Annotated in this window: 57 protein-coding genes (2 of these 57 running past the window's edge); all 57 read right to left on the bottom strand. The window is 41.4% G+C overall.

Features of this window, described 5'->3' with window-relative positions; all coding sequences use genetic code 11:
• Positions 1-37, bottom strand: the 5' portion of a protein-coding gene (locus tag NST09_RS08200) for an endo-1,4-beta-xylanase (RefSeq protein ID WP_025207340.1). 1,190 nt of this gene lie to the left of the window's left edge; only the first 37 of its 1,227 coding nucleotides appear in the window; the start codon lies at positions 35-37; its stop codon lies off the left edge, out of view.
• A gap of 79 nt (positions 38-116) precedes the next feature.
• Positions 117-2,225 (bottom strand): glycoside hydrolase family 48 protein, encoded by a 2,109-nt coding sequence (locus tag NST09_RS08195; protein WP_098680353.1) that lies wholly within the window; start codon positions 2,223-2,225, stop codon positions 117-119.
• Positions 2,226-2,242: 17 nt separating this feature from the next.
• Complete coding sequence (locus tag NST09_RS08190; protein WP_342493500.1) at positions 2,243-4,093, bottom strand: glycoside hydrolase family 9 protein; 1,851 nt, start codon at positions 4,091-4,093, stop codon at positions 2,243-2,245.
• A 420-nt stretch (positions 4,094-4,513) separates the two neighbouring features.
• Positions 4,514-8,767 (bottom strand): PolC-type DNA polymerase III, encoded by a 4,254-nt coding sequence (locus tag NST09_RS08185; protein ID WP_342493547.1) that lies wholly within the window; start codon positions 8,765-8,767, stop codon positions 4,514-4,516.
• A 135-nt stretch (positions 8,768-8,902) separates the two neighbouring features.
• Positions 8,903-10,600 carry a proline--tRNA ligase gene (locus NST09_RS08180; protein WP_116306861.1) on the bottom strand — a complete coding sequence of 566 codons (1,698 nt, stop codon included), beginning with the start codon at positions 10,598-10,600 and terminating at the stop codon, positions 8,903-8,905.
• 80 nt (positions 10,601-10,680) lie between these two features.
• Complete coding sequence (gene rseP, locus NST09_RS08175) at positions 10,681-11,946, bottom strand: RIP metalloprotease RseP (RefSeq protein ID WP_007499546.1); 1,266 nt, start codon at positions 11,944-11,946, stop codon at positions 10,681-10,683.
• Positions 11,947-11,952: 6 nt separating this feature from the next.
• Entirely contained in the window at positions 11,953-13,104 is a 1,152-nt protein-coding gene (dxr, locus tag NST09_RS08170) for a 1-deoxy-D-xylulose-5-phosphate reductoisomerase (RefSeq protein WP_017359078.1), read from the bottom strand.
• A gap of 39 nt (positions 13,105-13,143) precedes the next feature.
• The gene (locus NST09_RS08165; RefSeq protein WP_007499550.1) at positions 13,144-13,938 is read right to left on the bottom strand and encodes a phosphatidate cytidylyltransferase; all 795 of its coding nucleotides are present in this window, start codon (positions 13,936-13,938) and stop codon (positions 13,144-13,146) included.
• A gap of 12 nt (positions 13,939-13,950) precedes the next feature.
• Positions 13,951-14,733, bottom strand: coding sequence for an isoprenyl transferase (locus NST09_RS08160; protein WP_007499552.1), 783 nt, complete (start codon positions 14,731-14,733; stop codon positions 13,951-13,953).
• 129 nt (positions 14,734-14,862) lie between these two features.
• A complete protein-coding gene (gene frr / locus NST09_RS08155; RefSeq protein WP_008344764.1) occupies positions 14,863-15,420 on the bottom strand; it encodes a ribosome recycling factor in 558 nt (185 codons plus the stop codon).
• A 1-nt stretch (position 15,421) separates the two neighbouring features.
• Positions 15,422-16,144 (bottom strand): UMP kinase, encoded by a 723-nt coding sequence (gene pyrH / locus NST09_RS08150; RefSeq protein ID WP_008344767.1) that lies wholly within the window; start codon positions 16,142-16,144, stop codon positions 15,422-15,424.
• Between the two features lie 134 nt (positions 16,145-16,278).
• Complete coding sequence (gene tsf / locus NST09_RS08145) at positions 16,279-17,160, bottom strand: translation elongation factor Ts (RefSeq protein WP_007499558.1); 882 nt, start codon at positions 17,158-17,160, stop codon at positions 16,279-16,281.
• A 91-nt stretch (positions 17,161-17,251) separates the two neighbouring features.
• Positions 17,252-17,986 (bottom strand): 30S ribosomal protein S2, encoded by a 735-nt coding sequence (gene rpsB / locus NST09_RS08140; protein ID WP_025207335.1) that lies wholly within the window; start codon positions 17,984-17,986, stop codon positions 17,252-17,254.
• Positions 17,987-18,141: 155 nt separating this feature from the next.
• Positions 18,142-18,681, bottom strand: coding sequence for a hypothetical protein (locus NST09_RS08135; RefSeq protein ID WP_048001563.1), 540 nt, complete (start codon positions 18,679-18,681; stop codon positions 18,142-18,144).
• Between the two features lie 21 nt (positions 18,682-18,702).
• Positions 18,703-19,470: a FliA/WhiG family RNA polymerase sigma factor gene (locus NST09_RS08130; protein WP_007499565.1), complete on the bottom strand. Its 768-nt coding sequence runs from the start codon at positions 19,468-19,470 to the stop codon at positions 18,703-18,705.
• Between the two features lie 24 nt (positions 19,471-19,494).
• The gene (locus NST09_RS08125; RefSeq protein ID WP_007499566.1) at positions 19,495-19,995 is read right to left on the bottom strand and encodes a chemotaxis protein CheD; all 501 of its coding nucleotides are present in this window, start codon (positions 19,993-19,995) and stop codon (positions 19,495-19,497) included.
• On the bottom strand, positions 19,995-20,621 hold the full coding sequence (locus tag NST09_RS08120; RefSeq protein WP_007499567.1) for a chemotaxis protein CheC: 627 nt from the start codon (positions 20,619-20,621) through the stop codon (positions 19,995-19,997). Before NST09_RS08120 ends, NST09_RS08125 begins: the two co-directional genes overlap by 1 nt.
• 12 nt (positions 20,622-20,633) lie before the next feature.
• Complete coding sequence (locus tag NST09_RS08115; RefSeq protein WP_007499568.1) at positions 20,634-21,095, bottom strand: chemotaxis protein CheW; 462 nt, start codon at positions 21,093-21,095, stop codon at positions 20,634-20,636.
• A gap of 24 nt (positions 21,096-21,119) precedes the next feature.
• Positions 21,120-23,147 carry a chemotaxis protein CheA gene (locus NST09_RS08110; RefSeq protein ID WP_007499569.1) on the bottom strand — a complete coding sequence of 676 codons (2,028 nt, stop codon included), beginning with the start codon at positions 23,145-23,147 and terminating at the stop codon, positions 21,120-21,122.
• A gap of 5 nt (positions 23,148-23,152) precedes the next feature.
• The gene (locus NST09_RS08105; RefSeq protein ID WP_008344775.1) at positions 23,153-24,235 is read right to left on the bottom strand and encodes a chemotaxis response regulator protein-glutamate methylesterase; all 1,083 of its coding nucleotides are present in this window, start codon (positions 24,233-24,235) and stop codon (positions 23,153-23,155) included.
• The gene (locus tag NST09_RS08100; protein ID WP_017359082.1) at positions 24,232-25,137 is read right to left on the bottom strand and encodes a MinD/ParA family protein; all 906 of its coding nucleotides are present in this window, start codon (positions 25,135-25,137) and stop codon (positions 24,232-24,234) included. Before NST09_RS08100 ends, NST09_RS08105 begins: the two co-directional genes overlap by 4 nt.
• Entirely contained in the window at positions 25,134-26,252 is a 1,119-nt protein-coding gene (gene flhF, locus NST09_RS08095; RefSeq protein ID WP_210552434.1) for a flagellar biosynthesis protein FlhF, read from the bottom strand. Before flhF ends, NST09_RS08100 begins: the two co-directional genes overlap by 4 nt.
• Entirely contained in the window at positions 26,252-28,285 is a 2,034-nt protein-coding gene (gene flhA / locus NST09_RS08090; RefSeq protein ID WP_007499573.1) for a flagellar biosynthesis protein FlhA, read from the bottom strand. The genes flhF and flhA overlap by 1 nt, the downstream gene beginning before the upstream one ends.
• 29 nt (positions 28,286-28,314) lie before the next feature.
• Positions 28,315-29,403 (bottom strand): flagellar biosynthesis protein FlhB, encoded by a 1,089-nt coding sequence (gene flhB / locus NST09_RS08085; RefSeq protein WP_007499576.1) that lies wholly within the window; start codon positions 29,401-29,403, stop codon positions 28,315-28,317.
• On the bottom strand, positions 29,400-30,179 hold the full coding sequence (gene fliR / locus NST09_RS08080; RefSeq protein WP_007499578.1) for a flagellar biosynthetic protein FliR: 780 nt from the start codon (positions 30,177-30,179) through the stop codon (positions 29,400-29,402). Before fliR ends, flhB begins: the two co-directional genes overlap by 4 nt.
• A gap of 6 nt (positions 30,180-30,185) precedes the next feature.
• Positions 30,186-30,455: a flagellar biosynthesis protein FliQ gene (gene fliQ / locus NST09_RS08075; RefSeq protein ID WP_003211206.1), complete on the bottom strand. Its 270-nt coding sequence runs from the start codon at positions 30,453-30,455 to the stop codon at positions 30,186-30,188.
• Between the two features lie 16 nt (positions 30,456-30,471).
• Positions 30,472-31,137: a flagellar type III secretion system pore protein FliP gene (gene fliP / locus NST09_RS08070; protein ID WP_007499580.1), complete on the bottom strand. Its 666-nt coding sequence runs from the start codon at positions 31,135-31,137 to the stop codon at positions 30,472-30,474.
• Positions 31,130-31,789, bottom strand: coding sequence for a flagella biosynthesis regulatory protein FliZ (fliZ, locus tag NST09_RS08065; RefSeq protein ID WP_191218854.1), 660 nt, complete (start codon positions 31,787-31,789; stop codon positions 31,130-31,132). The genes fliP and fliZ overlap by 8 nt, the downstream gene beginning before the upstream one ends.
• A gap of 18 nt (positions 31,790-31,807) precedes the next feature.
• Positions 31,808-32,170 (bottom strand): response regulator, encoded by a 363-nt coding sequence (locus NST09_RS08060; RefSeq protein ID WP_007499584.1) that lies wholly within the window; start codon positions 32,168-32,170, stop codon positions 31,808-31,810.
• A 27-nt stretch (positions 32,171-32,197) separates the two neighbouring features.
• On the bottom strand, positions 32,198-33,319 hold the full coding sequence (gene fliY / locus NST09_RS08055) for a flagellar motor switch phosphatase FliY (RefSeq protein WP_116306859.1): 1,122 nt from the start codon (positions 33,317-33,319) through the stop codon (positions 32,198-32,200).
• On the bottom strand, positions 33,309-34,307 hold the full coding sequence (gene fliM, locus NST09_RS08050; RefSeq protein WP_007499590.1) for a flagellar motor switch protein FliM: 999 nt from the start codon (positions 34,305-34,307) through the stop codon (positions 33,309-33,311). The genes fliY and fliM overlap by 11 nt, the downstream gene beginning before the upstream one ends.
• A 32-nt stretch (positions 34,308-34,339) precedes the next feature.
• The gene (gene fliL / locus NST09_RS08045) at positions 34,340-34,768 is read right to left on the bottom strand and encodes a flagellar basal body-associated protein FliL (protein WP_007499592.1); all 429 of its coding nucleotides are present in this window, start codon (positions 34,766-34,768) and stop codon (positions 34,340-34,342) included.
• A complete protein-coding gene (locus tag NST09_RS08040) occupies positions 34,765-34,980 on the bottom strand; it encodes a flagellar FlbD family protein (protein WP_008344794.1) in 216 nt (71 codons plus the stop codon). Before NST09_RS08040 ends, fliL begins: the two co-directional genes overlap by 4 nt.
• A gap of 37 nt (positions 34,981-35,017) precedes the next feature.
• Positions 35,018-35,809 (bottom strand): flagellar basal body rod protein FlgG, encoded by a 792-nt coding sequence (gene flgG / locus NST09_RS08035; RefSeq protein ID WP_017359086.1) that lies wholly within the window; start codon positions 35,807-35,809, stop codon positions 35,018-35,020.
• Between the two features lie 21 nt (positions 35,810-35,830).
• Positions 35,831-36,274 carry a flagellar hook assembly protein FlgD gene (gene flgD / locus NST09_RS08030; protein ID WP_017359087.1) on the bottom strand — a complete coding sequence of 148 codons (444 nt, stop codon included), beginning with the start codon at positions 36,272-36,274 and terminating at the stop codon, positions 35,831-35,833.
• Positions 36,274-37,596: a flagellar hook-length control protein FliK gene (locus tag NST09_RS08025; RefSeq protein WP_342493499.1), complete on the bottom strand. Its 1,323-nt coding sequence runs from the start codon at positions 37,594-37,596 to the stop codon at positions 36,274-36,276. Before NST09_RS08025 ends, flgD begins: the two co-directional genes overlap by 1 nt.
• Complete coding sequence (locus NST09_RS08020) at positions 37,597-38,283, bottom strand: MotE family protein (protein WP_065460337.1); 687 nt, start codon at positions 38,281-38,283, stop codon at positions 37,597-37,599.
• Between the two features lie 12 nt (positions 38,284-38,295).
• Positions 38,296-38,739 carry a flagellar export protein FliJ gene (fliJ, locus tag NST09_RS08015; protein WP_024720352.1) on the bottom strand — a complete coding sequence of 148 codons (444 nt, stop codon included), beginning with the start codon at positions 38,737-38,739 and terminating at the stop codon, positions 38,296-38,298.
• A gap of 8 nt (positions 38,740-38,747) precedes the next feature.
• Positions 38,748-40,064, bottom strand: a complete 1,317-nt coding sequence (gene fliI / locus NST09_RS08010) for a flagellar protein export ATPase FliI (RefSeq protein ID WP_046526654.1) — start codon at positions 40,062-40,064, stop codon at positions 38,748-38,750.
• Positions 40,061-40,825 carry a flagellar assembly protein FliH gene (gene fliH / locus NST09_RS08005; RefSeq protein WP_072367267.1) on the bottom strand — a complete coding sequence of 255 codons (765 nt, stop codon included), beginning with the start codon at positions 40,823-40,825 and terminating at the stop codon, positions 40,061-40,063. The genes fliI and fliH overlap by 4 nt, the downstream gene beginning before the upstream one ends.
• Complete coding sequence (gene fliG, locus NST09_RS08000) at positions 40,818-41,834, bottom strand: flagellar motor switch protein FliG (RefSeq protein WP_008344808.1); 1,017 nt, start codon at positions 41,832-41,834, stop codon at positions 40,818-40,820. Before fliG ends, fliH begins: the two co-directional genes overlap by 8 nt.
• 11 nt (positions 41,835-41,845) lie before the next feature.
• Positions 41,846-43,438, bottom strand: coding sequence for a flagellar basal-body MS-ring/collar protein FliF (gene fliF / locus NST09_RS07995; protein ID WP_007499608.1), 1,593 nt, complete (start codon positions 43,436-43,438; stop codon positions 41,846-41,848).
• A 50-nt stretch (positions 43,439-43,488) separates the two neighbouring features.
• Positions 43,489-43,806 carry a flagellar hook-basal body complex protein FliE gene (gene fliE / locus NST09_RS07990; RefSeq protein ID WP_007499609.1) on the bottom strand — a complete coding sequence of 106 codons (318 nt, stop codon included), beginning with the start codon at positions 43,804-43,806 and terminating at the stop codon, positions 43,489-43,491.
• Between the two features lie 11 nt (positions 43,807-43,817).
• The gene (gene flgC / locus NST09_RS07985; protein WP_007499610.1) at positions 43,818-44,270 is read right to left on the bottom strand and encodes a flagellar basal body rod protein FlgC; all 453 of its coding nucleotides are present in this window, start codon (positions 44,268-44,270) and stop codon (positions 43,818-43,820) included.
• Positions 44,270-44,659 carry a flagellar basal body rod protein FlgB gene (gene flgB, locus NST09_RS07980; RefSeq protein ID WP_186365886.1) on the bottom strand — a complete coding sequence of 130 codons (390 nt, stop codon included), beginning with the start codon at positions 44,657-44,659 and terminating at the stop codon, positions 44,270-44,272. Before flgB ends, flgC begins: the two co-directional genes overlap by 1 nt.
• 288 nt (positions 44,660-44,947) lie before the next feature.
• Positions 44,948-45,727 (bottom strand): GTP-sensing pleiotropic transcriptional regulator CodY, encoded by a 780-nt coding sequence (gene codY, locus NST09_RS07975; protein WP_007499612.1) that lies wholly within the window; start codon positions 45,725-45,727, stop codon positions 44,948-44,950.
• Positions 45,728-45,761: 34 nt separating this feature from the next.
• The gene (hslU, locus tag NST09_RS07970) at positions 45,762-47,162 is read right to left on the bottom strand and encodes an HslU--HslV peptidase ATPase subunit (protein ID WP_008344818.1); all 1,401 of its coding nucleotides are present in this window, start codon (positions 47,160-47,162) and stop codon (positions 45,762-45,764) included.
• A gap of 16 nt (positions 47,163-47,178) precedes the next feature.
• The gene (gene hslV, locus NST09_RS07965) at positions 47,179-47,724 is read right to left on the bottom strand and encodes an ATP-dependent protease subunit HslV (protein WP_007499614.1); all 546 of its coding nucleotides are present in this window, start codon (positions 47,722-47,724) and stop codon (positions 47,179-47,181) included.
• A gap of 14 nt (positions 47,725-47,738) precedes the next feature.
• Complete coding sequence (gene xerC, locus NST09_RS07960) at positions 47,739-48,656, bottom strand: tyrosine recombinase XerC (protein WP_007499616.1); 918 nt, start codon at positions 48,654-48,656, stop codon at positions 47,739-47,741.
• Positions 48,657-48,718: 62 nt separating this feature from the next.
• Positions 48,719-50,023: an FADH(2)-oxidizing methylenetetrahydrofolate--tRNA-(uracil(54)-C(5))-methyltransferase TrmFO gene (gene trmFO, locus NST09_RS07955; protein ID WP_007499618.1), complete on the bottom strand. Its 1,305-nt coding sequence runs from the start codon at positions 50,021-50,023 to the stop codon at positions 48,719-48,721.
• A gap of 70 nt (positions 50,024-50,093) precedes the next feature.
• Positions 50,094-52,169, bottom strand: a complete 2,076-nt coding sequence (gene topA, locus NST09_RS07950) for a type I DNA topoisomerase (protein ID WP_058213783.1) — start codon at positions 52,167-52,169, stop codon at positions 50,094-50,096.
• A 194-nt stretch (positions 52,170-52,363) separates the two neighbouring features.
• Complete coding sequence (gene dprA, locus NST09_RS07945; protein WP_008344822.1) at positions 52,364-53,266, bottom strand: DNA-processing protein DprA; 903 nt, start codon at positions 53,264-53,266, stop codon at positions 52,364-52,366.
• A gap of 63 nt (positions 53,267-53,329) precedes the next feature.
• Positions 53,330-54,232 carry a succinate--CoA ligase subunit alpha gene (gene sucD / locus NST09_RS07940; protein WP_007499624.1) on the bottom strand — a complete coding sequence of 301 codons (903 nt, stop codon included), beginning with the start codon at positions 54,230-54,232 and terminating at the stop codon, positions 53,330-53,332.
• A gap of 22 nt (positions 54,233-54,254) precedes the next feature.
• A complete protein-coding gene (gene sucC / locus NST09_RS07935; RefSeq protein ID WP_008344824.1) occupies positions 54,255-55,415 on the bottom strand; it encodes an ADP-forming succinate--CoA ligase subunit beta in 1,161 nt (386 codons plus the stop codon).
• 176 nt (positions 55,416-55,591) lie between these two features.
• Positions 55,592-55,867 (bottom strand): FlhB-like flagellar biosynthesis protein, encoded by a 276-nt coding sequence (locus NST09_RS07930; RefSeq protein WP_008344827.1) that lies wholly within the window; start codon positions 55,865-55,867, stop codon positions 55,592-55,594.
• Entirely contained in the window at positions 55,864-57,597 is a 1,734-nt protein-coding gene (locus tag NST09_RS07925; RefSeq protein ID WP_342493498.1) for a glycosyltransferase, read from the bottom strand. Before NST09_RS07925 ends, NST09_RS07930 begins: the two co-directional genes overlap by 4 nt.
• A 28-nt stretch (positions 57,598-57,625) precedes the next feature.
• Positions 57,626-57,671, bottom strand: partial view of a ribonuclease HII gene (locus tag NST09_RS07920; RefSeq protein WP_065460331.1) — the 3' portion only. 719 nt of this gene lie beyond the right edge of the window; only the last 46 of its 765 coding nucleotides appear in the window; its start codon lies beyond the right edge, outside the window; it ends in the stop codon at positions 57,626-57,628.

Below are 57,671 nucleotides of genomic sequence, written 5' to 3'. Positions count from 1 at the left end.
TCGATGAATGATTCATAAAATCTTTCTTTTTAACCATAATGACATCACCTTTGCTTTCACTTCATTTATCTTATGAGGAGACCGCCGACTAAAGAAGCCGGCAGCTGCACTACGTTCTATTCGTTTATGAGACGATGGTATTCTGCATATGCCGTAGCCATATCAACTTGCGACCAGAAACGGTGATAGGTGAAACTAGGCGCTCCGTTTTCCCATTTGCCTGTTGCTTCATTAAAAGATGCTTGATATTTACTCTCCAGTGCTGACCAAGCTGGGTCTTGCTTGATTTTCGGACGAAGATCTGCAAAGCTCGTATACACTCCGTTACCTCCTCGCTGCGGGTCAGAAGGAATGGTGCTGGAACCAGGGATCTGATTTCCTTGACCAAATGTTCCGTTCCAGCCATTTGGGAAGTACACTTCTTTTTTAAAGAAACGGTGGTAGTCTTCTCTGTCTTCCTCTGTCACAATCCCTACACCATCATTGTAATTCCAAGCAACCTCGAGGAGCTGTGCCGCTGTCTCTTTTGCTCTTATGCCAAGTGCTGTGTAGTTTCCTGTCTCTTTCTGTGTTGCAGCAGCAAAGAATGTGAGCGCTTTGATGAGACTGCCCAGTACACCAGTATCTTGAGTAGGATCTTTTGTAACTGCCGTTAAATTTGGATTACCTGTTGCAGATTGGAATCCGCTCCAAGTGTCAGGTTGACCGCTCCATTCTATATTCCCAGGAATCCAAAACTCTCCGGGTGCACTCGTCGTAGCAACAGCAACATTTGTCCCCCCTAGAATCCTTTGACCCTGACCATCTAAAAAATACCCATCTTGATCCGACACAGGACGAGTGCCAATAAAAATATAATCTAGTGAATAGTTGACCCATTTTGTGATGACAGATTTGGCCATTTGGAAATTTTCAGATGTTTTGTCGCCATCTTTTGCAAAGATATAATAAAGCTCTGCTACACGCTCAATCGGCCATGCTTGCATTCCAAACCAGTTATTGGACGGAGGATCATGGTAAACAGGCGCATCTTCATAAGCCATATCATAAAATGTGCTTCTTCCTGCTGGATAAGCGCTATAGTCTCCATTCCAGCTGTTGGTAGCACCTCCTGCAATCGCTCCCTCTTTTGATTGAAGCCAGACGTAAAATTCAAGCTGTCTCTTTAACGTCTTTTCCCAATCACTTGCACCAGTCGGTGACGATGGCTTTAAGCCTCCCTTATCTGAGGATAAAGCGTAGGCAGCGACTGGGTTTTGATACCCTTGATGACAATGGCTCGCTCCGATACGCCATGACCAATTCGCATATTCTCCAAGTCCCCCGCCCCAAGAGGTATACCATGCCATTAAGTGATGACATGCACTTTTTCCATTTCCAGGATACGGATTACCTTGCTTTCCGCTTCCAATTGTTTGAAAATATTTATCGTACATTCCGTAACGAAGGAAATCCCCCATCTTTTTCGCTTTATCAAGATAGGCTGAACCATTATAGCCAAGTTCCTTTGCCCAATACATTGCCTGTATCGCACGTGCATCAGCGTCCGTCGCATTTGTGTAGCGCCACTGGGCGGCTGGCGCTTGATTTTCTTTTGTGAACAAGCTCATGAAACCTTCATTGGGCTTTCCGGCCGTTTTATCATCTTGTGATGGATGAGGGATGGCCTCCCATACGGATTCTTGCGGACCCCGCTGGAATGTGTTTACATATGCGGCTGTATGTGATGGGTTGAGCAAATTCCCATATTCATACCAGTTGTCTACATCAAGAAGCCAGTGCATTAAATACGTTTCATTCGTTCCGTAAGTTGACCTCAGTTCATGATCAATTGGATCTTGACCAGCAGGGCGAGCACCCGTCAACTGGCTCGGATATTGATCTGGATATGGTTTCTCTGAAGCGTATGTGGCTGGGCTAGATGGATTGTAAGAACTCATATGCGGCTGTTCGTCATGTCCATCTTCGTTTACTGGAATGATAAACTTCTCCATATTATCCCAAGCCGCTTCTAGTTTGCTCCAATCGCCTGTGTAGTGACCATACAATGCTTCAAGCCATAACCAATAGCTGTAAGCTTCTGAAGTGGTCATATGCCCGTAATCAGGTGCCTCACAAATGAGTGTCTCAACGGAATGATACGGAATGCCTTCTTTTGAAAAATATCCATTCGCATCGTTTTTCATTTGATGATAAAGCGCTAAAAACCGTTCTTTATTTGTCATGTCCTCACCCTTTATATTTATTTATTCGGAAGCGTACCAAATTCTAAAATACCTTGATCAAAAACAGGAATTCTCGCTGTTTTCTGCATATTGGATGTTAATCCTTGAAAGGAATAATCATTTGAGGCATCCCATATATTCGCACCATTTGGCGCAGATAACCGGAACTGTATTTCTTTCTTATGAAGCGATTCGCCTCCTGGAAAAATAGCTACGCCAGTAAAATCGATTTCTGTAAAATAGATATGGGATGATGCGTCATACACCGTTAACGGAGATAAGGAAGCGCCTTCATTGTAGACAGCTGTCACTTGAATATCTTTATCAGTGAATCCCTTCGCAAATATCTCGCTTAGATTGACATAATATCTAAAAGAAAGTGATTGACTACTTCTTGCCGGCCAGCCTGATCGATTGTATAGAATGGCTTTGATCTGAGTAGATGTTGTATCGTTACTCATGACAGCTGCCTCTACAAAAAACTCATCTTCCACTTTTTCTTTAGGCGGAAAATTCGGCAGCTTTGACTGCCCCTGACCAAACAGCTGCACCATTTTGGCTACATTTCCAGTAAAGGCGGCATTATAGTCTGTTGCTACCTCGTTGGATACATAGTCAGAGATGTCATCGGTATACTGATCCTGTGCATTAGGCCCCCCAACAAGCGCTCCATAAAGCGTGTGCCGATGAGAAGAAGGAGTTGTCAGCTGATTAGACCATGAGCCATGTGCAGTTCGATGGTGTGGATGCATTGGCGGATTTTTGCCAAACCCAACGACATAGCTTCTATTTTGCGGATTATCCCCTAACATATAGTGTGTTTGCCTGATCGCAAACGTTTGGTATCGATTCTTTTTTTCTTGATCAGAGACCCAATCTGCGTACACAAACGCTAAAAATGCAGCATTTGCTGTATAACGAAGTGAACCCCATTGATCTAACCACGCTAGTCCGCCAGGCGTATAAGTGATTCTTTCTACTTTTCCATTTTGAACAAAACCCGTCGACCAGTAATCGAGATTACGCTCCGTCGATTCGATAAACCTTTTCTCCTTTGTGATTCTCGCAAGTAAAATTTGCGAAGCAAAAAAGGTATTGTCCCACGACATCGTAAACGTATAATCCCAATCCTTCGGCCATTCTTCTACTGCTTTTAGTGCTTTGTTTAAATAGGTCTGGTCATTTGTCGCCAAGTACAGCCATATTCCACCCCAAATGAGCTCATCAATATAGCCGCTCCAGGAGTTATAAAATGGCTGCGCATTGGTGACACAATCTGTATACTCACCGCGATATTGGTCAGCAAATGCATAAAGCTGCTTTGCATGGGTGAGAAGTTTTGCTGCATATGGCGCGTCTGTTTCTTTAAAAATAATTGAACCTGCTGCTAAAGCGGCTGCGGTTTGGGCGGCTACTTCTGTTCCTGGACACTGTTCATCAATTTTAAATGCTGGCCGGTTCATTGGCATCACTTCTGCTGGACCCCACCAGCCATGATCCGCATTCCCATCGCCTACTTGTGCCCAAAATTCATTTGGACCTGTATGGGCTTTCAAAAAATAATCGGTTGCCCACTTGATTTGATCTAACATATCATCAAGCAGCTCTGCCTCTTCGTAAGCTTCTCGGTACTCATAGACTGTCCATGCAAGCACGGCTGCAGAGTAAGCCATCGGAAGCCCGAACTTCACATGATCACCAGCATCGTACCAGCCGCCTGTTAAATCATGACCAACATCTTTCCCATCCTCTAGTCCAGAATCCCCTCGCCAATTAAGACGATTGCTTTCAGGAAGCTTTCCGGAACGCTGGGCTTCGTAAAACAAAATGGATTTTTGAAGCACCTCTACATAGTTGTAATCTGACATGTACCTACTTCTCACCCCTTCTTTTTTCTTAAACGTGAAACATTGAACAAAAAATGACCACCTCCTTGTCATTCCGTACGTGTTTTGTACAGTGTTGAAAAGAATCAAGCGTGTTTCAAAAATGTGCATAGTAAACAGCCATCAGCTTGACGCTCACCGAAGGTTTTCTCCTGATTCTTCATGTGACTGTACCCAAAATGATCATATGTCGTATGAGAACATTTCAGACGGCTAAATTCTCTTTTTTGCTCTATTTGGGTAGAAAGAATGACATACAATCTCTTCTCTCAAAACACGACGTTAAATCAAGATATATGAACCAATAAGAAAATAATTCCAGTTAAAGTATTTTAGTTTACATAATAATTTTATTGTATATATAAAAAGAACGCCCTTTAAGGGCGCTCTTCATTTTTCACATTAGAACAAAGAAAGCTGGTTTTGATCAGGAAGTGCTTCTAAGCAGCCTTGACGATCCAAATACTCAAGGATGGTCTTAGACACTTTTCCTCGTTTTTGTAAATCTTCTTTTGAAAGGAATTCACCATCTTGGCGTGCGCGTACAATATTTAACGCAACGTTTGTTCCGAGTCCAGGGATGGAGTTGAATGGCGGGATTAGCCCGTCTCCATCAATGATAAACTCAGTGGCACTTGATCGGTATAGGTCTACTTTTTTAAAGTGATAGCCTCTTTCACACATTTCAAGTGCAAGCTCTAGTACAGTTAATAGATTCTTCTCTTTCGGTGATGCATCAAGACCTTTTGAGTTAATATCGTCCATGACCGCTCGAATCGCATTCGATCCTTTTGTCATCGTTTCGATATCAAAATCATCAGCACGAACGGTAAAATAAGCCGCATAGTACAGAAGTGCATGGTGCACCTTGAAATAAGCAATCCGAACAGCCATTAATACATAAGCAGCCGCATGGGCTTTAGGGAACATGTATTTAATCTTTTTACAAGAATCAATGTACCAGTTCGGTACGTTATTATTCTTCATTTCTTCTTCCCATTCAGGAGGAAGTCCCTTCCCTTTACGAACAGATTCCATGATTTTAAAGGCAAGTGACGGCTCTAAACCTTGATAAATCAGATAGACCATAATATCATCACGACAGCCAATCACTTCACTTAGTTCACACGTTTTATTATGAATCAGCTCTTGGGCGTTGCCGAGCCATACATCTGTACCGTGAGATAGACCAGAGATCTGAACAAGCTCCGAGAAGGTGGTCGGTTTTGTATCCTCAAGCATCTGACGAACAAACCTTGTGCCAAACTCTGGGATCCCAAGTGTTCCCGTTTTACATCCAATTTGTTCTTCTGTGACCCCGAGAGGTTCCGTTCCTTGGAAGATTTTCATGACCTCAGGATCATCTGTCGGAATCGTTTTTGGATCAATTCCACTCAAGTCCTGAAGCATCCGAATGACCGTTGGATCATCGTGTCCAAGAATATCTAGTTTCAGCAAGTTATCATGGATTGAATGGAAATCAAAATGTGTCGTTTTCCAATCAGAACCTGTCGCATCTGCTGGATATTGAATTGGTGAGAAATCGTAAATGTCCATATAATCCGGCACTACGATAATTCCGCCTGGATGTTGGCCCGTTGTCCGTTTGACGCCCGTACAGCCCTGTACGAGCCGGTCAATTTCAGCACCTCTCATATGAAGGTTATGATCTCCTGCGTAGCCTTTCACATAACCATATGCCGTTTTTTCTGCAACGGTACCGATTGTACCTGCGCGGTATACATACTCTTCACCAAACAGCTCTTTCGTATAGTTATGGGCAATCGGCTGATATTCTCCTGAGAAGTTCAAGTCGATATCAGGCACTTTATCTCCTTTAAAACCTAAGAACGTTTCAAACGGAATATCGTGTCCGTCTTTTTTATACGGCGTCCCGCATTCAGGACAGTCTTTATCAGGAAGGTCAAATCCTGAGCCAACCGATCCGTCATTAAAGAACTCAGAGTGCTTGCAACTTGGACATACATAGTGCGGCGCAAGCGGGTTCACTTCTGTAATCTCTGTTAATGTCGCAACGAGGGATGAACCAACTGATCCCCTTGAACCAACTAGATATCCATCATCAAGTGATTTCTTAACAAGCTTATGAGAAATTAAATAAATAACAGCGAAACCGTGACCAATAATACTCTTTAATTCTTTCTCAATCCGGTCTTCTACAATTTTCGGTAAATCGTCACCGTAGATGCTGCGAGCCATGTTATAGCTCATTTCCCGAATTTCTTCATCTGCACCTTCGATTTTTGGTGTATAAAGATCGTCTTTGATTGGTTTAATACTTTCGACCATCTCAGATACTTTTTGCGTATTCGTCACGACAATCTCTTTCGCCTTTTCGTCCCCTAGGAAAGAGAAGGCTTCTAGCATTTCATCAGTTGTTCTAAAATGAACTTTTGGCAGTTCATGACGATTGAGTGGATTCGCCCCGCCTTGTGATGAAATTAAGATTTTGCGATAAATTTTGTCTTCTGGATGCAGGTAGTGCACATTTCCAGTCGCCACGACTGGTTTATTCAGTTTTTCACCAAGTTTTACAATGTTTGTGATGATCTCTTTTAATGCACGTTCATCCCGAACAAGCTCCAGCTGGAGTAAATGCTGATACACTTCTGGCGGATGAACTTCTAAATAGTCGTAAAATGCAGCAATGTCTTCTACCTCATCAGGTGACTTCTGCATCATCCCTTCAAACACTTCACCCTTATCACAAGCAGACCCAACAATTAAACCTTCTCGATATTTCTCAAGCTGTGAGCGCGGGATACGCGGCACGCGGTAGAAATAATGAATATGAGAAAGTGAAACAAGCTTAAATAAATTCTTTAGACCCGTCTCATTTTGTGCAATCACCGTTGCATGGTAAGGACGTGAGCGCTGATACGCATTGGACTGCCCCATGTTTTCGTTCAATTGATCGTGGTAGGTAATCTCTTTTTCAGCCGCATCTTTTAGCATCTTCAGCATGAGGTAACCAGTTGCTTCTGCATCATAAATCGCCCGGTGATGCTGCGTGAGTTCAATATCGAACTTTTTACACAGCGTGTTCAGCCGGTGATTTTTAAATTCTGGATAAAGGAATCGGCCGAGTTCTAGTGTATCAATGACAGGGTTTGACGCTTTATCGGTTTTTAACAGTCGCTTATATGCTGCATTTAAAAAGCCCATATCAAAGCTCGCATTGTGAGCAACAAGGATATCTTGTCCAATCCACTCTTTGAAATCTCGAACAACATCGACCACATCTGGTGCATCTCTCACCATGTCATCCGTGATACCGGTTAGTTCAATGGTTGTTGCTGATAACGGATGATGAGGGTTTGCAAATGCCTCAAAGCGGTCAATGATTTCCCCGCCTTTGATTTTCACGGCTGCAAGCTCAATGATCGTATCATACACAGCAGAGAGTCCTGTTGTCTCAACATCAAATACGACAAACGTCGCATCTTCTAACAAGCGGTGCTCTGGATTATACGCAATCGGTACCCCGTCGTCGACTAAATTGATTTCCACCCCGTACATCATTTTGATGCCATGCTTTTTACTTGCTGCATACGCATCTGGAAAGGATTGTACAACGGCGTGATCTGTCAGGGCAATGGCCTCATGCCCCCATTTTTTTGCTTGTTCAACAAGTTTACCGATGCCAGTGACAGCATCCATCTGGCTCATTGGCGAATGCAAATGAAGCTCAACACGCTTTTCTCCCTCAGGTGCAGTATCTTCTTTCAGCTGAGGTTTCATTTCATTGACGTCATTTGCGATCATGACAAGATCTCTCACAAACGTATCGTTTTGAATGCTTCCTCTTGCTTTGACCCACATCCCTTTTTTCAAGGATTTCATGAGCTGAGCATCTTCTTTTTCTCTCGCAAACATTTTGATCAAAATACTATTCGTATAATCGGTAATTTTAAAGATACAAAGGGTTCTGCCGCTTTTTAGTTCGCGCGTTTCTGCATCAAACACGTACCCTTGGACGGTGATTCGTCTTTCTTCGTCCATAATACTATCAAGCGTACGTATTTCTTCATTGTCTTTGATTTGATAGCCAATCATCAGAGGGCCAGAAGGAGCTTCCTCTTGATCCTCACTTTCCTTCTTCTCCATCTCAACAAGGGCTTGCATGGCTCTTTCTTGATCTTCAGCAAGTTTTTGTTCTCTGAACTTCTGAATCTCTTGATCTGATACAAAAATTTCTGTATCAAATTGAAGTTCTGGAAAACCAACTTGTTTAAATGCAGCCTGAAGCATTGGGCTATATTTCTTCTTGATGGCCAGAGCCTCAGTTTCGCTTTTTGTTTTGATGATGATCTTATGTCCAGACAGCGCTGGTTTTTGCTGTTGAAGCAAGCTGATGATTGGGGGAGAAATTCCTTGAAGCTCTTCCACACAATGTGACCAATACGATTGAACGAGCTCTTCAGATATGTGCGGATCATTGACTTCAATCGTACAAGTGACTTGTGCGATATGAGAAAATGCATTTGTCAGCCTGCTTAAAAACATTGCATATACTTGGTAAGGCAAAAGCGCCTTAAATTTAAAATGGAAATGCCACGTTTTTGCCGCCTTATGCACCGTCAATTTGACGATCTCGCCTTCTTCAAAGTAACGACTGAGGTCATCATCTGTCATTTGAATCTGATTGAGTAATATATGAAATTGCCGCCGGGTAATCGGTAATTGTTCATCCAAGACAGGACCCTCCTTTTGTAAATCAGAAAGGTACCTCTTTTTTGCAGGAGGTACCTTCATTTTTTTGTTCGTTTTTTATGCTTGGCGTATAAATGAAATCAGTTCATCAACAGATACTTCGTGTGATTCACCTGATTTTCTGAATTTCACTTCGACAATTCCTTCTTCTGAACGTTTCCCGCAGCTAATGCGAATTGGCAGTCCAATTAAGTCACTGTCGGCAAATTTGACGCCTGCACGCTCTTGGCGGTCATCGAAAAGGACTTCATAGCCCTCTTCCTGTAAACGCTCATACAACGTTTCAGCCAGTTCCTTTTGTGCATCGTTTTTCATATTTAATGCGAGTAGATGAAGATCATATGGCGCAACTGTTTCTGGCCAAATAATTCCCTTGTCATCATGATGCTGTTCAACAATCGCAGAAAGGGTTCTAGAAATTCCGATGCCATAGCAGCCCATGATCATTGGCTGCGCACGTCCATTTTCATCGAGGTATGTTGCATCCATTACCTCTGAATAACGTGTGCCTAGCTTAAAGACTTGTCCTACTTCAATTCCTTTTGCGAACTGGATTGTGCCTTCACCATCTGGAGAAACGTCTCCTTCTTGAATCAAGCGAAGATCTGTGTATTCCTTCACTGACAGATCACGAGCAGGATTAACATTGACATAGTGATAATCCGATTCATTTGCACCTGCAACTGCATTTGTCATTCCTTTTACAGCGTGGTCTGCATAAATCGTTACTTCCGCTTCAAGCTTCACTGGTCCAACAAATCCTGGTTCTGTTCCAATCACGTCTAGTACTTCCTCACGTGAAGCAAGCTCTACAAGCTGTGCTCCAACTAAGTTTTTCACTTTCACATCATTTACTTCATGATCGCCTCTTGTCAGGACAAGTACATACGCATCGTCCGCTTTAAACAAGACAGATTTGATACATGTAGAAGGAGCTACTTCTAAGAATGACGCAACATCTTGTATTGTCTTCACCTGCGGCGTGTGTACTTTCTCAAGTTCTTTGAAGTCCGCAGGGTTTGCTTCTTCTCCGTGATACACAGCCTCAGCCATTTCAATGTTCGCAGCGTAGGAAGATGTGTCAGAGTATGCGATTGTATCTTCTCCTACTTCTGACAGCGCCATAAACTCATGTGTATCTTTTCCTCCCATTGCCCCAGAATCGGCAATGACGGGTCTAAAGTTAAGACCTACTTTTGAAAAGACATTCGAGTAAGCTGTAAACATCTTGTTGTATGTGTCATCAAGGCTCTCTGGTGAAGAGTGGAATGAATAGGCGTCCTTCATAATAAATTCACGTCCGCGCAATAACCCAAAGCGAGGTCTTTGTTCATCACGGAATTTAGATTGGATTTGATACAGTGTCAAAGGAAGCTTTTTATACGATTTGACTTCACTGCGTACGAGTGATGTGATCACTTCTTCGTGTGTTGGGCCAAGTGCAAACTCGCGGCCATGGCGATCTTTCATACGCATGAGTTCTGGACCGTATGTATACCATCTTCCTGACTCTTGCCACATTTCTGCTTGCTGCAGCACTGGCATTAACAGCTCAGCTGCTCCCGCCTTTTCCATTTCCTTGCGAACAATGGCTTGAATGTGCTGAATCACTTTATGTGCTAAAGGCAGGTAATGATAGATACCGCTCGTGTTTTGTCTAATAAATCCAGCTCTTACTAACAGCTGATGACTTTTTGCCTCAGCATCTGCCGGCACCTCTCGAAGAGTTGGAATGAAAGTCAGGGATTGTCTCATGTCGTTACACCTCATTTAAGAAATAGGACTTCTCACAAAAACTCTTGTTTCCCAGAATGAGAAACAAGAGACAATGGTTTTTATAAAAATAATCGCTGGATGTCATTCCATGTCACTACTAGCATTAATAGCATGAGGAACGCAACACCAATGAAGACAACAAGTGCCTCTTTCTCACGATTAATTGGTTTGCCGCGAATGGCTTCAACGAATAGGAAAAGTAATCTTCCTCCGTCTAATGCAGGAATCGGTAATAAATTCACGATCCCTAAGTTGATACTAAGAAACGCAGCAAACTGCATTAATGTTAACACACCTTGCTTCGCTACTTCTCCAGTCATGTCATATATTCCAACAGGACCTGCAAGCATATCTAATGAAAATTGTCCTGTGACAATCTTTTGCAAGTTCGTTAAGATGAGACCTGCTGTAGATATCACTGTAGTGCCTGAGGATGAAATGACTTTGAGAAAGCCATTTTCCGTTGGCGGATAAGAACCAAAACGGCCAATGGTTTTTCCTTCGGCCTTCACAGCTTCCGGTACAACTTGAATGGTGCTTTCTTTGCCATCTCGATCAATGACGACATTCATTTTTTTATCTGGGTTCTTTTGAACCGTTTGAACAACGTCTGTCCAAGAATTCATTTTATCCCCGTTAATTGAAACGATATGATCTCCCTGCATAAGCCCAGCTTGTGCTGCCCGGCCGTCTTTTGTCAGCTTACCAAGTACAGGATCATCCACGGTTACACCTTGAATAAATCCTAAAGCCACTAGAATCACATATGCCAGGATAAAGTTCATAATCGGTCCAGCTGCAATGGCTTTAATACGCTGCCATACTGTTTTTGAACCAAACTGACGGTTGTATGGCGCAATTTGAATTTCTTCACCATCTGCAATATAGAAGCTTGTTTGGCTTACATTGTAGCCAGTGAGAATGTCTTCATTTCCAGCCTCATATCCTGAAATTCTCATCGCATGATCTAAATCAATTTGTTCAACTTCAATGACAAGTGCATCAGGATATTTCTCTTTATCATTTAAAATGATTTTTTCTACTTCATTTTGCTCATTGAATAAGAGCCCCACTGTATGACCCGGTTTAATTTCAATGACTTCAGGGTCTTCTCCAGCCATTTTAACAAATCCGCCGATTGGCAGAAGTCTGATGGTATAGACGGTTTCTTTTCGTTTAAAGGAAAAAATCTTCGGTCCAAAACCAATTGCGAACTCGCGGCATAAAATGCCTGCGCGCTGCGCCATAATTAAATGGCCAAGCTCGTGGAAAAAAACGAGCGTTCCAAAAATAATAATAAACGCAATCACTGTATTCACGAACATACCACCTTATGCGAGGATTGATTGAACAAAGTCTCGTGTATCTTTGTCCACTTCATGGATATCTTGCAAACTAGGCGTTGAAATCACATGATGTCTGTTCAGTGCCTTTTCAATCAATTCTTCAATTTGCAGGAACGTTACTTTGCCTTTTAGAAATGCATCAACAGCTATTTCATTGGCTGCATTAAGCACAGTAGGCATTGTCCCTCCTATTTTACCTGATTCATAAGCAAAATGTAAGCAGCGATACCTGTCAAAATCCGCTTTTTGGAAATTTAATTGTCCAATCTCCCAAAGGTTTAATGATTTCGCTTCTTTTAATGGCGCTCTATCAGGATAAGTGAGCGCGTATTGAATCGGAACCCTCATGTCAGGTGTACCTAACTGAGCCATGACACTTTTGTCATGGAATTCCACCATGGAATGGATGATGCTCTCTTTATGTAACAGCACATCAATTTGATCGTATGGGATATCAAACAGCCAATGCGCCTCAATCACCTCAAGTCCCTTATTCATCATGGTCGCTGAATCGATCGTGATTTTTGCGCCCATGGACCAGTTCGGATGATTCAGCGCTTCTTCAACCGTTACACCTTCAAGCTCCGTGCGTTTTTTATCTCGGAAACTGCCGCCTGAAGCTGTGACAATTAAGCGTTCAATGTTTTTAGCTTGTTCACCTTGCAGGGATTGAAAAATAGCGGAGTGTTCACTATCGACAGGAAGTAAAGGCACGTCATACTTTTTGGCGTACTCTTTTACTATATGACCAGCTGTCACAAGTGTTTCCTTATTTGCAAGTGCGATCGTCTTTTTTTGTTCAATGGCTTTTAATGTCGGCACAAGTCCGACACTTCCTACCAGTGCATTGACCACAACATCCACTGCATCATAGGTCGCTGCTTCGATGTTCGCTTCATCACCCGCAGCCATTTTGACATCGTATTGAAATGAATGACCTTTTAACGTGCGATAGGTCGCTTCGTCTACACATCCAACAAATTCAGGCTGAAATTGTTCAATGATAGGGATGGCCTTGTCTATATTTCTGCCAAACGTCATCGCTTTCAACTTGAATTTGTCTGGATGCTGCCTGATCACATCTAATGTTTGTTCTCCAATTGATCCTGTTGCGCCTAATAGCGAAATATATTTCAAATTGCCACTCCTTCTCTCGTTCAATTAGTTTCTATGAGGTTAGCTAGCAAATGTGGCCAGCAATAAATATAAAAACGGCAGAACGAATAAAAAGCTGTCAAACCTGTCCAAAATTCCGCCATGACCCGGGAGTATTGTCCCTGAATCCTTCACATGGTAATGACGCTTTAAAGCAGATTCCACAAGGTCGCCAAGCTGTCCAAAAATACTGAGCAAAAGAGTAATAAACATAACAAGCAGATATGATGGCAAAAATCCTGTAACCGCCTGGAACACAAGTGACAGCACGACCGCTGTGACGATTCCGCCGATAAATCCTTCTACTGTTTTGTTTGGGCTGATCTCTGGCCAAAGCTTTCGTTTCCCCATAGATTTCCCAATAAAATAGGCACCTGAGTCAGTGGACCAAATAATCACCGCTGCGAAGAAGATCGCACTCATGCCATACAAGCCTCTAATTTGAATAAAATAATAGAAACTAACGCCAATATATAATGTGGCTAATATAACAAAAGCAACCTCATCGAATGTGAAAGAGTTTTTGCTCAGAACTGTATAAGTTAAAAGGATTAAGACTGCAAATAAAGCAATCTGCATTTTTGATGCGTCTACGTTTGGGAAGAAGCTATTTTCTCCGCCCATTAAAAGCCAAAGCAATATTAAGCTGACAATGCCAGGAAAGCTGAAAATCGAAATCTTTTTCATTCTAAGAAGCTCAAAGAGAGCGACACTTCCCATTAAATAAATCAGCAGGGTAAATGGCATTTGTCCATAAATCACTGCAAGTAAAAACACTGCAGCTGCCAGAACACCCGTCAAAATTCTTTGTTTCATCTGCACCACCCTCTAAATTCCACCGAACCTCCGGCCGCGGCGCTGGTACTCTCCGATAGCGCCTATGAGATGCTCATCAGAAAAGTCAGGCCAAAGCACATCCGTAAAGACAAACTCGCTGTATGCAATTTGCCAAAGCATAAAGTTGCTTAATCTAATTTCTCCACTCGTACGAATAAGCAAATCCGGATCTTGAAGAGATTCTGTCATTAAATAAGCTGAAAACATCTCTTCTGTGATGTCTTCTGCTCGAAGCTTGCCTTCTTTGACTTTTTCAGAAATTTGTCTGCATGCAGAAATAATTTCTGTCCGTCCTCCATAATTGAGCGCAAAATTTAAAATGAGTCCGTCATTATTCGCCGTACTCTTCACTGCGTTCTCTACCGCTTTTTTCGTATGCTGCGGGAGGCCGTCTGGATCACCTGTTAAACGTACACGGACATTTTCCTCGATGAGTTCAGGCAGATAGATGTTTAGAAACTCTTCAGGAAGCTTCATTAAAAAGTCTACTTCTAGTTTTGGACGTTTCCAATTTTCTGTAGAGAAAGCATACAAAGTCAGCACTTTGACATTCAGCTCATTTGCAAGCTTGGTCATGCGCTTGACAACTTTCATACCTTCATGATGTCCTGCTACCCGTGGAAGCGCACGTTTCTTCGCCCATCTTCCATTCCCATCCATGATAATGGCGATATGTTCAGGAATTTCTCCATTTAATATGTCTTCTTTTGTCAGGCTTTCTAAGTTGGAAGCTGCTGTTTGCTGATTCTTCCAATTTTTGAGTATATTGAGCATGAGATTCCTCCATCACCCAAAAAGGTTGCGTTCCCGCTAATAATATAGTCCTCAACAGTATTAACAAAAAAACCCCCTGTAAACATGAAGAGGGTCTTTTCACTATTATCTATTGTACATAGTTTTTTCTTAAACTTCCATGATTTCTTTTTCTTTATCTTTTGTCACTTCATCAATTTTAGCGACATATTCATCTGTCAATTTTTGAACATCCTCTGTAGATGATCTTAATTCATCTTCAGTGATCTCCCCATTTTTCTCTAGCTTTTTCAATTCATCGTTTGCATCACGACGAACGTTACGAACAGCTACTTTTGCTTCTTCTGAGTATTTTCTCACAACTTTTACAAGTTCTTTACGTCTTTCTTCTGTTAGTGCTGGGATCGCAATACGGATCACGTTTCCGTCACTTGTTGGTGTGATACCAAGATCAGACTTTTGGATCGCCTTTTCGATATCACCGATCGCTGTTTTATCGTAAGGTGTGATAATCAGCATACGTGCTTCTGGCACTGTAATTGACGCAATTTGGTTTAGTGGTGTTTGCGCACCATAGTAATCCACTGTTACTTTGTCTAAAAGGGAAGCATTAGCTCTGCCCGCACGGACAGTTGCTAGTTCACGTCCGTATGCTTGAACGGCTTTTTCCATTTTTTCTTTTGTTTGGTTCAACACTTCTTTTGACACGTTATTTCCCCCTCACGATCGTTCCGATTGATTCGCCATTGACGGCACGTTTAATATTTCCTTCTTCCATAATAGAGAAGACGATTAATGGAATGTCATTGTCCATACATAATGAGGACGCAGTAGAATCCATTACAGCAAGCCCTTCTTTTAGTACATCAAGATATGAAAGCTTATCATATTTTACTGCATCCGCATCTGTACGAGGATCAGCACTGTAGACACCGTCTACATTGTTTTTCGCCATTAAAATGACATCTGCTTCAATTTCAGCTGCACGAAGTGCTGCTGTTGTATCAGTAGAGAAATAAGGGTTACCAGTACCTGCAGCAAAAATCACGACACGTTTCTTCTCAAGGTGACGGATCGCTTTTCTTCTTATGTATGGCTCTGCAACCTGTCTCATTTCGATAGAGGTTTGTACTCTAGACTGAATGCCAAGCGTTTCTAGGCTGTCTTGTAATGCCAATGAATTCATCACTGTTGCAAGCATCCCCATATAGTCTGCTGTTGCCCGGTCCATTCCTAAGTCACTGCCTGTCTTACCACGCCAAAGGTTTCCTCCACCTACAACGACTGCAACTTCAACATCAAGTTCTGCAATTTCTTTTACTTGCTTTGCAATTGATTGAATGACAGTTGGGTTAATTCCATTTCCAGCATCACCAGCTAGTGCTTCTCCACTTAGCTTCAGTACAATGCGATTATATTTCGGTTTGCTCATGATAACCTCCAAGTGTAAACTATACCGTCTCTTATTATGCGTAAGAAACCGCCTTTTGTAAATCAATATCCTCTAAAAAATAGGGAACACAGTGCTTGTGCTCCCTAAAAAAGCCCCAGAGAGCTTTTCAAACATTATTTTTTCACTTGGCTCATGACTTCTTCAGCAAAGTTGTCTTGACGTTTTTCGATACCTTCGCCCACTTCATAGCGAACATAAGTTTGAACAGTTGCGTTTTTCGCACCTACAACTTGTTTCACTTTTTCATCTGGGTTTTTAACGAATGCTTGGTCAAGTAAGCAAATTTCTTCGAAGAATTTGTTTAGACGGCCTTCTACCATTTTAGCAACGATATTTTCAGGCTTTCCTTCTTGAAGCGCTTGTTGTGTTAATACTTCACGCTCACGGTTTGCTTCTTCTTCAGACACTTGGTCACGAGAAATGTATTTAGGGTTTACAGCAGCAACGTGCATTGCGATGTCTCTCGCAAGCTCTTCATCAGTTGTTCCGTTAAGAACCGCTAATACACCGATGCGTCCGCCCATGTGTAAGTAAGAACCGAATGCAGCGTTATCTTCTTTTGTGATGACTGAGAAACGGCGCAGCGTAATTTTTTCTCCGATTTTCGCAATTGCAGAAGTAATATGTTCTTCAACTGTTGAACCATTTTCCATTTTAGAAGCATGTGCTTCTTCAATTGTTGCAGGTTTCGCAGCAAGTAAATGATCAGCAAGTTCGTTAAGAAGATTTTGGAATCCTTCGTTTTTCGCAACGAAATCAGTCTCAGAGTTCACTTCTAGGATAACGCCAGTGTTGCCGTCAGTTTTAATAAGAGTTAATCCTTCTGCCGCAATACGGTCTGCTTTTTTCGCAGCTTTTGCGATCCCTTTTTCTCTTAGAAGATCGATTGCTTTGTCGATGTCACCATCAGTTTCTGTTAACGCTTTTTTACAGTCCATCATACCTGCACCAGTTTTTTGACGCAGTTCTTTTACTAATTGAGCAGTAATTGCCATTTTACATTTCCTCCTTCTATGTTAAAACACGGATTACTAGGTGAAAAAAAGGTGATAAAAGGCAGTTCCCTCTTATCACCTTTTGAATAGGTTACGCAGTTGTTGTTTCAGTTTCTGTCGTTTCTTCTACAACAGCTTCTTCTTCGCCTTGTTTAGACTCAAGAATCGCATCTGCCATTTTAGCAGTTAGAAGTTTTACAGCACGGATTGCATCATCGTTTGCAGGGATCACAACATCAATTTCGTCTGGATCACAGTTTGTGTCAACGATACCGATAATTGGGATATTCAATTTACGAGCTTCTGCAACTGCAATACGCTCTTTACGAGGGTCGATAATGAAAAGTGCATCTGGAAGACCCTTCATGTCTTTGATTCCGCCTAGGAATTTTTCAAGACGTTCTAATTCTTTTTTCAGTTGAACGACTTCTTTCTTAGGAAGAACTTCGAACGTACCGTTTTCTTGCATTTTTTCGATATCTTTTAAACGTTTGATACGTTTTTGGATTGTTTCAAAGTTTGTTAATGTTCCACCAAGCCAGCGTTGGTTTACATAGTACATACCAGAACGGATTGCTTCTTCTTTCACTGAATCTTGTGCTTGCTTTTTCGTACCAACGAAAAGGATTTTTCCTCCGTCAGCAGCAAGGTTTTTCGTGAAGTTGTAAGCTTCCTCTACTTTTTTCACCGTTTTTTGAAGATCGATGATGTAGATACCGTTACGCTCTGTAAAGATGTAACGCTTCATTTTTGGGTTCCAACGGCGTGTTTGGTGACCGAAGTGAACACCAGCTTCTAGCAATTGTTTCATAGAAATAACTGACATGTTGTTGCCTCCTAATATAATGGTTTTTTTTCCTCCGCTTAAGTCATGTTCACATAAAACTGCGCCACGGCAGCACCTTCATACGAATCATTAAGCGTGTGTATTTAACACCAAGAAATAATATAACACATGATGGACTGACAATCAAGAATCCTTTACAGCTTTCCGCTAAATTTTAATAAAAGCTCGATTTCTGTCTTGCCCGTTTTTAATTCTTTGGCTATTTCTTCTAATGATAGCCCTTGATCATATAAGGCCTTTACTTGATCCTCAAATGTTTCTTCTATTTCACTTTCAGAAGGCGCAGAAGCTTCTGTTTCGAGACTTGAAACGGGTTCGTTTACCTTCTCTTCCTGCACCTCAACTTCGCTAAGGAGAGCCGACAGGTGCTCTGGAACTGGATCTTCACTTTCTACCGATTGCAGGGATTCAATTGGTGGTTGTGGCTGCTTTGGTGTCTGAAGATCCGATTTCAGCTCTTCAGCAGAAAAATCAGGGGAAGTGGCTGCAGCTTTTGATAGTTTTTCATTCTCTTCTTTGACTTCCATCAAAAATGCAGCCAGGGTATTTTCCGTTTCTTCTAAAAGCTCTCGCTGCTTTTGTTCTGTTGCCTTCAGCGAATTCATTCTCGTGTATAAAATGATCACAAAATAAATAAGTGCAGCATGAAGCATAAAGCTAATCAGCCATAGCATATTTTTTCACTCACTAACTCTTTAAGATTGAATGGCTTTATCAAGCAGATGCTTAAGCTTGAACAATGCCTTTGAATGAATTTGCGAAATGCGGGAGGTCGATAAATTAAGCACTTGACCAATTTCCGTTAACGTCAATTCCTCTTTATAGAAAAGACTAATCACAAGCTTTTCTTTTTCCGAAAGCTCTGTCATTTTTTCGGCAAGCTGTTCAATTAATTCATCTTTCAGCATTTTTTCTTCAGGTGTCACAGTCTTTTCGTCGCGAATCATGACTTGAACGTTTTCTCCGTCTTCTTGATCATGCAGCTTCTCATCAATCGAGAGCAAATTCGCAAAGAACCCTTCATTCATCGTTGTGACCACATCTTGTTCACTCATGCCGAGTTCTTCAGCAACCTCTGTTGGTGTCACATTTCGCAAATATCGCTGTTCAAGCTTTTCAATTGCCGCTTCTACTTTTTTTGTTTTTTCTCTTGATGTACGAGGCAGCCAGTCCTCTTTACGAAGACCGTCGATGATGGCCCCGCGAATTCTGAAGGATGCATATGTATCAAACTTCAGATCTCTTCCGGGGTCAAATTTTTCAAGGGCATCATATAAACCGAGCATCCCTAGACTGATCAAGTCTTCTTTGTGCACTGACTTCGGGAGACCGATGGAAATTCTTCCAACATGATATGTGACGAGCGGCATATAGCGGCGCATAAGATCATCTCCAGCAGCTGGGTCCTTCCACTCTTTCCATCTAGCCCATAGCGCCTGATCTTCGTAATTTAAGGATTGCATCTTTCTCCCCCTATACTTCCTTAGTTATATCTTCATAATGCCTTGTTTCACAGTGCGGATCTCAAGTTCTGTTGTAAGCGGATCGAATTCAATCGTGCGTCCATTGTTTCCGCCCGTGTCCTCACTAATGATCGGGATATGATGAAGAGACAGATGTTCTTTCACAGCTGATACATTTCTAGGTCCAATTCTCATCAGATCATTGGTTGACTTAAATTTAAACATTTCTGCGCCGCCGGCAAGCTTCGCTTTTAGCGCATGTTTGCGCGCTCCTTCTTTTAAGAGCAGATCAATTGTATGCTTGACACCTGTATCTGCATACTTAGCCAAGTTCTCTACCGCTCCTTTTGAAAGAGAGGAGTCTGGAAGCATGACATGGACAAGTCCTGCCAGTTTTTTTTCTTGGTCAAAAAGGACAAGTCCTACGCAAGAACCGAGACCGGATGTCCGAATACGGTCCGGTGTTTTCACAAGCTGAACATCCGCTATACCAACCTTTACAACTGCCGGAATCTGCACGTTCATTATAGGTTACCTAATGCTTTGAATAGTTTTTCAAACGATTCAAAGTCTGGTAATAGAAACATATTTCCTTTCAGCTCTTGCTGATTTTGATCATCAAAAATAGATGTATCAATCACAATCGCCTGATCGCCGAGAGGGCTAAACTGCATTAATCCCTCACTAATGACAGCCCCAAACATGTCGAGCGTGACATCTGGAACACTTGGGTGAAGCTGCAGTTTTGTTAAATCGGCAAGTGCTGATAAATAAGAGCCTGCTAAAATATTTCCTAACTCATGAAGCGCTGATGTTCCTAGCATGTGTTCATGAATCGTATCAATATCAAATGCTGGGTCCTGAACAAGCTCTCTTACAAATTGTTCAGCTTGTTCAAACGGCATAATGAAAAAGATTGAACCGGTAAGATCACCCTCCATTCGCAAAAAGATACTGGCAACTGGAAGGTCTGCTCCACCAAAGAAATCCATTAAATCTTCAAACGAGAGAACTTTGACAAAAGGAACAGCCATATCAATTTTGCGATTCAATAGGCTGGCAAGAGCAGACGCTGCATGGCCTGCTCCGATATTCCCAACCTCACTTAATATATCTAGCTGTTCATCTTTAATTTCATTGAAAATGCTCATTTCACATCCCCCTTAATGAACAGGTGCATCTTGCACGCTCTTGTCGAGGACCGCACCAGCATGAATGATATTGAATAGGCGCTGATCATGCTTAATAATACCTGTCACCCATGACAGTCCTTCTTTTTCAGCTGTATCAGTAGAAGATTCTACCTCTTCCTGATGAACAGTAATGACATCATTTGCTTCATCAACAATCCAGCCGACTTCAATGTCACCAACTTGTACAATAATCATTCTTGTTTCGTCTGTAATCTCGTTGTCAGTTGATCCAAGTCTCACTCTAAGGTCAATGACAGGTGTCACGACACCACGTAGATTAATGACACCGCATATATAAGGGGCAACGCCAGGAACTCTTGTCGGCTGCTGCCATTTTTCAATGGACTTTACTTCTGATACTGAAATGGCGTATTCTTTTTTGTTTACGATAAACACAATCATCTTTTCGCCAGTTTTGATATCTGTACTCATTTCAGACCGCTCCTCTATTGTTTTTTACTTAATCAGTGCATTACAGTCAACGATGAGTGCAACCTGACCGTCACCTAAGATTGTTGCGCCTGATATCGCAAATACGTTTGGTAGGTAATCTCCAAGTGATTTCAATACAACCTCTTGCTGACCGATAAACGAATCGACCACAAATGCTGTTAGCTTGTCTCCTTTACGGACAACAATAATGTGCAGTTCTTCTTCTAAATCATTCGCATTTGGTACGTTGAACTGTTTCTTCAAGTACACAACCGGTACGATAAATCCACGGAAATCAATGACTTCACGATCATGCGTTTGAAGGATGTCACTCTTCTTAATGACAGCCGTTTCTATAATAGAAGAAATCGGAATAGCAAATGTTTCTTCCTCTAGTTTCACAAGAAGTACGGAAATGATCGATAATGTGAGTGGAAGCTGAATTGAGAACAGTGAGCCTTGACCTTCTGTTGAGTTAATACTCACAGAACCACCTAATGATTCGAGCTTGTTTTTCACAACGTCAAGACCTACACCTCGGCCCGAGATATCAGAAATCGTATCAGCTGTAGAGAACCCTGCTGCAAAGATCAATGAATCAATTTGGTGATCTTCAAGCGTTTCCGCTTCTCTTTCTGTAATAACTCCGCGCTCTAATGCTTTTTCAAGGACCTTTTTACGGTTAATTCCGCCGCCATCATCTTCGACTTCAATGAAGACATGGTTTCCGCTATGATATGCTTTTAAAAGAACAGTTCCTTTTTCTGGTTTGCCTTTTTTCACACGTTCTTCTGGTGATTCAATCCCGTGATCGAGACTGTTTCTAAGTAAGTGTAAGAGCGGATCGCCAATTTCATCGATCACTGTTCGATCAAGCTCTGTCTCAGCACCTTCAATGATCAGTTCAATTTTCTTATTGAGCTCTTTCGTCAATTGACGAATCATACGTGGGAATCTGTTAAACACCGTTTCTACAGGCACCATTCTCATGTTTAAGATGATCGATTGCAGGTCTCCAGAAATACGGGACATTCTTTCCACTGTATCCGTGAGTTCGTTGTTTTCAAGTTCTTTGGCAATCTGTTCTAAACGCCCTCTATCAATGACAAGCTCTTCAAACAGGTTCATAAGTGAATCTAGACGATCAATGTTGACACGGATCGTTTTCGTTCCGCCGGCAGCTGCACCGTTATTGCCATTTGCTTTTGGCGCATCGTTTGCTGGCGCTTTAGCAGCAGGCGCTGCGGCTTCTTCATTTTTCTGCTCAGGTTTCTCTGCTTTTGTTTCAGCCGGAGCCGCTTCTTCAAAGGCAGAGACTTCAGAAATCTCCACTTGTTCAACCTCTGAGATCGCTGTCACGATTTTTTTCACTTCTTCCATCGGCTGTTTCGATAAGTAAGAAATGCTGAATTCAGATTCAAAATCTTCTGATTCTAAAAGTTCTGCATTCGGAACCGTTTTGACAACTTCTCCTGCTTCGTTCAGTCTTTCAAAAATCATATAGACACGAACGGCTTTTAATAAGCATGCGTCACTTAATGTCACGTTCAGCTCATAACATTTAAAGCCTTGTTCTCTCGCTTCATCAAGAACTGTTCGTTCAAATTCGTTATAGTCTAGGTCGCTTGCAGCTGATGATGCTTCAGCAGTCTCAACGGCAGATGCTGTTTCTGCATGGCTTCCTGTCACATCTAGTTTTTTACTAATCTCCGTGACATCACGTTTTCCATCCCCGCCCTCTGCAATCGATTGAACCATTGCTTCAAGGTGATCGAGTGCTTCAAACATCGTATCCATTGATTCAGGAGTGACAATCATTTGTTCGTTTCTGATGGCATCAAACATGTTTTCTAAATGATGTGTTAATTGAGCCATATCATCAAAGCCCATCGTTGCACTCATGCCTTTCAGTGTATGAGCGGCTCTGAATATATCATTCACTAGCTGCAAGTCTGTTGGGTTCTTTTCTAATTCAAGAAGTTTTTCATTACAAGTTTGTAAGTGTTCTCTGCTTTCATCTAAAAAGATATCTAAGTATTGGTTTACATCCAACGTGTTCACGCCCTCTCTTTTTTCATGGAGCTTATAATTGCATGTGCGATGTCATCCACATGCCTTGTTTCATGTGCAAGGCCTGCTTTAATGACTGATTTAGGCATTCCGAAAACAACACATGATTCTTCTTTTTCTGCAATGACTTTTGTATGACCGCTTGCGACCATTTTTTTGACACCTTCTGTGCCGTCACTACCCATTCCTGTCATAATGACAGCGATTTTCTCGTAACCTTTTATGTTGCTGATGGATTCAAATAAATAGTTAACAGAAGGTTTGTGACGGCTGTCAGTGTCTTCTGGGGACAGCCTGATCACTAAAGCTGCCCCTTGTTCATGAAGTGACATATTCAATCCACCAGGAGCTATGTAAGCCACTCCATTTTTAGCGATGTCTCCATCTTGAGCTTCTTTGATTGTAATTTGTGATAAATGATCTAATCTAGTAGCCAGCGATGCCGTAAATCCTGCCGGCATATGCTGCACAATCAAAATCGGCGCCTCTATGTCTTTTGGCAGCTTCGTGACGACTCGTTGAAGCGCCCTAGGCCCTCCCGTAGAAGTTCCGATTGAAATAATCTTTCGGAGTGATGAGCCGCTTCTTACTTCTTGCAGGCGGGGAGCGGCCGCTGGAATTGGACTTGGCGGCTTCATGAACGGCTTAGGAGAAACTTGTTTCTCAGTACGTTTTCTAGACAGGCCTGCCGCAAGTACCCGCTCTACAATTTGACCTCTTACTTTGTGTAAATCGAGCGAAATACTTCCTGAAGGCTTTGTCACAAAGTCAAAAGCACCGAGTTCTAAGCAATGGATGGTTAATTCCTTCCCTTGCTTCGTCTGGCTTGACACCATAATCACAGCAAGGTCGTGTTCAGCCAGAATTTGTTTTAATGCTTCTGTTCCATTTAGAACAGGCATTTCCACATCAAGTGTGACAACATCTGGATTCAATTCCTTAATCCGTTTTAAGGCATCTTCTCCATTTCTCGCCGTTCCGACGACTTCAATTTCTTGCTCGGCACTTAGGAAATCACTGATGAGTTTTCTCATAAAAGCCGAGTCATCTACTACAAGCACTCTAATCATGAGTCCACCTTCCTCCTTTTAAAAAAAGAGGACAACTTATCTATAAACGTATGCTGCTCTCTCTGTGCCTCTCTTATCTGCTGATGATAAAGTGTTTCAGCCAGCATTTTAATGGTTTTACTTAGCCTTGAATGAGGCTGTTTCATATAAAATGGTATTTGTTCAGTGACTGCTTTAGGAACAGCAGGATCATCAGGTACCGCACCAGCAAACACAAGCTTTCGGTGTAGAAATGACGTCACTACTCCCGCTAATTTCCGGTACGTTTCAGATCCTTCCGAAGGGGTTTTACACCGGTTGACAATGATTTGAACAGACTGTTCAAACTGATGAATGGCTAAGTGCTTAATTGCGCTGTATGCATCCATGATGGATGTTGGTTCTGGCGTTGTCACAACGACCACCTCACCTGCCGATAAGACAAAAGGGAGTTGATCTTTTGACAATCCTGCACCCATATCAAAGAATATACAATCAAAGTCATTCAATATTTTCTCCATCTCTTCTAAAAAGAACGACCATTGATCTTTGTCTAAAGAAAACAGCTGTTCAAGCCCGCTTCCGCCAGAAATGTAATACAGATTGTCCGTTCCTTTTGTCATAGCCGCTTGGAAGGATTTTTTTCTAACAAGCACGTCTAATATAGAGCTGGTCGATGTTTTCCCTAGTAAAATATCAATATTCCCCATGCCAAAGTCGAGGTCGATGATGAGCACTTGCTTGCCCGTACTTGCGATAGACAGTGCCATATTCAGCGTCAAATTCGATTTACCTACTCCGCCTTTACCGCTCATGACAGCAATGGTTTTCGCCTGTCCATTCGCACGAAGAGAGTTCGGTACAATCAGTTGATTCTGCTGAACAAGCTTTCTTAAACCTTCGGCTTGGTCAGGCTTCATCATTGTAAGACCATCCTTGTCAAATCAAGGGGGGAACTCTCAAGAATATCCTCAGGCACATTTTGGCCATTTGTTAAAAACCCTAGCCCGATTTGAGATTCTGCAATGATTTGAAAGATCGTTCCCATCGTGTCTGTTTCATCAACTTTTGTGAAAATAAATTGATCGATTGGAACATGTTCAAATCGATTGACCATGGCTTTCATATCTTGATATTTCGATGTCGCACTCATGACGAGAAAACTTTGAATGCTTTCATCAAATGGAATGATATCTGTCAGCTCTTTGATGTACGCCTCTTCTTTAAAGTTACGGCCTGCTGTATCGATGAAAATATGATCATAGTCTTTAAAGGTCTGCTGTGCTTTCACAAAGTCCTCTCTTGAATAACAAACTTCAAGAGGTGCATTCAGCAGTTCAGCATATGTTTTTAGTTGTTCAATCGCTGCAATCCGGTACGTATCTGTTGTGATAAAAGCAATTTTCTTTTGCTGCTGAATGGCTGTTTTCGCAGCAAGCTTTGCAATCGTTGTGGTTTTACCAGCACCAGTTGAACCAAACAACACAATGTATTTCGAACGAATCATCGGCTCATCAGAAGTGTGAGCCGGCAGCATCCCTGTGAGTAGTTTTTCAAGTTCTTTTTCAATCTGCTCTTCTTTCACAGCACCTTTTGTTAAAAGACCCTTTAAGCACTCATCTCGAATCTCATCATCAAGACCTTGATCCTTTAGCTTTTGATCCATTTTCATGAGAGAATCCGGCAAGATCCCGGCATGGCGTTCGTTTCTTGCATATTCTAAAGGCTGAGAATGAGAAGGCGCTGCTTTAACTGCTTGAGTGGCAGCCGACAGCTCTTGCGTAAGATGTTGAATCTGCTCCTTTTTCGGTAACACCGGGATAGGCGCAGCTGCTGGTTGTAATCCTTTACCGGCTCTTTCTTCAAAATCTTGATCCAGCACTGCAATCACTTCGACCATTTGCTGTTTCTTTAAACCGAACAGCTTTCGTTTGACAACGGTTTTCGAATTTAATATGACGGCATCCTTCCCAAGCTGCTGCCTGATTTGGATCGTTGCCTCCTGCATAGAATTCGCTGTGATTTTTTTCATTTTCATTAGATATCCACCACTCCGATGCTCTGTACTTCCACATTTGCTTCTAGTTCGTTATAAGATAGTACCGGTAAATCTGGGAAATATCTTTCTAACAACTGTTTGACGTACATTCTTATAGGAGGTGAGCATAATAGAACCGGCGTTTCCTGACGAAGCGAAAGCTGTTCAATTTCTCTCGCCACTGATTGAATCACACTTTCAGAGGATTCTGGATCTAACGATAAGTAGTTCCCATGCTCCGTTTGCTGCACGCTGTCTGCAATCACCTTTTCGACTCGGCCTGAGCATGTCACGACTTTCAGTGATTCATTTTCTCTTGCATACTGTGCAGTAATCTGTCTTGCAAGTGCCTGTCTAACATACTCTGTTAGCAAGTCAGTATCAGTCGTTAATTTTCCGTAGTCTGCAAGGGTCTCAAAAATGGTCACAAGGTTTCGAATGGAGACCTTTTCTTTCAGAAGCTTTGCAAGTACTTTTTGGATATCCCCGACTGCTAGTGGATTCGGTGTTACCTCATCTACTAAAACTGGATAACTTTCTTTCAGATGATCGATTAATTGCTTCGTTTCTTGGCGTCCAAGCAGTTCATGGGTGTTTTGTCTAATCTTCTCTGTGATGTGGGTAGACACAACAGATGCTGGATCGACCACTGTATACCCAAGCATTTCAGCCTGATCTTTTTCTGCTTCTGATATCCATTTTGCCGGCAGACCAAAGGATGGTTCGATTGTTTCAATTCCTTCAATCGGATCATCATCAGGCGTTGGGGACATCGCTAAGTAATGATCAAGCAGCAGCTCTCCTTTTGCCACTTCGTTCCCTTTTATTTTGAGCCTGTATTCATTCGGGTTCAGCGCAATGTTGTCTCGAATACGGACAACTGGAATGACAAGACCTAGTTCAAGAGCAAGCTGCCTTCTGATCATCACAATTCGGTCTAGCAGGTCTCCGCCTTGATTGGCATCTGCAAGTGGAATCAATCCGTAGCCAAATTCAAATTCAATGGCATCCATTTGCAGGAGATGAATGACACTTTCTGGACTTTTCATCTCTTCTACCTCTGCCTGTTCTTCCAGTACTTCTTCAATCTCTTCTTGATCCTGTTTGTTTTTCGACATCATGTACGCACCGAGTGCAAGTAAACCTGCGATCGGCCCTGTCAAAAGTACGCCAATTGGCGTAAACAAACCAAGCAGGAAGATCGTACCTGCTGTGACGTAAAGCATGGCAGGGAAGGCAAAGAGCTGACCCGTAATGTCTGAACCAAGGTTTCCGTTAGAAGCCGCTCTCGTGACAACAATCCCTGTCGCTGTTGAGATGAGAAGTGCAGGGATTTGCGACACAATTCCGTCCCCTACTGTTAAAAGAGTAAAGTGGGAAGCTGATTCTTGAATCGACATTCCTTGCTGAATCATCCCAATAATGATTCCAAAAATAATATTGATAATAACGATGATAATACCTGCGATGGCATCCCCTTTAACGAACTTACTTGCACCATCCATCGCACCATAAAAGTCTGCTTCTCTTGCTACTTTTTCACGGCGGTTTCTAGCTTCACTTTCTGTCAGCATTCCTGCATTCAAATCTGCGTCAATACTCATCTGTTTACCTGGCATCGCGTCGAGTGTAAATCTGGCCGCAACCTCTGATACACGCTCCGCCCCTTTCGTGATGACAACAAACTGAATAATGATCAGAATAAGGAAGACAACCAGACCAACGAGTATATTGCCCCCAACAACAAATGATCCAAACGTTTCTACAACCTTACCAGCATCTCCAGTTGATAAAATAGAACGGGTTGTAGAGATGTTAAGCCCTAAACGAAACAGTGTTAAGAGCAAAAGTAACGATGGAAAAATGGAAAATTGCAGTGGTTCTTGCATGTTCATTGTGGTGAGAAGCACGATAAGCGCAAGAGAAATATTAATAATGATTAAAATACTTAATAGGACGGGCGGAAACGGTATGACCAGCATCGCCACGATTAAAATAACACTGAATAAAACAGATAAATCTCTTGCTGACATGCCTGTTCTCTCCTTTTAAAACCAAAAATTCATAAAATCTTTTGTTTCGTTTTATATACGTAAGCCAAAATTTCTGCGATCGCCTTAAAATATTCTTCAGGCACCGCTTGGTTGATATCCACTTGATCGTAGAGGGCGCGGGCGAGTGGCCGGTTCTCTACAGTCATAACATCATGTTCTTTCGCAATTGTTCTAATTTTCAAAGCCAAAATATCCGTTCCCTTTGCCACAACAAACGGCGCGTCCATCTTTTCTTCGTCATATTTCAAGGCAATTGCGTAGTGGGTCGGGTTTGTAATGATGACGTCCGCTTTTGGGACTTCCTGCATCATCCGTCTCATGGCCATTTCCCTTTGCCGCTGTTTAATTTTTGATTTTATGAGCGGGTCACCCTCTGATTTTTTATACTCATCTTTGATGTCTTGTTTAGACATCCGTAAGTTTTTTTCATAATCAAATTTCTGATACATGTAGTCAAGCCCAGCTAAGATGAGAAGAGCACCTGCTGCATATAGACCCATAATCAAGGTCATATTTGCCACGAAATGAAGGGTTTCCTCTGCAGTGAGTAGAGGGAGCCGCAAGATTTCGTCAAAGTGCATCCATAGAGCGATAAATGTCGCAAAACCAACAAAACCAATTTTTAAAATGGATTTTAATAGCTCAACGAGTGCTCGAATACTGTATATTCGTTTAAACCCTTTGATTGGATCAAGCTTTTCTAATTTGGGCTTGATCACTTCAGTTGAAAAGAGAAACCCAACTTGTAAATAGTTACTGATGATCCCTGCCAGCATCCCAACACCAAGAATTGGCATGAGGAGGAGACCTGTCTCTTGAAGCAATTCCAAGAATAACTGGTGAATATTAGATGTGCTAACCTTCATTAGCATGGTTGTTGAATAAAAACGTTCAATGAGCGCAATAATACGCTCTTTCATAAAAGGCCCAATAAAAAAGAATGATAAAAAGATTAGTAGAAATGAGATGGCTGTATTGACGTCGGTACTTTTGGCAACCTGTCCTTTTTTACGTGAATCCCGTCTCTTTTTCGGTGTTGCTTTTTCTGTTTTTTCACCTGCGAAAAATTGCAAGTCGAGTCTAAGTCTTGTCGTCATGACGAACCACCGACCAATGCTAAGAAATTCCTCATGGTGAGCACAATCGTTTCAAATGTATTTTGGACGACTCCGAAGATAACACCCATACAAATGATGATCATAATAAAACTCACGCCCATTTTAATGGGAAGTCCAACGACAAATACGTTCATCTGAGGAACTGTACGTGCCACAATTCCTAATGCCAAATCGACTAAAAACAAACTAGCCACAACAGGTGCTGAGATTTGAAAGGCTATGATGAACATTTGGTTGAAACTCTTTGCGATAAAATAAGCAAAGGATTCACTGCCGAAGTTCAGCGCATACTGATCAACTTGAATATATTGAAAACTGTAATAGATTCCATCAAGTAGCAAATGATGTGCATTTGTTGCCAGCATCAGCAGCAAGGTAACCGTATAAAAAAACTGCCCCATCAGCGGCGTTTGCGCCCCTGTTTGTGGATCAATAATATTGGCGATTGCAAAACCCATTTGAAAATCGATGAACGAGCCGGCAATTTGAACTGCGGATACCATGATATATGCAATCAGTCCAAGAAGAAGTCCGACCATTGCTTCTTTCACGGCAAGCATCATGTAAAGACCATCGATATCGAGTGCTGGCGGTTCTTTAATGGTGCTAAAACTAATGACAGCCAAAAACAGTGAAAAACCAACTCTGTGAACTGCTGGTATCGTTCGATGCGCTAGTAGCGGCACTGTCACGAAAAAAGCGGTGATCCGAATGAAAACGAGAAGAAAGGCAGGAAATAATTCTATGATTGACATCTCTGATTAACCTGCAAATCGATCTAAATTCGAGAACAGCTCTGTTGTAAATGACACAATTGTTGAAAGCATCCACGGACCAAACACAACAAGTCCAATGAGCACTGCAACAATTTTTGGAATGAACGCAAGCGTCTGTTCTTGGATTTGGGTTGTCGCCTGAAACACACTGACAATTAGTCCCACGATTAGTGCGAGCGCAAGAAGCGGCCCGCTGACAAGTAATACAACATACACTGATCTTTCAGCCATCGTAATGACAAATTCTGAACTCATGTTTTAAGCACCTACTCTAAAAGCTTTGCAGCAAAGATTTAACAATCAAATACCATCCATCAACTAATACAAATAACAATATTTTGAAAGGGAGCGATATCATAACCGGCGGAAGCATCATCATCCCCATCGACATCAGGACACTTGCGACCACCATGTCAATAATTAAAAATGGAATAAAAATCATAAAACCAATTTGAAATGCCGTCTTTAATTCTGAAATTGCAAACGCTGGTACCATCGCCGTTAAAGGAATATCTTTAATCGATTCAGGGGTATCCATTTTTGCGTAACTAAGAAATAAAGCCAAATCTTTCTGTCTCGTATGTTTACTCATAAACTCTTTAATTGGCACTTCGGCTTTTTCATAGGCCTGATTTAACGTAATATCATCATTTAAAAGCGGCGTGAGTGCCTCTTTATTAATCTCTGAGAACGTGGGTGCCATAATAAAAAATGTGAGAAACAAAGCAAGTCCTACAAGCACTTGGTTTGGCGGCATTGAGTTGGTTGCAAGTGATGTTCTGACGAACGAAAGAACAATCACAATCCGTGTAAAACAGGTCATTAAAATAAGAATGCCTGGTGCAACTGAAAATACAGTTAACAATAAAAGCAGACGGACAGATGTGCTAATATTCCCTGCGCCACTGGAATTAAATAAATCGATAAACTCATTCATTTTGTTTCGGGCCTTTCTTTCTGACTTCTGATTGGGTCTTTTTCAATTCGGCTAGCTGCGCCTTTAAATTGGCTGAAAAAGAAGAAGTGTTCGGCTGATCGTGTTTCTTCACTTGCGATGTTAATTTTTGCATCATTTTCGGTAAGTCAGTCTTACTTTCCATCGCTTCTTCGTATTGTTTCACAATCGCTTCGCATTCTTGTTCATCATCGATTTCTTTTAGCAGCTGGATTGAGTCTGCTACGCCGACAACTAATACTCGTTTGCCCACTTTGATCAGCTGAACTGAACGATTTTGACCAACCGTCGTTCCGCCAATATTTTCAACATAGCGAAATGGCTTGAGTAAGCGGTTTTGCTTTCCAACAAATCTCACCAATCCGTAAATGAGCAGGATGACAAAAAGTAAGGCACCAATCATTTTGACAAAATCCATAATGGAGACAGAAGAAGAGGGAACTTCTTCTGCCGGATTCGTTTGATTGTCAGTGGTTTTCTTTTCTGTATCCTTTTTGCTTTCTTTCTCATCTTTGAGCCAGTCATTCACTGTGCCATTTTCAGGATCTTTTGTTTCAGCAAACAGTGAGGCTGGCTGCGCTGTCAAGAAAAGCATAAAACTGATCATTGCTATACATATCAAACGTTTTTTCAACAAGTCTTACACCCTTTTTTAGCCTAACGTTTTATTAATTGCTTCAAGTACACGATCTGCCTGGAATGGCTTCACGATAAAGTCTTTTGCACCTGCTTGAATGGCATCAATAACCATTGATTGTTGTCCCATCGCTGAGCACATAATGATTTTTGCAGAAGCATCGATTTGTTTAATTTCTTTTAATGCTGTGATCCCGTCCATTTCTGGCATTGTGATATCCATTGTGACTAGATCAGGAGATGTTTCTTTATATTTTTCAACAGCTTGTGCGCCGTTTTCTGCTTCTCCTACTACATCAAATCCGTTTTTTACAAGAATATCCTTAATCATCATTCTCATGAATGCTGCATCATCTACGATTAATACCTTAGTAGCCATTTACTTATTCTCTCCCTATATGTTTGTTTATTTTAAATTAGAAAGTCTTTCAGACTGACTTAAAATGTCAGTCACACGTACGCCAAAGTTCTCATCAATGACAACAACTTCTCCTTTGGCGACGATTCGTTTGTTGACCAGAATGTCGACTGGCTCACCTGCAAGTTTGTCCAGTTCAATGATACTTCCAGCGGAAAGTTCAAGTACTTCTTTCACACTGCGCTGCGTTCTTCCAAGCTCCACTGTAATGGAAAGTGGAATATCCATCAGCATATCAAGATTACCGAGCTGACTTGTTGTATGCTGAGGCTCACTGAATGCCTCAAATTCAACTGGCGCCACATTGACAGGTTCTGCCGGCTTTGGCTTCGCATGTCTTTTCGGCGGTGCCGATTGCTGCATAGGAGCAGATTGTGCTTGCGGAGCAGCCTGCTGTGGTTCAGGTGCACTCTGAGGTGCTTCTTGAACCGGCTCTTCTTCCGCTGGGTCTGTTAATTCTGCAATCAAATCTTTCGCAAACGTAATAGGGTAAAGCTGCATAATATTTGAATCTATGAGTTCACCTATCGTTAATCTAAAGGACACTTTGACAAGCATCTCTTCAGCTGGAATGCGGTCTGTGCCTTCTCCTTCTTTCACATCAAGCAGCTCAACGCGAGGCGGAGAAATATCAATCTTTTTATTAAAGACTGTTGACATGGACGTCGCTGCTGAACCCATCATTTGGTTCATCGCTTCTTGTACTGCACTTAAGTGAATTTCACTTAACGACGGGTCAGCATTTGTTCCATCTCCGCCCATCATTAAATCCGCAATGACTGCCGCATCGGTTTGCTGGATGACAAGCAGGTTACTAGCGCTGAAGCCTTCCGTATAATTCACTTCAATTGCGACATACGGATGAGGAAATTCCTCATTCAGCTTGCTTTTTTGAATCACTGTGACAGTTGGAGTTGTAATCTCCACTTTTTGACTTAATAGGGTTGAAAGTGCTGTTGCAGAGCTTCCAAATGATATATTTCCGATTTCCCCAATGGCATCTTGTTCCATTGCAGAAAGGAGTGTATCAGGCTCTATATCGTCATTGCTGCCTCCTTTAAGGAGCGCATCGATTTCATCTTGTGATAATTTACTTCCGTTATTCTCCATCTTCTTCACCTCTTATGTCGTGATCTAGAATTTGAATCGCCTGTTTCCGATTCACGCGGCCGGCCTGTCCCAAGAATTTCGGTTTATTTCCGACCATAACAGTAAGAGGCGCATTTACTGGTTTGTCCAAGGCAATACAATCACCAATTTCCAAATTCAAAAACTCTTCCACCGTCATTTCCGATTGTCCAAGCTCTGCGACTACCGGTATTTTCGCCGTCATAATCCGTTTTTCAATGGCCTTTGTTTCTTCTTTTTTCGGTTCATTTCGCTCCGATTGCATCCAGTAGTGTACAGACAGCTTCGGAATAATAGGCTCTAATACTACGTGAGGAATACAGAGGTTAATTACCCCGCTTACCTCACCAATTTGTGTATTAAGAGAAATGACGACAACTGTTTCGTTTGGTGACACCATTTGAACAAACTGGGGATTTACCTCGAAATCTGCCATTTCTGGCTCGATGTCGGTTATGGACTGCCACGCTTCTCTGTAGTTTTCCAAAGCTCCCTCAAACATGTTTGAGATAATCTTTGTTTCGATTTCTGTCAGTGATTCTGTCTTATTATGACTAATGCCAATCCCACCCATCAGCCTATCCATCATGGCATAGCCAATCGTTGGGTTCACTTCAAGCATGATTCTTCCTTCAAGCGGGCTGACGTAAAATAAGTTTAATAATGTCATATTAGGAATCGAACGAATAAATTCTTCATATGGCACTTGGTCAACCGAGCTGACAGAAATTTGAATATATGATCTTAGCTGCGCTGAAAAGTGTGTGGTAAGCAGTCTAGCGAAGTTATCATGAATTCTTGTTAAACTTCGAATCTGGTCTTTTGAAAAGCGCAGTGCACGTTTAAAGTCATACACTTTCACTTTTTTCGTCGTTTCTTCTTTTTTCAGCTCTTCTGCATCCATTTCGCCTGTTGATATGGCGGATAATAATGCGTCGATCTCATTCTGGGAAAGCACTTCTCCTGACATTTCTTCACCTCCATCGTGTCAATTAATCGCCTCTATTGCAGATTAAAGGAGGTTATATAAACTTCTTTCACCTTGCCATCTTGCAAATAGTTATTCACTTTGTTTTTGACCTGTGTTTTAAAATGTTCTCTGCCTTTTTTGCCATCAAGTTCATCTGCATTCGTGTCTGATAAAATGTCAATCACGGCATCTTTCACTTGGAAGCTTCTTTTTTCAAGCTCTTCTTTGGCTTTTTCTGAATCTGTTTCAATATTTAGTACAAGTTTAACCGCATTTCCTTCAGATTTTAAATTGGTCACAATCTCAGGAATTTCAACAGAAGCTTTTACGACTTCATCTGCTGTTGGCTCTTTTTCTGCTTTTGCTTCGTCTGACCCATTCACCAGAAAGACAATACCTGCTCCAATTCCGACGATAGCAATAATCATGATTAGCATTACTACGACTAATTTCTTCTTCATTCAAACTCCTCTATTCCTTGATTCAATGAAATGACTTGGATTTTTCTATAGAAAGAAATGATTTTCTCCTGAAGCTGCTCTTCATCTTCTTTCACAACGAATTTCTTTCCATTGGCGAGTGTAATGGTCGTGTCTGGAAAGCTTTCGATTTGCTCGATATGGAGAGCGTTGAGCATAAATCCTTTGCCATTTAATCTTGTCACTTCAATCATATTAAGCAGAGAAGCGATAAACCGCTCCCCCTACCTCCTATCGTTTCAGATTCACAAGTTCTTGCAGAATTTCATCAGATGTTGTGATCGTCTTTGCATTCGATTGGAATCCACGCTGTGCGATAATCATTTCTGTAAACTCGTCTGTTAAATCAACGTTTGACATTTCAAGTTTACCTGTTTGGACGACGCCCGTTCCTTGTTCACCTGGTACGATTGGATTACTTGGAGCACCTGAGCTTAACGTTTGGCGGTAAAGGTTGTCACCAACTTTGTCTAGCCCTCCTGCGTTACGGAAAGATACGAGTGATATTTGACCAACGGTTCTTGATACATTGTTTTCAACAACCGAAATCGTTCCATCTGGACCAACACTTACACTTGAAACACCGTCTGGAATCGTTATCTTTTGTCCATTCATTCCAAGTAGATAATTTCCATCAGGGGTGACTAAGCTTCCCTCTGAATCAGTGTCGAAATTTCCTGTTCTTGTATAAAGAACTTCTCCTTGAACTTCAATACGGAAAAAACCATCTCCATTGATATAGAAGTCGTAAGGTTCATTTGTATTTTGAGAAGATCCCGCTGACATGATTTTATCGATTGAAGATAAAGATGACCCTAAACCAATTTGCTTTGAGTTGATTGAACCAGAGTTGTTCGTTGGCCCACCAGAACTTCCAATGGTTTGGCTGACCATATCTTTAAACGTGATACGGCTTTTTTTGTATCCGTGTGTGTTGACGTTGGCTACGTTGTTGGCTACAACATCTAATTTTGATTGGAAGTTTTTCATTCCACTAATTCCTGAGTAAAGTGAGCGTAACATTTATTTTCCTCCTCGATTTGCTTACGATTTTTCTCCAACAGTTGTAACGTCCCAAGGGCTGATTTTCGTTCCATCTTCTAAATATAGGAAGTATTCATTGTTTATGTTTTTCACAGACTTCACAGTGCCAGATATGTCTTTATCATCTTGTTTGCCTGCTACTTCTTTACCAATCCAGCCTACATATGTCGTAAATGGATCTTGGTGTGCAACAAATGTAGACATGATCTGATTCATTTTGGTGATCGATTCGTTCATATTCATTTGCTGTTCTAAAGAAGAAAATGTTGCAAGCTGTGTGACAAACTCACGGTCATCAATCGGGTTTGTCGGATCTTGGTTTTGAAGCTGCGTAAGCAAGATTTTCAAGAACTGATCTCGGCCAAGTGTATCTGTTTTCTTTGCTGCGTTTGAAGAAGTGTCCGCTTGTGCGGCTGTTCTATTCGTCGCATCAACAGTTGCCATTAGATCTCCTCCTCTTCTTCTTCTGATCCAACAAGCGCATCCAGTACATCTTGGAATTCAGCTTCCTGTTCATCAGGCTGCTGGAAACTTTGTCCTTTTGATGGCTGCTGCTTGCCTTCCTCATTAAATTGTCCAAAAGACGGCTGCTCATTTGACTGAAGCGGTATATGGAAACGGTCAACTTGAACCGACATATTCGGTAGCGCCTGCTTGAGCTGCGGCAGATGATGCTCGAGCAGCTCTTTTGCTGCTTGCGTTGAAGCTGTAATTTTACTCGCATACATTCCGTTTTGTTTCGTTAGCTGGATGGTAATAAACCCTAGATTTTCTGGATTTAATCGTACGGTAAACCGTCCGCTTGAATTGCCAAATGGTGTGAACTTCATTTGTTTCCACGTATTTAAAATCTGCTGATCAACCGTGCCTGGCTTTTCGTCAGTTGTTTGCGTCTGCTGCACAGGAGCAGCTGATTGCAGTTGGAAGAACTGTTTATGCCCTGGAAGCAGCGTATGGGTGATTGTTTTTTCAGAAGCAGGTGCCGTAGTGCCTTGACCTTTGGTGACTTCTTTTTTCATGAGCCATTCAAGTGAGGCAACACCTTTTGCTGGAGATGAGAAGGAAGATTCTTGCCTCGGAGCAACCATTTCTTTTAACTCTCCTAAGGAAATTTTCCACTCTTTATCTGCCCCTTTCGCATTCGCCATCATATGATCGATTAACTGATTAAAGTGTTTCAGCTCGCTTTGCGACATATTATTCAGCTTAGGTGCCGATCCTTGCGAGAAGAACTGCTCTTTTACTTGTTGAATGAGCTTTTCATCTGCTCCGTTTTTCGTTAGAAACTTGATGAAATCTTCACCTTTTGCTTGAATATCCTGTACAAGTTTTGCATCAAAGCTCACCGGCTGCTGATTCAGTATTTGATATAAGAAAAAGTGGACTTGTATGAGCTGTTCACTATGTTCAGCAACTGGCTTCTCATCCTGATCGCCATAGATAACCGATTCCATCTTTTGAAATAGCTCTTCAAGTGACTTTAAGTCAGCCCCCTCAAGCTTTTGACCTTGCAGCGCCTGAAGTGCAGCAAGAAGATCTCCATCTATTCCTTCTTCAGGTGATTGCATCCATTTTTCAATGATTTGCATCGCATCATTCATGGATAGATTGGTTTCCGCCGGCTGAGAAATAGCTGGACCACTTTGAATACCTGCGCCATTTAACAATTGTTTAAACAGGCCGCGAGCAGATACTGCCCCCTCTCCCTTTAGTCCCGAGAGACCTTGGGAAGATTGCTGTAAGGCTCCAATGTCCAATAGCTTCACTTATTGTCCACCTCCATTTTCACTTTCTTCTTTTTTGGCAAGCTCCTTCGTGAACGTTGCTGCCTTCTGAGGTGTCAGTTTTGCTAATATGTCCGTCAGCTTATTTTTACTCAGCTCTTCAAGGATCTTCAAAGCTTCTTTATCACTTAGCTCTGATAGAATTTTGGCAGATTTCCCTGCATCCATGCTTTCATAAATGCTGGCGACCTTTCCTTTTGATTGCTGATTAGAAGATGCTGACGAATCAGTTGAAGATCCTGATGCGTTATTACTTGATGATGTACTGCTTGATGAACTGTCACTTGCTGACGTGTTCTCTTTATCAGATGTTTTTTCAAGTGAATTGATTTTTTGATTCAATCGTTTAATCTCTTCATCACTTGTCTTCAAGTCTTTTTGAGCAATTTCAAGTTCATTCTCTTGTTCTTTAATCGTCTTTTTCAACGCTTTCAACTCTGTATCACGTTGATCGTTATTTGAAGATGACGTTTTTGATGTGTCATCTGATCCAATCAAGCTGCTAATCCCCGGAATGTTTTGGAGCGGTTTCTTTAGATCATAACCTGCCATATAAAGGATTGTGCCCGTTACAATCACAAGCACAACCAATGGGATAATGACAATAAACAAGATCCATTGAAATTTACCGCCGCCGCTTGATTCCTTTGTTTTTTCCTTCTTAGGCATTCATCTCGACTCCTAATGTCCTTGAAACATGAATTGGCTGATAGAGATATCATCCATTTCTTTCATTTCAATTGCCTTATGTTCAAGGGAGAACTTTTCAAATTGCTTTTCTTTCATTTTTTCAAACTTTTTAAACTCAATATTTTTTTCTGTTAAATCAGATTGTTTTTCATTCATTTGATGGCGTTTCATGATCACAAGCTGCTGATAATGATGAATGGTGTTATCTAAGTTCGTCACAAATTGCTGATAATGACGCATTTCTTGAACACTCATCCCACTTCTCAGCTTTTCTTCTTTGCTCTTTTCCATTAGCTCTTTTTTACTCATATTTTCATAGAGTTTTTCAGCGGCTTGCTCAAATGCTGAAACGGATTGTTGATACGCTGCGAGTGATTTGTCTTTTTCACTTTCTTTCAATTCTAAGAGCTTTTGAAATTTGTATTGATATCTCACTGTTTTTGTCAATCCTCTCTATTCATCAAACTGAGCAATATCCTCACGCTGTCTTCAATCGATACAGCCTCTTCAACGTCCTGCTTCAAAAATGAAATCAGTTGTGGGTAAGCTTGCATGGCCTCATCAATATCTTTAGAGGAGCCTTTTTTATATGCTCCAATGTTAATGAGGTCTTCAGCGTTTTGATATGTGGATAAAAGCTGGCGGAACCGGTTAGCCGCTTCCTTGTGATCATGACTTGCGATATTACTCATGACACGACTGATACTTTTCAGAATATTGACAGCTGGAAACTGTCCTTTGTTGGCCAGTGCACGATCAAGTACTATGTGGCCATCTAAAATCCCCCGCACTGTATCAGCGATCGGCTCATTCATATCGTCACCATCAACAAGCACTGTGTAAAACGCTGTGATGGAACCAAGTTGATTTGTACCAGTTCGTTCTAGCAATTTTGGCAGTATAGCGAACACTGAAGGCGTATATCCTTTTGTTGTTGGCGGTTCACCGGTTGCAAGTCCTATTTCCCGCTGTGCCATGGCGACCCTTGTGACAGAATCCATCATAAACATGACATTTTTGCCTCTGTCTCTGAAATATTCGGCAATAGCTGTTGCAGTATAGGCTGCTTTTAATCTTGTCAGTGCGGGCTGATCTGAAGTTGCGACAACAACAATCGAACGCTTCAGTCCTTCAGCTCCTAAATCTTTTTCGATAAACTCGCGAACTTCACGTCCACGCTCTCCAACAAGTGCAATGACATTGAGATCCGCTTCTGTCTGTTTGGCAATCATCCCCATCAGGGTACTTTTACCAACACCGCTTCCTGCGAATATGCCAATTCTTTGACCAGTGCCGACTGTGAGTAAGCTGTCGATCACTCTGACACCAACGCCCATTTTTTCACGAATAGGCGGTCTGTCCATCGGGTTTGGAGGAGATTGATCTGTTGAAACAGGTGCAAGTCCTTTAGGAAGCATGCTGCCGTCCAGTGGATCACCGAAAGCATCAACAACCTGCCCGATTAAACCAGTTCCTACTTTGACCTTTAACGACTCACCTGTTGCTTCAACAAGACTGCCTGGTGAGATGTTAGAGGCTTCTACGTAGGGCATGAGCAAAATGTTTTCATCTTTAAAGCCAACGACTTCTGCTTTGATCGGATGATTCTTGCTCCCTTTTTTGTGAATCAGACATACATCACCGATTGAGCTTTCTGGCCCCTTGGACTCGATCATCAGTCCAACAACTCGATTGACTTTACCAAAACGTTTATAAGGATCGGCGGTTTCAATCGTTTCTTTTAGCACATCTATGTTCATTTGTGATCACCTGAATCAATGACTTCTAATAACTTTTCTTTTAACTGATTCATTTGGGTATCAACACTCGCTTCCACTTTTCCAAAGCTTGTTTCGACGTAACAAGTACCTTTTGGTGCTTTTTCATCCGAGTAAATGGCAAGATGTGTATTCTTTTGAAGGATTCTATTTAATTCGTCTTTATATTCCATCACATGTTCGTAATGTGCAGGGTCGACATAGATGGAAATATCGTCATATTCTTTCACTTCTGAAATGACCTGCTTCACTAGCGTTAAAAATTGTTCTTTTGTGTCCTCAGCTGCATTCCATACGCGTTTAGCGAGCTCAAAGGCAAGTTCGACAATTTCTTCAGCAGAGCTTTCGATTTTTGCTTCATAGTCCTGCTTTGCAAGGCTGACAATGTCATTCGCTTGATCAAGAATCGATTGATACTGTAAATTCGCATCTGCTTCGCCCTTTTGAAAACCATCTTGATATCCTGTTTGTTTCGCTTCTTCAATGAGCTGTACTCTTTCTGTTTCAAAATCAGCTCGCCGCTGATTGATTTCAGCCATTGTTTGTTCCAGCTCACGATTTGCTTGTTCTAAAATACGGCTTGCTTCATCTTGCGCATCACTTAATACAAGCTGAGATGCTTCTGTCTCGTTGACAAGCTCTTCTTCGTGATGTTCTCTTTTGAATTCCACTTGCTGCAAGGGAATGGTTTGACGGCCTTGTTCAGGAATAACAGATGTTTCATGTTTGATAATCCTAGACAATGATATCGTCTCCTCCACCTCGAGCTATGACGATTTCTCCAGCCTCTTCAAGTCGTCTTACGATGCTGACAATACGAGTCTGTGCTTCCTCGACATCTCTAAGCCGGACAGGTCCCATAAACTCCATTTCTTCTTTGAACGTTTCGACCATACGTTGCGACATGTTGCGGAAGACAATTTCTTTGACCTCTTCGCTTGCCACTTTGAGTGCAAGTAGTAAATCGTCATTTTCAACATCTCGAATCACGCGCTGAATGGCTCTGCTATCAAGAGTGACAATGTCTTCAAAGACAAACATACGTTTCTTAATTTCATCAGCAAGCTCAGGATCTTGAATTTCCAGTGTATCTAAAATGGTTTTCTCCGTTGCACGGTCTACACCATTCAGGACTTCGACTACCGCTTCGACTCCGCCCGTTTGGGTATAATCTTGCGTAAAGGTTGAAGAGAGCTTTTGTTCAAGAATACGTTCCACCTCATTGATGATCTCTGGAGATGTGCGGTCCATTAAAGCAATTCTTCTTGCAACCTCGGTTTGTACTTCCTCGCCTAACTCAGATAAAATCTGTCCAGCCTGTACTGGATCTAGGTAGGAAAGAATGAGCGCAATGGTTTGTGGATGCTCATGCTGGATAAAGTTTAAAATTTGCTCTGGGTCAGCCTTTCTAGCAAAATCAAATGGTTTCACTTGAAGTGAGGATGTTAAGCGATTTAAGATGCTGTCCGCTTTGTCCTCACCAAGCGCTTTTTCAAGCACTTGTCTTGCGTACATAAGGCCGCCTTGTGATATGTAGTCCTGCGCGATGGCAATGCTGTGAAATTCTTCGATGATCTCATCTTTTTTAGCAGTATCTACACTTCTTACATTTGAAATTTCTAATGTTAATTTTTCTATTTCGTCTTCAGACAGATGTTTGTATACAGATGCTGACACGTCTAGCCCTAAGGAAATCATTAGGATTGCTGCTTTTTGTCTGCCTGTTAGTCGATTTGGATCTTTTCTCGACATGTGTATTCCTCCTAATCCTCGGACAGCCAGCTGCGTAGCAATTTAGCAAAGTCTTCTGGTTTATCTTTTGCCATTTTTTCAAGCTGATTTTTTCTCACCATTTCTTCTGTTTCTGGCTCAGTATCGATATCAGGAACATGAATTGGTGTACGTTCATCAAACTCAAACTCTTCTTCCTCATCTTTTCTTCGCTTACGTACGAGAAGGATAATGAGAGCGATAATGGCAAGTAGTAGCACACCGCCAACAATATAAACCCAAATCGGAATATTGTTTGAAGGGTTTTCTGCTGCCGTTTGCTGTTTACCGTCTAATTTTGATACAGATAAAACGATTTTGTTATCTAAGTCAGCTTGAGTGAGCGCTTGACCGTTTGTGTATTCTTTATCAATCGATGTACTGATGATGGTTGAAAGAATTTTTTTGATATCATCCTGCCTTTCAGCAGTTAATGAGGTCGGATCGTTTGCAGTAGGTGGTTCAACCAGTGCCTGAATGCCGACGTCTCTGATTTTATAAGGACTTTCTTTGATATCTTTATGAATGCGGTTGACTTCATAATTGATACGATCTTCGCTCTTTTCGTAATCTCCGCTTCCATTCGTTCCATCGGCACCTTGATAATTTGTGACATCATCGTCACCTGTTCCAGCGGTGCCTCCAGCTGCTGCGCCATTACCTGAATAAGTTTCAGCAATCTTTTCAGCGCTGACAGCAATTCCTTGCATGTTTTCTTGATCAACTGGTTCGACAAGATCTTCTTTTCTTTTTTCTTCAGTAAAATCAATGTCTGTAGTGACCGATACGGCAACTTTCTCTTGACCCATCATCGTTCCAAGCAGCTGTTGAATTTTTCGTTGAAGATTCTTTTCAATCTCCTCTTTTTTCTGCTGCTGTGCATCCATTCCACTTGCATAGGAATCTGAGCTGCTGTTTAAGTCATAGTAGTTGGAATCTTGGTCCATAATGACAATGTTTTCTGTTTTTAAATTCGGCACACTTTTTGAAATAAGATGATAAAGGCCTTTTACTTGTTGCTGAGTAAGCGTGTAGCCTGGCTGAACTTGCAGCACAATTGATGCTGATGCATTACTTTGCTCTTCTCCAACAAAAACGGAATCTTTTGGCAGGTTAATCATAACCTTTGAATCTTTAATCCCATCAATCGTGTTGATCAGATTGGATAGTTCTGTCTGAGTTGCGTCTACTTTCAGAACATCAAATTCATTATCTGTTAAACCGAAGCCGGAATTGTTCGCAAAGAAGGAGTAATCAATATTCCCCGTTTTAGGAAGCCCTTCTGATGCGAGTGTGACTTTTAAAGTGTCTGCTTGCTTTTCTGGAACTAAAATCGTCGTTCCGTTATTTGCAAGTTCCGATTTAACGTTTTTGCCATCCAGTTCCTGTTTGATTTGTCCTGCTTCTGCCTCAGACAAATCTCTAAACAACGGAACCATTTTTTCAGAAGAAGCAAAGATGCTAACAACCGTAATAATGATTGCTAGGGCAGCTACGCCGCCAATCATGAGTATTTTTTGTAATTTTGATCGATTTCGCCAAAACTCAACTGTTTTTGTTCTTAATTGCATTAAAGTACGATTCATCTTAACCCCCGGTCATTCCATTCAGTCTATTTTTTGTCCACCAGCACCTCCTACATCTGCATTCTCATAATCTCTTGGTACGCTTCGACTGCTTTATTCCGAAACTCGGTTGCAGCTGTGAGTGTCACACTCGCTTTTTGTGAAGCAATCATGACTTCATCGAGATTGACATCTTTCCCTTGTGCGAGAGCATTCGTATACTGGTCTGATTTCAGCTGTGATTGATTTAATGCCTCAATGGAATTCTTCAGCACATCAGAGAAATTCGTTTGACTTTTAGGTGCAGCCGCCTGCACAGACGACGCATTCGTCAATTCACTTGCTTGCTGAGCGGTTTGAAGCTGGAAAGGAGATATTGCGTTAACCAATTCTTTTCACCTTACTTTCCTATTTCTAAAGCTTTCATCAGCATGCTTTTATTCGCATTCAGCGCAGTCACGTTTGCTTCATATGATCTTGAGCTGCTGATGAGATCAACCATTTCCTTTAATGGATCAACGTTTGGTGTTTGAACATATCCATTTTCATTGGCATCGGGATTTGTAGGATCATATTGAAGGTTGAATGGAGTTTCGTCTTCAGTAATTTTTGTTACTTTGACGCCGTTTCCTAATTTGCCGCTCGAATTCATGCTTGAGTTCAATATAGATGAAAATGATTCACCTGACGGCTGTAATGTGACGAGCTTGCGTCTATAAGGCTCCCACTTGCCATCAACCTGTTTAGCTCTTGTTGTATCCATATTCGCAAGGTTAGAGGATACAACGTCCATTCTGAGCCTCTGTGCTGTTAATGCTGAGGCCGAAGCGTTCACGCCTGAAAAAATCGACATCACTTACCTCCTGTCAAAACTGTTTTAAGAGAATTGAACTTTCCGCTCATTCTTTCAACCAACGCATTATACTGAATTTGGTTTTTAGCGAGTTCACTCATCTCTTGATCAATATCGACATTATTTCCGTTTTCTTGATAAGAAGTACGGTTACTCGAAACAACTGAATAATTAGACCCTGTTTTAGAAAAATCAATGTGACCTTGGTATGTTTTTTTAGCATCTAATTTGATTGACGCATCATTTAGCATGTCGTGGAATGCAACTTTTTTAGACTTGTAGTTCGGTGTGTCTATATTCGCGATATTATCGCTTATGACTTTTTGCTTAACATTCGCTCTGCCCAAGGCATTCTCAAGGTTGCTTATCGTTCCAGAAAATATATCCAAAACCATATACCTCCAATCATATGTATTTCATTCCATTTAATCATGTCGAGATTTGTAAAACCATATGTTCATTGTAAGAAATAATAGGATTAAAGTCTATGATGTAATTGTAAAAAAAACTCGTAATATATATCTATTTTACGAATAGGTATAAAGACCTAGATTCAAAGCACTACAGAATTGTAAGGGGTTTCTTGGGAAAAAGAGTGTCATTTTTCGGACAAATCCTCTATTTTTATACAAAAAAACCCTTTTCAGCGTTTATTTCGGCCGAAAAGGGTTTTTTGATTAGTGAGATTTTAAATTTTCAAGTTCAATTAAAAATTTGTTGTTTAATACTTTGATGTATGTTCCCTTCATTCCAAGAGAACGAGATTCAATAACGCCTGCACTTTCTAATTTACGAAGTGCGTTTACGATCACTGAACGAGTGATTCCTACACGGTCAGCAATCTTACTTGCCACAAGCAGCCCTTCGTTTCCATCAAGTTCTTCAAAGATATGTTCAATCGCTTCAAGTTCACTATATGAAAGAGAGCTGATCGCCATTTGAACAACCGCTTTACTTCTTGCTTCTTCTTCAATTTCTTCCGCTTTCTCACGAAGAATCTCCATTCCAACAACTGTTGCGCCGTATTCAGCAAGAATTAAATCATCATCTGTGAATGTATCTTGCAAACGAGAAAGGATTAACGTCCCTAAGCGGTCCCCGCCTCCGATGATTGGCACAATCGTTGTCAAACCTGATTGGAATAAATCACGGTTCTCAATCGGGAAAGCTGTGTACTCACTGTTGATGTCAAGGTTTGAAGATGTTTCAGGGACATTGAATAAGCTTTTTGTATATTCTTCAGGGAACTGACGATCTTCCAGCATTTTTTTCATACGTGCATTTTCAATCTGCTGGTTAATGGAGTAGCCAAGAAGCTTCCCTCTTCTGCTTAATACGAAAATGTTTGAATCAATGACATCTCTCAATGTTTCTGCCATTTCTTTAAAATTAACCGGTTTCCCCGCTGCATCTTGCAGCATCGAGTTAATAATCCTTGTTTTTTGTAGTAACGCCATAATAATGATCCTCCTAGATTACTTTATTCATTTGTTAAAGTATAAATTGACTTAAGTCTTTGTTATTTGCAATCTTTCCTAGCTTCTCTTCTACATACTGAGGGGTAATGGTCACTGTTTCCATTGTAATATCAGGCGCCTCAAATGAGAGCTCTTCTAGCAGCTTCTCAAGTATGGTGTGAAGCCTTCTTGCACCGATGTTATCCGTCTCCTGATTGACGTGATAAGCCACTTCGGCAATCTTATGAATAGCATCGTCAGAAAATTCAAGAGATATACCTTCTGTTTCAAGTAAAGCCTTATATTGCTTTAATAACGCGTTATCTGGTTCCGTTAAGATTTTCACAAAGTCTTCTATACTTAATTTATCTAATTCTACACGGATTGGGAAGCGCCCTTGAAGCTCTGGAATCAAATCCGAGGGTTTCGCCATATGAAAAGCGCCTGCTGCTACAAATAGAACATGATCTGTTTTCACAGCCCCATACTTCGTCATCACAGTGGAACCTTCTACAATCGGTAAAATATCACGTTGAACCCCTTCACGAGAAACATCTGCAGACGATGCACCACCGCTTTTGGCAATTTTATCGATCTCATCGATAAAGATGATTCCTTGCTGCTCTGCTTTTTGCACGGCTTCCTGACCGACTTCATCCATATCAATCAGTTTTGAAGCTTCCTCAGCAGTTAACGCTTTTCTCGCTTCTCTGACGGTCAGCTTTCTGCGTTTTTTCTTTTTAGGCATGAGATTGCTAAGCGCATCCTGCATGTTCATACCCATTTGCTCCATACCCGAGCCTTGAAGCATATCAAACATGGAAGGCTGCTGCTCTTCAACTTCAATCGTGACGTAATGGTCTTCAAGTTCACCCATCGCCAGCTGGTGCGCAATGCGTTTTCTCGTCGACTCAAGCTCTACTTCTTCACTTGAGTGATCTCGATCACTTTCATCAGCATCAGAACCACCAAACAGCATCTCAAAAGGATTTTTCACAGACTGACTTTTTTTCTTTCCAGGAACAAGTAGATGAACAAGCCGTTTGTTTGCTTGTTTTTCCGCTTCTTCTTGAACATCCTTCATTTTTTCTTCTTTGACTAGTCTGATTGCTGTTTCCACTAAATCTCTGACCATTGATTCTACGTCACGTCCGACATATCCAACTTCAGTAAACTTCGTCGCTTCCACTTTAATGAAAGGTGCACCAGAAATCCTTGCAATTCTGCGGGCAATTTCTGTTTTCCCTACACCTGTCGGACCAATCATTAAGATGTTTTTAGGAACGACTTCATCCTTTAGCTTATCATGTAAAAGACTTCTTCTGTAACGGTTTCTTAAAGCCACCGCCACTGCTTTTTTCGCATCAAGCTGACCAATAATGTACTGATCAAGCTTTTCAACTATCTCTCTTGGGGTGAACGGCTTTTTCTCCATACGTCTCATGTCCTTTCTATTCAAGCTCTTCTAAAGTGATTTGATCGTTCGTGTAGACACAGATTTCTCCGGCCGTTTCAAGAGCCGCCTTTGCAATCTCTCGAGCTGAGAGATGGTCACCTGCATGTTTTTTGAGTGCTCTCCCGGCGCTAAGCGCGTAGTTACCGCCTGACCCGATAGCCAAAATGCCATCGTCTGGCTCGATGACCTCTCCTGTTCCAGATACGAGCAGGATGCTTTCTTTATTCATGACGATCAGCATGGCCTCAAGCTGTCTGAGCATCTTGTCACTTCGCCATTCTTTCGCCAGTTCTACAGCTGCGCGTTTTAGGTTACCACCGTATTCTTCAAGCTTCGTTTCAAACTTCTCAAAGAGTGTAAATGCATCTGCAACTGAACCAGCAAAACCTGCGAGTACTTTGCCTCCGAAAAGACGGCGCACTTTTTTTGCTGTGTGTTTCATGACGACAGCCTGCCCAAAAGTGACTTGACCGTCTCCAGCCATCGCACTTTTTCCTTTATGTTGAACGGCAAAGATTGTGGTTGCATGAAATGATGACATGAAAAAACCTCCTTTTAGGATCGTTTAAAAGCCCTTGGGTGATGAGACATGTACGTTTTTCTTAAAGAATCTTTTGATACATGCGTGTACACCTGTGTTGATGATAAATTTGAGTGACCGAGAAGTTCTTGAACACTTCTTAAATCCGCTCCCTCGTTTAAAAGATGCGTAGCAAAGGTGTGCCTTAACATGTGTGGATGGATATGTAATGTGCCAGACGCCTTTTTCATTAATTCAGTGAGAATGAATCGAACGCCTCTATCTGTAAGAGGAGCTCCGCGCTGATTCAAAAACACATGTGAATCAGCACGATCCTTTCCCTTCACTTTCAGCTTCTGCCTTCCATCCTCTAAATATGTGGAGAGCGCTTCATGTGCATAAGAGCCGAAAGGTACATACCGCTGTTTGCTGCCTTTCCCATGTACAAGCACTGTATCCATCGATAAATCAAGATCAGATTCTTTTAATGAACATAACTCACTGACCCTCATACCTGTTGCATAAAGTAGTTCTAAAATGGCTTGATTTCTTTGACCAAGCGGTGTATTTACATCAGAAACTGTAAATAGCTCTTTTAGTTCCTCTTCATACAAAAATGAAGGAATTCGCTTATCCTGCTTTGGTAAGCTAACGAGTAAAAAAGGATTTTCTTTCACAAGCTGTTCTCTTAATAAAAATTTATAAAAGCTGCGAAGTGCAGAGACTTTCTTACTAATCGTTCTTCTTGTAAGGCCTTTTTCATAAGCTTCTGTTAAATAAATTCTCGTATCTTGATAGGATACCTCTTCAAAACCGTCTATTCCTTGAATGTTCATAAATCTGACAAACTCTTCAATCGCCTCAGTATAACCTGAGATCGTTAAAGCTGAATAGTTCTTTTCAATCTGCAAATATTCAATGAATAAGTGGACAAGACGCTGTTTATCTGTCATTTTTACACCTCTTTAAGGCTTTTAAATGGTATCACATATCTTGCTTCCCGTGCAATGTTTTACTACAGAGATTTCGAAATAGTTTGAATAGTTTCGATTGCGCGTTTAGCGTACTCTGCATAGCGCTCTTGTTTGTTTTTAATTCGAACGCCAAGATCTTTCAGCAAGCCAAAGTTTGCATTCATCGGCTGGAAGCTTTTCTTGTTTGTTGATGTGATGTAGTAAGCCATACTGCCAATCGCTGTTTCTTCTGGAAGTGTCACAAGCTCTTCTCCTTTAACAAAACGAGCTGCGTTGATTCCAGCCACTAGTCCTGAAGCCGCGGACTCAACATATCCTTCAACACCAGTCATTTGTCCGGCAAAGAATAAGTCATCTCTATTTTTAAATTGATACGTCGGTTTTAGAAGGCTTGGCGAGTTAATAAATGTATTACGGTGCATCACACCATAGCGAACAATCTCTGCCTCTTCAAGACCTGGTATCAAACGGAATACTTCCTTTTGATCGCCCCACTTTAGATGTGTTTGGAAACCAACAATATTATATAAAGTACCTGCTGCATCATCCTGTCTTAATTGAACAACAGCGTAAGGTCTTTTCCCTGTTTTTGGATCTTCAAGTCCAACTGGTTTCATCGGGCCAAAGAGCATGGTTTTTTTCCCTCTTTTGGCCATGACTTCAATGGGCATACAGCCTTCGAAGAAGATTTCTTTTTCGAACTCTTTTAACGGCACAGTTTCAGCAGAAATGAGCGCCTCATAAAAACGATCGAATTCTTCTTCTGTCATCGGACAGTTTAAATAAGCCGCTTCCCCTTTATCATAACGTGATTTCAAGTACACTTTATCCATATCGATGCTGTCTTTCTCGAGGATCGGCGCTGCTGCATCGTAGAAATATAAATACTCTTCACCTGTTAAAGATTTTAATTCTTTTGAAAGTGCTTCTGATGTAAGAGGACCCGTTGCGATAATCGTCGGACCTTCTGGAATGCTTTGCACTTCTTCTTGAAAGACCGTCACATTCGGGTGATTTTTCACGCGGTCTGTGACGTTAGCTGCAAATTCATGACGATCTACTGCAAGCGCTCCACCAGCAGGAACCGAGCTTTCATCTGCTGCTGCGATGATTGCTGAATCTAAATGACGCATTTCTTCCTTTAAAACACCGACTGCGTTCGTTAAAGCATTCGCACGCAATGAGTTACTGCATACGAGCTCCGCAAATTTATCTGTGTGGTGAGCTGGTGTTTGTTTGACAGGTCTCATTTCATACAGATGGACTTTAATTCCGCGCTTAGCAATTTGCCATGCCGCTTCACTTCCTGCTAAACCTGCTCCGATCACATTTACAAATTGACTCATTGTACAACTCTCCTATTTCGTAAGTTCTATTTGATGACATAAAAAAGCAGGTGAACAAGGCTGCTCACCGCTATTTTTGTTGTTCCTCTTTATAATCACAGTTCACACATTGAACTTGAATGCCTTTTTTCAGCTTTTTCTCTACAAGCATATTTTCGCATTTTGGACACTTTCTTTCAATTGGTTTGTCCCAAGAGACGAATTCACACTCTGGAAAACGATCGCAACCGTAAAAAATGCGGCGCTTCTTAGATTTCCGTTCAACGATATTTCCTTCGTGACAAGTCGGGCATTTGACACCAATATCTTTGACAATTGGTTTTGTGTTACGGCAGTCAGGGAAATTAGAGCATGCCATGAACTTACCGTATCTCCCCATTTTGTACACCATTGGATGACCACACTCTTCGCAATCAACTCCGGCGTATTCAGGCTCGATCTCAACTTCCTGCATCTCTGCTTCTGCTTTTTCTACCCGTTTTGCAAAATCTTGATAGAAACTGTCGATAATGCGTACCCATTCAATCGTACCTTCTTCAACGCTATCAAGTTCTTTTTCCATTTTCGCAGTAAATTCTACGTTAATGATTTCAGGGAAGAATTCAATAATTAAGTTGAGCACAATCTCTCCAAGCTCTGTTGGAATAAACCGTTTGTTATCAAGTGCCACGTAGCCACGCTTTTGAATGGTATCTAATGTTGGTGCATACGTAGATGGGCGGCCAATACCTAGCTCTTCAAGGGTTTTGACAAGTCTTGCCTCAGTGTAACGTGGAGGCGGCTGCGTGAAGTGCTGCTCTGGTTCAATATCTTTTGAAAGAACGGTATCTCCCTCTTTCAGATCAGGAAGCATTTTATCCTTTTCTTCTAACTGGTCGTCCTTCCCTTCAACATACACTTTCATAAATCCAGGGAATTTCACCTTACTTCCATTTGCACGGAAAGTAAGCCCGTTATTTTCAAGATCCACACTCATTGTATCAAGAACAGCTGGTGCCATTTGGCTTGCCACAAAACGTTCCCAAATCAATTTATAAAGACGAAGCTGATCTCTACTTAGCACATGTTTGACATCTGCTGGTTTTCTTAGCGTAGAAGTCGGACGGATGGCTTCGTGAGCATCCTGTGCATTTTCGTTCTTTTTGGCAGTTCGTTTTGTTGTATTCAAGAAATTCTTGCCGTACGTTTGATCAATGAAAGCAGATACTTCTTCAATTGCCGTATTGGAAATACGTGTTGAGTCCGTTCTCATATATGTAATGAGACCTACTGTACCTTCTTTACCAAGATCAATTCCTTCATATAATTGCTGTGCAATCATCATCGTTTTCTTCGCACGGAAGTTTAGTTTTCTCGCTGCCTCTTGTTGTAAGGTAGATGTTGTAAACGGAACAGCTGGGTTGCGTTTACGTTCTTTTTTCGTCACTTTTTCAACAGAAAACTTACTTCCTTTTAATTTCGAAAGGATTTCTTTTACATCTTCTTTTGTTTTTAGCGGATGTTTTTTGCCATTTACGCCAAAGAAACTCGCTTCAAAACTTTCTTTCCCTTTTAGGAAGGTGCCATCAATTGTCCAGTATTCTTCTGGTTTGAATTCATTAATTTCATTCTCGCGGTCAATAATCAGGCGGAGTGCAACTGATTGAACACGACCGGCGCTTAAGCCCTTTTTGACTTTCTTCCATAAAATCGGGCTGATTTTATATCCAACGAGACGATCTAAAATCCGTCTTGCCTGCTGCGCATCAACCAAGTCCATATTGATCATACGTGGATGCTTAAAGGAATCTTTAATTGCATCTTTTGTAATCTCGTTAAAGACTACGCGGCAATCCGAAGAGAGGTCAAGGTCAAGGCTGTGAGCTAAATGCCAAGCAATCGCTTCTCCCTCTCTGTCAGGGTCAGCTGCGAGATATACTTTTTTTGCTTTCTTCGCTGCTGTTTTTAATTCTTTTAAGACTGGACCTTTTCCTCGAATCGTAATATATCTCGGTTCGAAGTCATGCTCAGTGTCAACACCAAGCTGACTTTTCGGTAAATCCCTTACGTGCCCCATTGAAGCCTTTACTTTATACTTTTTTCCTAAATAACGCTCAATCGTTTTCGCCTTTGCTGGCGACTCAACGATGACTAAATAATCAGCCATACTCAAAATCCCCCTTAAGAGGTGTTCTCTCTTTATCCATTTCACAAATTTATATTTATGTTAATTGCACCTATCTAACAGGCAATCGTTAAAAATTCTTTATGATGAACATCATTATAAACACGAAAAACAAAGTGTAAACTTAAATCCTCACTATTATTAAATATTCCGATGTCTTTTGTCAAACGATATTTTTATGGGAGTTCAGTATATTGAACACCGCTCAAGGAGAATTCCTCTAAAATATCCTTCGTTGAATGAACAAGCTTGGCACCTTGCTGAATCAGTCTAGCTGGACCTATAGAATTAGAATCAAAGATCGATCCTGCAACAGCAAACACTTCTTTTCCTTGCTCTAATGCCTGGTAGGCTGTAATAAGCGAACCGCTCTTTTCTTTGCACTGAACCACGATGGTTCCTCTTGTCAGGGCACTAATTAATCGGTTTCTCATTGGAAAATGCCATTTTTCTGGTTTGATATAAGGCGGATGCTCTGACAACAGTAAATGATGTTCTCCCATATATTGAGCCATTTGCACATGTTCTTTTGGATATACATGTTGAAAACCGCCAGCTACAACACCAATCGTTTTTCCTTTTTTTCTTATGCACTCTTTGTGTGCAAGTCCATCAATTCCTTTTGCTAAACCACTCACAATCATCCAATCTTCCTCTACAAGTTCTCCAACAATTTTCTTCACGCACGCTTCTCCATAAGAGGTTGGCACTCGTGTACCTACTACACCTAAACTTTTTTCTTCATTTAAATAGGTAACGTTTCCTTTTAGGAATAATACTGGGGGAGGATCATAAATGTGTTTTAGTGAGCTGGGATATAAAGGTGATGTGATGGGAATCATGTGAATATTTTGCTTTAAATAGGCTTGAACGATGTGTTGAAAAATGGGGAATTCATTTTCTTCAGCTTGTTGTAAGCGGGTAAAGTCGATCTTTTGTAATGATCGATCCTGTTTGAAATGATGTGTTTCTTCATTTATATATAGCTCAGGATCGACTTTCCACCATTTTGTTAACAAAGAGGGTGAGATGAGGCCTTTTAAGCGGTGAAAAATCATTCTTTCGGACACGTTGTACATACCATTCCTCCAGTTTAAGATAGAAAGAAGAAGACTTGTCAAAGAACAAGTCTTCTTGTGTCATTAATGCGTTTTACAAGCTTCGAAGAGATTCTTCTCTTTTAACACTTTAATTAAGGTTTCTCCCATGACAGATGGTGTCTCTGCCACTTCAATTCCACATTCACGCATTGTTTTTACTTTTTCATCAGCAGTTCCTTTACCACCAGAAATAATGGCGCCAGCATGTCCCATGCGTTTTCCTGGAGGCGCTGTTTTACCGCCAATAAAGCCAACAACCGGCTTGGTCATATTTGCTTTTACCCATTCAGCTGCTTCTTCTTCAGCAGTACCACCGATTTCACCAATCATGATCACAGCATGCGTTTCAGGATCTTCATTGAAGGCTTTTAATACATCAATAAAGTTCGTGCCATTGACAGGGTCTCCGCCAATTCCTACAGCTGTTGATTGACCAACACCAGCCTCTGAAAGCTGATGTACCGCTTCATATGTAAGCGTTCCAGAACGAGATACAACACCAACATGACCTTTTTTATGAATGTAGCCAGGCATGATGCCAATTTTACATTCTTCAGGTGTAATCACGCCAGGACAGTTCGGTCCAACAAGTCTTGTCTTCTTACCTTCCATATAGCGTTTCACTTTAACCATATCCAGAACTGGAATGTGTTCTGTGATACAAATCACTAGATCCACTTCTGCATCAACAGCCTCTAAAATGGCGTCTGCTGCAAATGGTGCTGGTACATAGATAACAGAAGCATTTGCTCCAGTTGTCTGTACTGCTTCAGATACAGTATTAAATACAGGAACTCCCTCTACTTCAGTTCCACCTTTTCCAGGTGTGACACCGCCAACGATATTTGTTCCATACTCAATCATTTGTTTTGTATGGAATAATGCGGTTGAACCGGTAATCCCCTGAACAATTACTCTCGTATTTTTATTAATAAATACACTCATTTAGGTTCCCTGCCTTTCTGCTCTACTTGACTAAAGATACAATCTTTTCTGCCCCGTCAGCCATAGACTCAGCAGAAGTGATATTTAAGCCTGAATCACTCAGGATTTTCTTCCCTAATTCAACGTTTGTTCCTTCAAGACGTACAACGAGTGGTAATGTTAAGCCGACTTGTTTCGTCGCTTCAACAACACCTTCTGCAATGACATCACATTTCATGATGCCGCCAAAAATGTTCACGAAAATCCCTTTGACATTTTGATCAGATAAGATGATTTTAAATGCTTCCGTTACTTTTTCAGCAGTTGCACCGCCGCCAACATCAAGGAAGTTTGCAGGGTCCCCGCCGTAATGCTTGATGATATCCATTGTAGACATCGCAAGGCCTGCTCCATTCACCATACAGCCAATATTCCCGTCTAGAGAAATGTAGCTTAGGTCATATTTAGATGCTTCAATCTCTTTTGGATCTTCTTCATCAAGGTCACGGTATTCTAATATATCTTTTTGTCTATATAAGGCATTGCTATCAAAGTTTAATTTTGCATCAAGTGCCATGACTTTTCCATCACCTGTTACAACAAGAGGATTTATCTCGGCAATTGAACAATCCTTTTCAATAAACGCATTGTAAAGGCTTGTCATAAACTTAACAGCTTGACCAACTAATTTTGTTGGAATATTAATTTTAAACGCAACTTCTCTCGCCTGATAGGCTTGGAGACCAATCGCTGGGTCGATGACCACTTTCACGATTTTTTCTGGCGTTTTTTCTGCTACTTCTTCAATTTCAGTACCGCCTTCTTCAGAAGCCATCAAAACAATTCTTGATGTCGCTCTATCCAAAACGAGTCCTACATAGTACTCTTTTTGAATATCGCAGCCTTCTTCAATAAGTAAGCGTTTTATTTCGCGCCCTTCAGGCCCTGTTTGATGTGTGACAAGTGTCTTGCCGAGCAATTCCTCTGCAAACCCTTTCACTTCATCTTTTGTTTTTGCAATTTTTACCCCACCTGCTTTACCACGGCCGCCTGCATGAATCTGTGCTTTTACGACATATACAGAGCTTCCAAGCTCTTCTGATGCTTTCACTGCTTCATCAGGTGTAAATGCTACTTTACCATTTGGAACTGAAACCCCATATTTTCTTAGGATTTCTTTTCCTTGGTACTCATGGATATTCATTTCCCATCCTCCCAACATATGTAGAAACAAAAATTATAAAATAGACTGCGCTTTCATTTTAAAGAATAAAAAAGAGAATGTCTAGGGTTCTATGTAAAATCGTAAAATCCTTCTAAACATTCAAACTTTTATTTTATTAAAAATATAAATTTTTCAGTCAAAACACTTATTTTACCTTATTTTTTCATTTTTTGATCCAATCGATAGATAAATGAAAATATTTCTGCTACAGTATCGTATAACGCTTCTGGGATTTCCTCATCGAGCGTTAAGTGGCGCATCAGTTCTACTAAATTACGGTCTTCTTGAATAGGGACTCCAGCTTTTTGAGCTTCTTCAATAATATGATCAGCCACATAGCCACTGCCTGTTGCAACGACTTTTGGCGCTTTTTGTTTTTCTTCATCATAGTGTAGAGCGACCGCTCTTCTAAGCGGTTTTGAATCTTTCATACTCGTAAGTCCAGCCCTTTCTCGCTGATTTTATGAAAGTGTTCATCTAGAAAGTCAGACGGATCAATTGGCTCTTCTCTCTTTTTCGCTGTAATCCCCGTCAAACTATACCCTAGGGCATTTAAATTCTCTCGAACAGCTGGAATCATTGGATTAATGGTCCCTTGCAGTTCGTGAGCCGTCTCGACTGTAATTGACATCACTTTTTGCTGAATCGTACAGTCTATTAACGTTTCTTCTAAGTTTTCCATGTTTAAATAAAACATTAAACGGCACTGAGAAATATCGATAGAGCCATCTTTTTTCTTATGCCCTTTTAGAATAAAGGTTAAATCTTGAACACTATGTTTTGAGAAAAGCGGGTAAGAAACCATCATTTGACTAACTGTTTGGTTTTCCTGATGCACTAGTAACTGCCCATTTAATCTATGGAATAATTGATCCACTTCTTTTTTTACGGGCTCGGGAACATCAGCTTGCCTTGCATCATTTAAAACCATCTTTAATTGGTGAAGCTCTTGGCTTTTGACATCTTGGCTGCCCTTTTCCAGTAATTTCAGCACCCCAATTTCATCTCGTACACCTATCGCTTTTTTCATCGTCATCAGTAAATCGAGTACATCGGTTTTATTGCTTAATGCTGGTTCAGTCTGCTGAATGACCTTTGCCAATGCGTTCGCCTCTGTTTTTGAAAGAAACGGAAATTCCCTTTGAAGCACGGCTGCCTTTGCGTCAGCCTGTGGCCCTGCCTGCTGGACTGCTTGAACCAGTGATGTGAGTTGTTTTACATCAAGCTGCTGCTGTCCGTCTGTACCTTGCTTTGTGATGCTCGTCAGAATGCGTTCTATTTGCTGAAGCGGGAGCTGTTTTGGACTTAATAATTGCTGCACGCTGTTCTGATTCACTGTATCCACCTGTCGCCCTTGTATAGCGGCGGGCTGGCTCTGCTTTGTTTGCTGAGCCGGATTGACATGAGGCTGCACCAGCTGCAAGCTTTCTCCTTGCTTCGTTTGACCTTCTTTTGCTCCTAGAAGCACCGATAAGAGCTTTTCTGCATGAACAGTTGTCTCAGCATTTACAACCGTACGAACGGCCTGTGTAAGAGCCTGTGTGGCTTCTGATTGCTTCGGAAGCTGTGTTAATCGATCTAGCAGTGCTGTCACATCCTGATGAAGTGCAGAGGGGGATTTCATCGCTAATATTGATTGGAGCACTCCTTGCTGAATCGGCAAATCTTTCTTTAAAGCAAAAAGAAGTGCTTGCAGACCTTTTTTGATATCCGCGCCTTGAAGTTGTTCAATCCATTTTACTGCCGTTTTTAACTCTGCTTCGTTGATGACCGGTTTTTCTTTTAAAAAGGCTGTAGCTGTTAACATTTGTTCAAGTCCATTTTTAAGCGACAGACCTTCTAGTAGTTTAGCTGCGGCATCCTTTAAAGTTTTAGGATCTTGGTCAAATTGCTGAACAGGTCTTAATTTACTCAGGCTGCCTCCACCTTCTTGTTCTAATTGGAACCAATAGAATGAATCGGCTTTGAGCTGAGCCGCTAGCTGCGCTTTTATTTTAGTAGCGCCTATTTGAACAAGCGCTGTATCATCTCCAAGCATTTTTAGTACTTTACCAAGAATGAGCCGGTGAATATTTTCCTTTCCTTCCGTGTTAAGCGGAACAGATTCTGCCGTATTCAGCCGACTATTCAGTGCAGTATGTATATCTTCAACTCTTGTCATCACAGGCAGCCTCCTTGTGTCAATATATTTATGAAATAACAGATTTCACTGGTGCAAATGATAACCGGTGGATA

Origin of the sequence: Bacillus sp. FSL W7-1346, from assembly GCF_038593335.1 — a bacterium.
Lineage (GTDB): Bacteria > Bacillota > Bacilli > Bacillales > Bacillaceae > Bacillus > Bacillus altitudinis.
This window is presented reverse-complemented; position numbering and strand designations above follow the sequence as displayed.

Coding starts and splice junctions, on each gene's coding strand:
- NST09_RS08195 (WP_098680353.1), bottom strand. CDS start 2,225: ATGACAAATAAAGAACGGTTTTTAGCGCTTTATCATCAAATGAAAAAC.
- NST09_RS08190 (WP_342493500.1), bottom strand. CDS start 4,093: ATGTCAGATTACAACTATGTAGAGGTGCTTCAAAAATCCATTTTGTTT.
- NST09_RS08185 (WP_342493547.1), bottom strand. CDS start 8,767: ATGACAGATGATGACCTCAGTCGTTACTTTGAAGAAGGCGAGATCGTC.
- NST09_RS08180 (WP_116306861.1), bottom strand. CDS start 10,600: ATGAGACAATCCCTGACTTTCATTCCAACTCTTCGAGAGGTGCCGGCA.
- rseP (WP_007499546.1), bottom strand. CDS start 11,946: ATGTTCGTGAATACAGTGATTGCGTTTATTATTATTTTTGGAACGCTC.
- NST09_RS08165 (WP_007499550.1), bottom strand. CDS start 13,938: ATGAAACAAAGAATTTTGACGGGTGTTCTGGCAGCTGCAGTGTTTTTA.
- NST09_RS08160 (WP_007499552.1), bottom strand. CDS start 14,733: ATGCTCAATATACTCAAAAATTGGAAGAATCAGCAAACAGCAGCTTCC.
- pyrH (WP_008344767.1), bottom strand. CDS start 16,144: ATGAGCAAACCGAAATATAATCGCATTGTACTGAAGCTAAGTGGAGAA.
- tsf (WP_007499558.1), bottom strand. CDS start 17,160: ATGGCAATTACTGCTCAATTAGTAAAAGAACTGCGTCAAAAAACTGGT.
- rpsB (WP_025207335.1), bottom strand. CDS start 17,986: ATGTCAGTTATTTCTATGAAACAATTGCTAGAAGCTGGTGTTCACTTC.
- NST09_RS08135 (WP_048001563.1), bottom strand. CDS start 18,681: ATGCTATGGCTGATTAGCTTTATGCTTCATGCTGCACTTATTTATTTT.
- NST09_RS08130 (WP_007499565.1), bottom strand. CDS start 19,470: ATGCAATCCTTAAATTACGAAGATCAGGCGCTATGGGCTAGATGGAAA.
- NST09_RS08125 (WP_007499566.1), bottom strand. CDS start 19,995: ATGAACGTGCAGATTCCGGCAGTTGTAAAGGTTGGTATAGCGGATGTT.
- NST09_RS08120 (WP_007499567.1), bottom strand. CDS start 20,621: ATGAGCATTTTCAATGAAATTAAAGATGAACAGCTAGATATATTAAGT.
- NST09_RS08115 (WP_007499568.1), bottom strand. CDS start 21,095: ATGAGTACAGATATCAAAACTGGCGAAAAGATGATTGTGTTTATCGTA.
- NST09_RS08105 (WP_008344775.1), bottom strand. CDS start 24,235: ATGATTAGAGTGCTTGTAGTAGATGACTCGGCTTTTATGAGAAAACTC.
- NST09_RS08100 (WP_017359082.1), bottom strand. CDS start 25,137: ATGATGAAGCCTGACCAAGCCGAAGGTTTAAGAAAGCTTGTTCAGCAG.
- flhF (WP_210552434.1), bottom strand. CDS start 26,252: ATGAAAATGAAAAAAATCACAGCGAATTCTATGCAGGAGGCAACGATC.
- flhA (WP_007499573.1), bottom strand. CDS start 28,285: ATGTCAGCAAGAGATTTATCTGTTTTATTCAGTGTTATTTTAATCGTG.
- flhB (WP_007499576.1), bottom strand. CDS start 29,403: ATGACGACAAGACTTAGACTCGACTTGCAATTTTTCGCAGGTGAAAAA.
- fliR (WP_007499578.1), bottom strand. CDS start 30,179: ATGTCAATCATAGAATTATTTCCTGCCTTTCTTCTCGTTTTCATTCGG.
- fliQ (WP_003211206.1), bottom strand. CDS start 30,455: ATGAGTTCAGAATTTGTCATTACGATGGCTGAAAGATCAGTGTATGTT.
- fliP (WP_007499580.1), bottom strand. CDS start 31,137: ATGAATGAGTTTATCGATTTATTTAATTCCAGTGGCGCAGGGAATATT.
- NST09_RS08060 (WP_007499584.1), bottom strand. CDS start 32,170: ATGGCTACTAAGGTATTAATCGTAGATGATGCAGCATTCATGAGAATG.
- fliY (WP_116306859.1), bottom strand. CDS start 33,319: ATGGAGAATAACGGAAGTAAATTATCACAAGATGAAATCGATGCGCTC.
- fliM (WP_007499590.1), bottom strand. CDS start 34,307: ATGTCAGGAGAAGTGCTTTCCCAGAATGAGATCGACGCATTATTATCC.
- fliL (WP_007499592.1), bottom strand. CDS start 34,768: ATGAAGAAGAAATTAGTCGTAGTAATGCTAATCATGATTATTGCTATC.
- NST09_RS08040 (WP_008344794.1), bottom strand. CDS start 34,980: ATGATTGAAGTGACAAGATTAAATGGCAAAGGATTTATGCTCAACGCT.
- flgG (WP_017359086.1), bottom strand. CDS start 35,809: ATGTTACGCTCACTTTACTCAGGAATTAGTGGAATGAAAAACTTCCAA.
- flgD (WP_017359087.1), bottom strand. CDS start 36,274: ATGGCAACTGTTGATGCGACGAATAGAACAGCCGCACAAGCGGACACT.
- NST09_RS08020 (WP_065460337.1), bottom strand. CDS start 38,283: ATGCCTAAGAAGGAAAAAACAAAGGAATCAAGCGGCGGCGGTAAATTT.
- fliI (WP_046526654.1), bottom strand. CDS start 40,064: ATGAACATAGATGTGCTAAAAGAAACGATTGAAACCGCCGATCCTTAT.
- fliG (WP_008344808.1), bottom strand. CDS start 41,834: ATGTCGAGAAAAGATCCAAATCGACTAACAGGCAGACAAAAAGCAGCA.
- fliF (WP_007499608.1), bottom strand. CDS start 43,438: ATGAATCGTACTTTAATGCAATTAAGAACAAAAACAGTTGAGTTTTGG.
- flgC (WP_007499610.1), bottom strand. CDS start 44,270: ATGTCGATTTTTTCAGGCGTGAACGCTTCGGCCTCAGCATTAACAGCA.
- codY (WP_007499612.1), bottom strand. CDS start 45,727: ATGGCGTTACTACAAAAAACAAGGATTATTAACTCGATGCTGCAAGAT.
- hslU (WP_008344818.1), bottom strand. CDS start 47,162: ATGGAGAAAAAGCCGTTCACCCCAAGAGAGATAGTTGAAAAGCTTGAT.
- hslV (WP_007499614.1), bottom strand. CDS start 47,724: ATGTCATCATTTCATGCAACCACAATCTTTGCCGTTCAACATAAAGGA.
- xerC (WP_007499616.1), bottom strand. CDS start 48,656: ATGACAGATAAACAGCGTCTTGTCCACTTATTCATTGAATATTTGCAG.
- trmFO (WP_007499618.1), bottom strand. CDS start 50,023: ATGAGTCAATTTGTAAATGTGATCGGAGCAGGTTTAGCAGGAAGTGAA.
- topA (WP_058213783.1), bottom strand. CDS start 52,169: ATGGCTGATTATTTAGTCATCGTTGAGTCGCCAGCAAAGGCGAAAACG.
- dprA (WP_008344822.1), bottom strand. CDS start 53,266: ATGTACAACGTGTCCGAAAGAATGATTTTTCACCGCTTAAAAGGCCTC.
- sucD (WP_007499624.1), bottom strand. CDS start 54,232: ATGAGTGTATTTATTAATAAAAATACGAGAGTAATTGTTCAGGGGATT.
- sucC (WP_008344824.1), bottom strand. CDS start 55,415: ATGAATATCCATGAGTACCAAGGAAAAGAAATCCTAAGAAAATATGGG.
- NST09_RS07930 (WP_008344827.1), bottom strand. CDS start 55,867: ATGAAAGATTCAAAACCGCTTAGAAGAGCGGTCGCTCTACACTATGAT.
- NST09_RS07925 (WP_342493498.1), bottom strand. CDS start 57,597: ATGACAAGAGTTGAAGATATACATACTGCACTGAATAGTCGGCTGAAT.